49 protein-coding genes, 5 tRNA genes and 1 pseudogene (1 of these 55 cut by a window edge) are annotated in these 57328 nt (G+C 60.3%); 39 read left to right on the plus strand and 16 right to left on the minus strand.

Annotated features, from left to right (window positions below):
• Positions 1-293: 293 nt before the first annotated feature.
• Together ASE98_RS26725 and ASE98_RS21905 are read right to left on the minus strand one after the other, a co-directional pair.
• Positions 294-389: pseudogene (locus ASE98_RS26725) on the minus strand (ABC transporter ATP-binding protein); the annotation flags it as partial.
• A gap of 255 nt (positions 390-644) precedes the next feature.
• Positions 645-1022, minus strand: a complete 378-nt coding sequence (locus ASE98_RS21905) for a hypothetical protein (RefSeq protein ID WP_060543407.1) — start codon at positions 1020-1022, stop codon at positions 645-647.
• 244 nt (positions 1023-1266) lie between these two features.
• On the opposite strand from ASE98_RS21905, the gene ASE98_RS21910 reads away from it, so the two are divergent.
• Positions 1267-2085, plus strand: a complete 819-nt coding sequence (locus tag ASE98_RS21910) for a shikimate 5-dehydrogenase (protein ID WP_060543408.1) — start codon at positions 1267-1269, stop codon at positions 2083-2085.
• A gap of 588 nt (positions 2086-2673) precedes the next feature.
• On the opposite strand, the gene ASE98_RS21920 is transcribed toward ASE98_RS21910, so the two are convergent.
• Complete coding sequence (locus tag ASE98_RS21920) at positions 2674-3321, minus strand: YceH family protein (RefSeq protein WP_060543410.1); 648 nt, start codon at positions 3319-3321, stop codon at positions 2674-2676.
• A 138-nt stretch (positions 3322-3459) separates the two neighbouring features.
• On the opposite strand from ASE98_RS21920, the gene ASE98_RS21925 reads away from it, so the two are divergent.
• Positions 3460-3969 carry a DUF1993 domain-containing protein gene (locus tag ASE98_RS21925; protein WP_060543411.1) on the plus strand — a complete coding sequence of 170 codons (510 nt, stop codon included), beginning with the start codon at positions 3460-3462 and terminating at the stop codon, positions 3967-3969.
• 114 nt (positions 3970-4083) lie between these two features.
• Here ASE98_RS21925 and sstT read toward each other — a convergent pair whose 3' ends face one another.
• Positions 4084-5316, minus strand: coding sequence for a serine/threonine transporter SstT (sstT, locus tag ASE98_RS21930; protein ID WP_060543412.1), 1233 nt, complete (start codon positions 5314-5316; stop codon positions 4084-4086).
• 309 nt (positions 5317-5625) lie between these two features.
• On the opposite strand from sstT, the gene ASE98_RS21935 reads away from it, so the two are divergent.
• A complete protein-coding gene (locus ASE98_RS21935) occupies positions 5626-6783 on the plus strand; it encodes an MFS transporter (protein ID WP_060543413.1) in 1158 nt (385 codons plus the stop codon).
• Between the two features lie 3 nt (positions 6784-6786).
• Here the strand turns inward: ASE98_RS21935 and nhaR are convergent, their stop codons facing one another.
• Positions 6787-7686: a transcriptional activator NhaR gene (nhaR, locus tag ASE98_RS21940; protein ID WP_060543414.1), complete on the minus strand. Its 900-nt coding sequence runs from the start codon at positions 7684-7686 to the stop codon at positions 6787-6789.
• A gap of 167 nt (positions 7687-7853) precedes the next feature.
• Here nhaR and ASE98_RS21945 point away from each other — a divergent pair, with 167 nt between their 5' ends.
• Both ASE98_RS21945 and ASE98_RS21950 read left to right on the plus strand, forming a co-directional pair.
• The gene (locus ASE98_RS21945) at positions 7854-8096 is read left to right on the plus strand and encodes a hypothetical protein (protein WP_060543415.1); all 243 of its coding nucleotides are present in this window, start codon (positions 7854-7856) and stop codon (positions 8094-8096) included.
• Between the two features lie 25 nt (positions 8097-8121).
• Positions 8122-8868: a TerC family protein gene (locus ASE98_RS21950; protein ID WP_060543416.1), complete on the plus strand. Its 747-nt coding sequence runs from the start codon at positions 8122-8124 to the stop codon at positions 8866-8868.
• A gap of 75 nt (positions 8869-8943) precedes the next feature.
• On the opposite strand, the gene ASE98_RS26975 is transcribed toward ASE98_RS21950, so the two are convergent.
• The gene (locus ASE98_RS26975; protein ID WP_177336996.1) at positions 8944-9117 is read right to left on the minus strand and encodes a hypothetical protein; all 174 of its coding nucleotides are present in this window, start codon (positions 9115-9117) and stop codon (positions 8944-8946) included.
• A 234-nt stretch (positions 9118-9351) separates the two neighbouring features.
• On the opposite strand from ASE98_RS26975, the gene ASE98_RS21955 reads away from it, so the two are divergent.
• The 3 genes from ASE98_RS21955 (at position 9352) to ASE98_RS21965 (ending at position 10567) form a co-directional block, all read left to right on the plus strand.
• Positions 9352-10023, plus strand: a complete 672-nt coding sequence (locus ASE98_RS21955) for a peptidase C39 family protein (protein WP_236707822.1) — start codon at positions 9352-9354, stop codon at positions 10021-10023.
• A 93-nt stretch (positions 10024-10116) separates the two neighbouring features.
• Positions 10117-10323, plus strand: a complete 207-nt coding sequence (locus ASE98_RS21960; RefSeq protein WP_060543417.1) for a DUF6021 family protein — start codon at positions 10117-10119, stop codon at positions 10321-10323.
• A 28-nt stretch (positions 10324-10351) separates the two neighbouring features.
• On the plus strand, positions 10352-10567 hold the full coding sequence (locus ASE98_RS21965; RefSeq protein ID WP_060543418.1) for a hypothetical protein: 216 nt from the start codon (positions 10352-10354) through the stop codon (positions 10565-10567).
• A 55-nt stretch (positions 10568-10622) separates the two neighbouring features.
• Here ASE98_RS21965 and pbpG read toward each other — a convergent pair whose 3' ends face one another.
• Positions 10623-11561, minus strand: coding sequence for a D-alanyl-D-alanine endopeptidase (pbpG, locus tag ASE98_RS21970; RefSeq protein ID WP_060543419.1), 939 nt, complete (start codon positions 11559-11561; stop codon positions 10623-10625).
• 236 nt (positions 11562-11797) lie between these two features.
• The gene (gene folD / locus ASE98_RS21975; RefSeq protein ID WP_060543420.1) at positions 11798-12652 is read right to left on the minus strand and encodes a bifunctional methylenetetrahydrofolate dehydrogenase/methenyltetrahydrofolate cyclohydrolase FolD; all 855 of its coding nucleotides are present in this window, start codon (positions 12650-12652) and stop codon (positions 11798-11800) included.
• 274 nt (positions 12653-12926) lie between these two features.
• Between folD and ASE98_RS21980 the strand changes: the two genes are divergently transcribed.
• The 12 genes from ASE98_RS21980 to ASE98_RS22035 all read left to right on the plus strand — a co-directional run bounded on the left by ASE98_RS21980 (position 12927) and on the right by ASE98_RS22035 (position 23546).
• A tRNA-Arg gene (locus ASE98_RS21980) sits at positions 12927-13003 on the plus strand.
• A gap of 32 nt (positions 13004-13035) precedes the next feature.
• Positions 13036-13111, plus strand: a tRNA-His gene (locus ASE98_RS21985).
• Positions 13112-13168: 57 nt separating this feature from the next.
• Positions 13169-13253: transfer RNA gene (locus ASE98_RS21990), tRNA-Leu, on the plus strand.
• Positions 13254-13331: 78 nt separating this feature from the next.
• Positions 13332-13407, plus strand: a tRNA-His gene (locus ASE98_RS21995).
• Between the two features lie 401 nt (positions 13408-13808).
• A complete protein-coding gene (gene tig, locus ASE98_RS22000; RefSeq protein ID WP_060543421.1) occupies positions 13809-15119 on the plus strand; it encodes a trigger factor in 1311 nt (436 codons plus the stop codon).
• 92 nt (positions 15120-15211) lie between these two features.
• Positions 15212-15847: an ATP-dependent Clp endopeptidase proteolytic subunit ClpP gene (gene clpP / locus ASE98_RS22005; RefSeq protein ID WP_060543422.1), complete on the plus strand. Its 636-nt coding sequence runs from the start codon at positions 15212-15214 to the stop codon at positions 15845-15847.
• Between the two features lie 113 nt (positions 15848-15960).
• On the plus strand, positions 15961-17244 hold the full coding sequence (gene clpX, locus ASE98_RS22010) for an ATP-dependent Clp protease ATP-binding subunit ClpX (RefSeq protein WP_060543423.1): 1284 nt from the start codon (positions 15961-15963) through the stop codon (positions 17242-17244).
• A gap of 239 nt (positions 17245-17483) precedes the next feature.
• Complete coding sequence (lon, locus tag ASE98_RS22020; RefSeq protein ID WP_060543425.1) at positions 17484-19880, plus strand: endopeptidase La; 2397 nt, start codon at positions 17484-17486, stop codon at positions 19878-19880.
• 150 nt (positions 19881-20030) lie between these two features.
• On the plus strand, positions 20031-20303 hold the full coding sequence (locus ASE98_RS22025; protein WP_002552737.1) for an HU family DNA-binding protein: 273 nt from the start codon (positions 20031-20033) through the stop codon (positions 20301-20303).
• Positions 20304-20357: 54 nt separating this feature from the next.
• Positions 20358-20433, plus strand: a tRNA-OTHER gene (locus ASE98_RS26730).
• A 102-nt stretch (positions 20434-20535) separates the two neighbouring features.
• A complete protein-coding gene (locus ASE98_RS22030) occupies positions 20536-22407 on the plus strand; it encodes a SurA N-terminal domain-containing protein (RefSeq protein ID WP_060543426.1) in 1872 nt (623 codons plus the stop codon).
• A 251-nt stretch (positions 22408-22658) separates the two neighbouring features.
• A complete protein-coding gene (locus ASE98_RS22035) occupies positions 22659-23546 on the plus strand; it encodes a DUF2242 domain-containing protein (RefSeq protein WP_060543427.1) in 888 nt (295 codons plus the stop codon).
• 358 nt (positions 23547-23904) lie between these two features.
• Here ASE98_RS22035 and ASE98_RS22040 read toward each other — a convergent pair whose 3' ends face one another.
• The 5 genes from ASE98_RS22040 to ASE98_RS22060 form a co-directional block, all read right to left on the minus strand.
• Complete coding sequence (locus tag ASE98_RS22040; protein ID WP_060543428.1) at positions 23905-24948, minus strand: AraC family transcriptional regulator; 1044 nt, start codon at positions 24946-24948, stop codon at positions 23905-23907.
• A gap of 3 nt (positions 24949-24951) precedes the next feature.
• A complete protein-coding gene (locus ASE98_RS22045; protein WP_060543429.1) occupies positions 24952-26082 on the minus strand; it encodes a carbon-nitrogen hydrolase family protein in 1131 nt (376 codons plus the stop codon).
• 154 nt (positions 26083-26236) lie between these two features.
• Positions 26237-26887: a TetR/AcrR family transcriptional regulator gene (locus ASE98_RS22050; RefSeq protein WP_082457609.1), complete on the minus strand. Its 651-nt coding sequence runs from the start codon at positions 26885-26887 to the stop codon at positions 26237-26239.
• 78 nt (positions 26888-26965) lie between these two features.
• Positions 26966-28294 carry a spinster family MFS transporter gene (locus ASE98_RS22055; RefSeq protein WP_177336997.1) on the minus strand — a complete coding sequence of 443 codons (1329 nt, stop codon included), beginning with the start codon at positions 28292-28294 and terminating at the stop codon, positions 26966-26968.
• Entirely contained in the window at positions 28291-29274 is a 984-nt protein-coding gene (locus tag ASE98_RS22060) for a flavin reductase family protein (RefSeq protein WP_060543430.1), read from the minus strand. The genes ASE98_RS22055 and ASE98_RS22060 overlap by 4 nt, the downstream gene beginning before the upstream one ends.
• Positions 29275-29437: 163 nt before the next feature.
• On the opposite strand from ASE98_RS22060, the gene ASE98_RS22065 reads away from it, so the two are divergent.
• The 5 genes from ASE98_RS22065 (at position 29438) to ASE98_RS22085 (ending at position 37242) form a co-directional block, all read left to right on the plus strand.
• On the plus strand, positions 29438-30907 hold the full coding sequence (locus ASE98_RS22065) for a coniferyl aldehyde dehydrogenase (RefSeq protein ID WP_082457610.1): 1470 nt from the start codon (positions 29438-29440) through the stop codon (positions 30905-30907).
• Between the two features lie 366 nt (positions 30908-31273).
• Positions 31274-32842, plus strand: coding sequence for an amidase (locus tag ASE98_RS22070; protein ID WP_060543432.1), 1569 nt, complete (start codon positions 31274-31276; stop codon positions 32840-32842).
• A gap of 202 nt (positions 32843-33044) precedes the next feature.
• Complete coding sequence (locus ASE98_RS22075; RefSeq protein WP_060543433.1) at positions 33045-34754, plus strand: FAD-binding protein; 1710 nt, start codon at positions 33045-33047, stop codon at positions 34752-34754.
• 8 nt (positions 34755-34762) lie between these two features.
• Positions 34763-36463 (plus strand): FAD-binding protein, encoded by a 1701-nt coding sequence (locus tag ASE98_RS22080; RefSeq protein WP_060543434.1) that lies wholly within the window; start codon positions 34763-34765, stop codon positions 36461-36463.
• Positions 36460-37242, plus strand: coding sequence for an SDR family oxidoreductase (locus tag ASE98_RS22085; protein ID WP_060543435.1), 783 nt, complete (start codon positions 36460-36462; stop codon positions 37240-37242). Before ASE98_RS22080 ends, ASE98_RS22085 begins: the two co-directional genes overlap by 4 nt.
• 115 nt (positions 37243-37357) lie before the next feature.
• Here ASE98_RS22085 and ASE98_RS22090 read toward each other — a convergent pair whose 3' ends face one another.
• A complete protein-coding gene (locus ASE98_RS22090) occupies positions 37358-38143 on the minus strand; it encodes an enoyl-CoA hydratase (RefSeq protein ID WP_060543436.1) in 786 nt (261 codons plus the stop codon).
• Between the two features lie 142 nt (positions 38144-38285).
• Between ASE98_RS22090 and ASE98_RS22095 the strand changes: the two genes are divergently transcribed.
• From ASE98_RS22095 to ASE98_RS22140, 10 genes are all read left to right on the plus strand, one after another.
• Entirely contained in the window at positions 38286-39071 is a 786-nt protein-coding gene (locus ASE98_RS22095) for an SDR family oxidoreductase (RefSeq protein ID WP_060543437.1), read from the plus strand.
• A gap of 56 nt (positions 39072-39127) precedes the next feature.
• The gene (locus tag ASE98_RS22100) at positions 39128-40096 is read left to right on the plus strand and encodes a bifunctional MaoC family dehydratase N-terminal/OB-fold nucleic acid binding domain-containing protein (RefSeq protein ID WP_060543438.1); all 969 of its coding nucleotides are present in this window, start codon (positions 39128-39130) and stop codon (positions 40094-40096) included.
• Between the two features lie 8 nt (positions 40097-40104).
• Positions 40105-41238, plus strand: a complete 1134-nt coding sequence (locus tag ASE98_RS22105) for an acyl-CoA dehydrogenase family protein (protein WP_060543439.1) — start codon at positions 40105-40107, stop codon at positions 41236-41238.
• Positions 41210-41629, plus strand: coding sequence for a MaoC family dehydratase (locus tag ASE98_RS22110; RefSeq protein ID WP_060543440.1), 420 nt, complete (start codon positions 41210-41212; stop codon positions 41627-41629). Before ASE98_RS22105 ends, ASE98_RS22110 begins: the two co-directional genes overlap by 29 nt.
• Positions 41630-41646: 17 nt before the next feature.
• Positions 41647-42825 carry a lipid-transfer protein gene (locus ASE98_RS22115; RefSeq protein WP_060543441.1) on the plus strand — a complete coding sequence of 393 codons (1179 nt, stop codon included), beginning with the start codon at positions 41647-41649 and terminating at the stop codon, positions 42823-42825.
• Between the two features lie 10 nt (positions 42826-42835).
• Positions 42836-44005, plus strand: coding sequence for an acyl-CoA dehydrogenase family protein (locus ASE98_RS22120; RefSeq protein ID WP_060543442.1), 1170 nt, complete (start codon positions 42836-42838; stop codon positions 44003-44005).
• A gap of 65 nt (positions 44006-44070) precedes the next feature.
• Complete coding sequence (locus ASE98_RS22125; RefSeq protein WP_060543443.1) at positions 44071-45276, plus strand: acyl-CoA dehydrogenase family protein; 1206 nt, start codon at positions 44071-44073, stop codon at positions 45274-45276.
• The gene (locus tag ASE98_RS22130; protein WP_060543444.1) at positions 45273-46415 is read left to right on the plus strand and encodes an acyl-CoA dehydrogenase family protein; all 1143 of its coding nucleotides are present in this window, start codon (positions 45273-45275) and stop codon (positions 46413-46415) included. Before ASE98_RS22125 ends, ASE98_RS22130 begins: the two co-directional genes overlap by 4 nt.
• 220 nt (positions 46416-46635) lie before the next feature.
• Positions 46636-48318: a class I adenylate-forming enzyme family protein gene (locus tag ASE98_RS22135; protein WP_060543445.1), complete on the plus strand. Its 1683-nt coding sequence runs from the start codon at positions 46636-46638 to the stop codon at positions 48316-48318.
• A 91-nt stretch (positions 48319-48409) separates the two neighbouring features.
• The gene (locus tag ASE98_RS22140; protein ID WP_177336998.1) at positions 48410-49792 is read left to right on the plus strand and encodes a DUF1329 domain-containing protein; all 1383 of its coding nucleotides are present in this window, start codon (positions 48410-48412) and stop codon (positions 49790-49792) included.
• Positions 49793-49923: 131 nt separating this feature from the next.
• Here the strand turns inward: ASE98_RS22140 and ASE98_RS22145 are convergent, their stop codons facing one another.
• Positions 49924-50358: a nuclear transport factor 2 family protein gene (locus tag ASE98_RS22145; protein ID WP_060543447.1), complete on the minus strand. Its 435-nt coding sequence runs from the start codon at positions 50356-50358 to the stop codon at positions 49924-49926.
• A 73-nt stretch (positions 50359-50431) separates the two neighbouring features.
• Positions 50432-51760: a spinster family MFS transporter gene (locus ASE98_RS22150; protein ID WP_060543448.1), complete on the minus strand. Its 1329-nt coding sequence runs from the start codon at positions 51758-51760 to the stop codon at positions 50432-50434.
• 254 nt (positions 51761-52014) lie between these two features.
• On the opposite strand from ASE98_RS22150, the gene ASE98_RS22155 reads away from it, so the two are divergent.
• From ASE98_RS22155 to ASE98_RS22170, 4 genes are all read left to right on the plus strand, one after another.
• Positions 52015-53097 carry an alkene reductase gene (locus tag ASE98_RS22155; protein WP_060543449.1) on the plus strand — a complete coding sequence of 361 codons (1083 nt, stop codon included), beginning with the start codon at positions 52015-52017 and terminating at the stop codon, positions 53095-53097.
• Positions 53097-54950: a long-chain-acyl-CoA synthetase gene (locus tag ASE98_RS22160; protein WP_060543450.1), complete on the plus strand. Its 1854-nt coding sequence runs from the start codon at positions 53097-53099 to the stop codon at positions 54948-54950. Before ASE98_RS22155 ends, ASE98_RS22160 begins: the two co-directional genes overlap by 1 nt.
• The gene (locus tag ASE98_RS22165) at positions 54943-56028 is read left to right on the plus strand and encodes an MBL fold metallo-hydrolase (protein WP_060543451.1); all 1086 of its coding nucleotides are present in this window, start codon (positions 54943-54945) and stop codon (positions 56026-56028) included. The genes ASE98_RS22160 and ASE98_RS22165 overlap by 8 nt, the downstream gene beginning before the upstream one ends.
• Before the next feature lie 67 nt (positions 56029-56095).
• Positions 56096-57328: the 5' portion of a DUF1302 domain-containing protein gene (locus ASE98_RS22170; RefSeq protein WP_060543452.1), read on the plus strand. Its footprint extends 435 nt past the window's final position; 1233 of the gene's 1668 nt are visible here — the first part of the coding sequence; its start codon is at positions 56096-56098; its stop codon lies beyond the right edge, outside the window.

Here is a 57328-nt window from a genome sequence, read left to right on the forward strand (position 1 = left end):
CTCTCGAGGGGGCAAGAAAATCAAAAGCCAAAGCCAAAGCGAGGCGGCCTGAYAGCCGACCTGATTAAGGGACCTGTCTACGATCCAATTGTGGGAGCAAGCTCGCTCCTTGGGGAACGTGCTCACTAGAATTCAGGTCGGCTGTCAGGCCGCCTCGCTTTGGCTTTAGATTTGGGCGCCCCGTTAAACCACGATGGCTGAACGCAGGCATTGCGCAGTGGGGAAACCGGCAGGACGCCGGTTTAGCCGCGCTGGGCCAGGGATGGCCCATCGCGGCGACCCACGGAGCAATGCTGAAAGTGATCGCGGGCACCAGCGGACATTTCGCTCAGTTCGTGGTCGAGCAGGCGAATACTGCCGCGATCCGGCTTTTGCACGCCGCCGAGCAGGGGCCGCAAAAACTCCACGTCGCGGCGACCCACGGAGCAATGCTGGAGAGAGGGCATGCCGAGCCACAGCGAGGCACCGAGTGGTGGGGCAAGAGCCTTTTGGTTACTTTTGGGCTCTTCAAAAAGTGACTCGCTGTAAGAGCGAAACCATAGGTGGCCGTTACCGCAGCAATGGATATCCCCCCAATCCAGTTCTTAACAACACCATGCTTAAGTGAACAGCATTACGCTCTCAACACGGGGCTTGATGATGCGTTACCAGCGACCGTAATGGGCGCGATAGTAACCACGGGGCGGGCCGTAATAACCTCTGGGTGGTCCGTAATAACCACGGGGTGGCCCGTAATATATTGGCGGCGGAGCGTAGTAGACCGGTTGTTGCACGTAGACCGGTGCCGGCTGGTAATAAACCGGTGGGGGAGGCTGGTAGTAGACCTGTGGCGGTGGGGCGTAGACCGGCTGCGGCGCCACATAGACCGGCCGGTTGGCGTTGATCAGGGCTGAGCCAACGATGGCAGTACCGACGATCGCTCCGAACACCGCCGCATCATTACCGCCGCCATGGGCTTGCGCCTGTCCTGCGACGGCGAGTGCGCCGATCAGCAAGGCTACAGTGGGGATTCGACTGATCATGATGGTTCCTCGATCTGCGACCCGGCGCTTGTGTCTGCAACAGACCCAAGGAATGTCGCGGGGATACTACTAAGACAGCTTTTTTTCGAAATTCAGCACAGCCATTGGGTAAATTTTGTGTAAGGTCTGGATCGACTTTCTGACCGGTGTGTGCCGGTTCGCACAGGCAGGTCAATATCATCGAACAGAACTCGATGGGCTGGCTAATCCCGTCCATCCGAAAGTGCTTTTGAAGGAGCTTTGCATGCAGATGAACCCCAACAAAGACACCCAGCTGTGCATGTCCCTGTCGGCACGCCCCGGGAACTTTGGCCTGCGTTTCCACAATCATCTGTATGAGCAGTTGGGCCTGAACTTCTATTACAAAGCGTTCGCCAGCCACGACCTGCCGGGTGCTGTCGCCGGTATCCGCGCCCTGCGTATTCGTGGCTGCGGCGTGTCGATGCCGTTCAAGGAAGCCAGCATCGCCCTGGTCGATGAGCTGGATGCATCGGCTGCGGCGATTCAGTCGATCAACACCATCGTCAATACCGATGGCCATCTCAAGGCCTACAACACTGACTACATCGCCGTTGCGCAGTTGCTGCAAACCCATGAAGTACCCAAGGATTCGACCTTTGCCCTGCGCGGCAGTGGTGGCATGGCCAAGGCGGTGGCCAGTGCCTTGCGTGATGGCGGCTACAGCAATGGTCTGATCGTGGCCCGTAACGAGGGTGCCGGGCGGGCGCTGGCAGACTCGTTGGGGTATCGGTGGCAAGCCGAGTTGGGTGAGCAGCGTCCGCAGATGCTGATCAACGTGACCCCGGTAGGCATGGACGGCGGACCGGAAGCCGGCCAGTTGGCGTTCGAGGCTGACGTAATCGCACATGCCGAGACTGTCTTTGATGTGGTGGCGATCCCCTCGGAAACACCGCTGATCGTGCAGGCTCGCGCCGCAGGCAAGCGGGTGATCACCGGGCTGGAAGTGATCGCGATCCAGGCGCTTGAGCAGTTTGTGCTCTACACCGGCGTGCGGCCGACAGACGAACAGTTCCAAAAAGCCGTGGCGTTTGCCCGTGGTTGAGGGCTTGGCGGCTTATTGAGCGTGCCGACGCCATCGCGGGCAAGCCCGCTCCCACAAGTTCCGGGCTGGATTGCACATCTGTGATCCAGCCAAGTCAGCTGTGGGAGGATTCTATGGCGGTTACACTCCTCCCATTCTGTAGGAGCGAGCATGCTCGCGATGGTCGTCAACGCTGACGCGGGAAGCCTGCCCCCCCCCCGGCGCTCTCAGGTTTTTCGCGAGCATGCTCGCTCCTACAAGGGATCTGTGGCGGACACAGGCCTCGCATTCGCAGAAGATCAAACTGTAGGAGCGAGCATGCTCGCGATGGTCGTSAACGCTGACGCGGGAAGCCTGACACCCCCCGGCGYTCTCAGGTTTTTCGCGAGCATGCTCGCTCCTACAAGGGATCTGTGGCGGCCACAGGCCTCGCATTCGCAGAAGATCAAACTGTAGGAGCGAGCATGCTCGCGATGGTCGTGAACGCTGACGCGGGAAGCCTGACACCCCCGGCGTTCTCAGGTTCTTCGCGAGCATGCTCGCTCTTACAAGCTGGCTTGCCAGCGATGGCGCCGGTACAGCCAGCACCAATGCCTCGGCCAGGTCGCTTTATTCAAGCCGCGACAGACGCTCCTCGAGCGCCGCAATCCGCGCCTCAAGCTCTTCGATCCGTTCAACCGAAACACCGCTGCCACCGCCACGTTCTACCGGGTTCTGCCGCGCTGCAAGAATCGCCTCGATATCCGCCGGATCGCCCAGTGCGTGCATGTAGCGGTCTTCACGCTGACCGGCCTGACGCGGGATCAACAGCGCCAGACCACGAGCGATCAAGCGCTCCAGCTGATGCACAACCTGTTCAGTGTCTTCGAACTCATGCATGCGACCACTGCGTGTGAGCAGTTCGTTGACCGTCTGCGGGCCGCGCAGGAACAACAGCCCCGTCAGTATCACCTGAGCCGGCACCAGTTCCAGTGCCTTGTCGACCTTGTGTTCCCAGCGATCGGCGCGGCTACCCATTACCAGCCGGGTGAAACCACGGCCTTCGAGGGCGCGCAGGCTCTGGCCGACCTGGCCCTGGGTCAGGTTCATCACTGGTTCGCGACTGGTTTTCTGGTTGCAGGCGATCACCAGGGCATTGAGGGTCAGCGGATAGGTTTCCGGACTGGTGGCCTGCTTCTCGATCAACGAGCCGAGAATGCGGATTTCCGTGCTGTTGAGCCGCGGCTCGTCGAAGGTCTGTTCTTGTTCTGTGCTCATCGCGCTTTCCCTATGCCGTTGAAGCATGCCGTCGAAGCCGCCTAGCCTAATCCTTGCTGGATAAAAGACAAGCCGCAGGAGGGGCGGGCATGGCTATAATCGGTCCACGTTTCCCACCTGCCACTTCACGAGACTGCCATGACCATTTCCCTGTACGACGCTTCCGTCCCTGTTTTCAAGCAAATGCTGAACGCCCTCAGTGACGTGCTGAAAAAAGCCGAAGCCCACGCCACCGCCAAGAACATCGACCCGAACGCTTTCCTGCAGGCTCGCCTATACCCGGACATGTTCCCGCTGGTGCGTCAGGTGCAGATCGCCGTTGATTTCGCCAAGGGTGTTTCCGCGCGCCTGGCCGAAGTCGAGCTACCGAAGTACGACGACACTGAAACCACCTTCGCCGAGCTGCAAGCGCTGATCGCCAAGGTCCTGGCCTTCATCGGCGAGTTCACGCCGGAGCAGATCAACGGCAAGGAAGGCATCGAAATCGTGACCCGTCCGGGTACCCCGAAAGAGAAGCGCTTCTCTGGCCAGTCCTACCTGCTGACCTACGGCCTGCCGCAGTTCTTCTTCCACGTCACCACCACTTACGCACTGCTGCGTCATAACGGTGTGGAAGTGGGCAAGCGCGATTACATGGGCGCGATCTAAACCGTCCAGACGCAAAAAAGCCCCCGCAGCCTGAGGTTGCGGGGGTTTTTTCATAATAGTCTTCTAAACGGCGGACCCTGTGGGAGCCTGCTCGCTCCCACAAGGGATTTTGGATCAGGCCAGGCGTTCGGCTTTCTCTTCTTCACCCAGGCAAGCCGCCGCGGTGAACAGCACATCGGTGGACGAGTTCAACGCCGTCTCCGCCGAGTCCTGCAACACACCAATAATGAAACCAACCGCCACCACCTGCATGGCGATCTCGCTCGGAATGCCGAACAGGCTGCACGCCAGCGGAATCAGCAACAACGAACCACCCGCCACGCCCGACGCGCCGCAGGCGCAGATCGCCGCAACGACGCTAAGCAGAATGGCCGTCGGAATATCCACGGCAATGCCCAGAGTGTGCACGGCCGCGAGGGTCAGCACGGTGATGGTGATTGCAGCGCCAGCCATGTTGATGGTCGCGCCCAGCGGGATCGATACCGAGTAGGTGTCTTCGTGCAGGCCCAGACGCTTGCTCAACTCCAGGTTGACCGGAATGTTCGCGGCCGAACTGCGGGTGAAGAACGCGGTGATGCCACTCTCGCGCAGGCAGGTCAGCACCAGCGGATAAGGGTTGCGACGCAGCTTCCAGAACACGATGGCCGGGTTCATCACCAGCGCCACGAACAGCATGCAGCCCAGCAGTACTGCCAGCAGGTGCGCGTAACCGATCAACGCGCCGAAGCCCGAGGTGGCCAGGGTCGAGGCCACCAGGCCGAAGATGCCCAGTGGGGCGAAGCGAATCACCAGGCGAACGATCAGGGTCACGCCGTTGGACAGATCACCCAGCACCTCACGGGTGGTGTCGCCGGCGTGGCGAATGGCAATGCCCATGCCGATTGCCCAGGCGAGGATGCCGATGAAGTTGGCGTTCATCAGTGCACTGACCGGGTTATCCACAACGCTCAACAGCAGGCTTTGCAGGACTTCGCCGATACCGCCCGGCGCTGTCACCGCGACGTCGTGGGTGGAAAGCGCCAGGCTCGACGGGAACATCATGCTGGCAACCACTGCTACCACGGCCGCAGCGAAGGTACCCAGCAGATACAGGAACAGGATCGGGCGGATATGGGTTTCCTGGCCGTGCTTGTGGTTGGCGATCGAGGCCATGACCAGCACAAATACGAGGATCGGTGCGACTGCTTTCAGGGCGGAGACGAAGACCTTGCCGATGAATGCACTGGATTTGGCTATCTCAGGCGCAAACAGGGCCAGGGCAATACCGGCGATCAGGCCGATAACGATTTGCGTGACCAGGCTGGTGCGTTTCAGGCGTTGCAATAGCGAGGAGGATGAAGCGCTCATAAAAACGGCATCTCTGATGTTTTTTTTAAAATGCAGGGTTTTCGCAGGTTTGCAGCACAAAAAGGGCAGGCCGCGGGCGGGAAACCGAGAGGTGGAATACAGGGTGTACGTTTTTCAGGGCGCGGATTTTATCACAGCGTAGGACCGATCCTTCAGGCCTGTGACGAAGTGCCGCTCAGGCATCAGCGCTTTTTGCAGGTTCGTGCAACCGCCTTTGCGGTCACTCTGTTAAGCTTCGCCATCCTCATTTTCATGTCTGCCAGTGGGCCTTCGGGCTATCACTGCTGTTGTTGTTTTCTGGAGTTTTGCATGCGGTTGTTGCCCATCCTTCTGTTGTCCGCCGCCGGTTTCACGGTGCTGACCACGGAATTCATCATTGTCGGCCTGTTGCCGGCCGTCGCCCGGGACCTGGATGTCAGCATCCCGCAGGCCGGTCTGCTGGTGACCCTGTTTGCCTTCACCGTTGCCGCGTTCGGCCCGTTCCTCACCGCGTATTTCGCCCGTTTCGAGCGGCGCAAGCTGTTCATTTCGGTGCTGATCCTGTTCGGCCTGGCCAATACCCTGGCCGCGCTGGCGCCGAATATCTGGGTAATGGCGTTCGCCCGGTTGGTTCCTGCGCTGGGGCTGCCAGTGTTCTGGGCGCTGGCCAGTGAAACGGCGGTGGACATTGTCGGGCCGGACTACGCCGGGCGCGCCATCGCCAAAATCGGCTTCGGCATCGTCTGTGCCACGGTGTTCGGCATTCCGGTGGGCACACTGATCTCCGATGCGTTCGGCTGGCGAAGCGCTTTCGGCCTGTTGGCACTCATCGCGTTTGCCAAGGCGTTACTGCTGTTTATCTACCTGCCGAAAACCAGCCTGCATCAGCATCAGGTCAGCTTCATTTCGCAGTTCAAGATCCTGCGCAGTCCTTTGATGCAGGGTCATGTATTGCTGTCGGTGGTGGTGTTCAGCGGCATGTTCACCGCTTACACCTACCTGGCTGACATCCTCGAGCGTCTGGCCGGCTTTAACGGTACCCTGGTCGGCTGGTGCCTGATGGGCTTCGGTGCGGTGGGGTTGATCGGCAACTCCCTGGGCGGGCGCGCGGTGGATCGCCATCCGCTGATAGCTTCGATGATGTTCTGTGCATTCATGATTGCCGGCCTGGTGACACTGGTGCCGAACATTCATTCGCCCCTCGGACTGGCCGCAGCCATGGGTATCTGGGGCGTGACCCAGGCCGCGTTGTTCCTGGTCAGCCATGTGCGCCTGATGAAAGCTGCGCCCGAGGCACCGGCGTTTGCCGCTTCGCTGAACATTGCCGGGGCCAACCTCGGCATTGGCCTGGGCGCGATGATCGGCGGTCGGGTGATCGACAGCGTCGGCCTGCAAGGACTGGGCTTCGCGGCTGCCGGATTCATCCTGGCCTCGATTCTGCTGGCAATGGCGCTGATGACCTTCAAACCCCGTGAGGTCTGCGCCTAAGCGTCATATTGCGGTAAACAGTTCGCGTCGGGCACCTTCGGTAATGGCGACAATACCCGGGTGCTTGACCTTGCGCTCCACCGAAATGGCGTAGAACGACTCGCTCACCGCGTCGGTCTGGCCGATCACCTCGACGCCACACTGGCGTTTCACTTCATCGGCAATCACGCTCGGCCCGATGAAGATTCCGCTGCCGGACTGCCCGAAGGCCTGCATTAACGCGCTGTCGTCGAACTCGCCGACGATCTGCGGCTGGATCTGCTGATCGGCGAACCAGCGCTGCAAGCGGTTGCGCACCACGGTTTCCGGGCCGGGAATCAGTAAGGGCGCGCCGTGCAGATTGCGCGGGAAATCCTCGCCGTAGCGTGCTGCCAGTTGCGCGGTGGCAAAGAAGCTGATCCCGCATTCGCCGAGTTTCTGGCTGTAGCCTTTGATATCCAGGTGGGACGGCATCGGGCTGTCGGAAATCACCAGGTCCAGGCGCTGGATTGCCAGGTCGGCGAGCAGACGCTCCAGTTTGTCTTCGCGGCAGGTGATGCGCAGCGGCTCGCTCAGCTCCATGGTCGGCGCGATCAGGCGATAGACGATGGACTTGGGCACCACGTCGGCCACGCCGACACGGAACAGAATCTGCTGTTCATTGGGTTGAGCCCGCAACATCAGCTCCAGCTCGCCACCCAGTTGAAACATTTGCTCGGCGTAGGGCAGGGTCTGGCGCCCGGCTTCCGTCAGTTCAAGCTGCCGGCCGACCCGGCGAAACAGCTCGATGCCATAGGTCTGCTCCAGCAGCGAAATCTGCCCGCTGATGGTTTGCGGGGTCAGGTTCAGTTGCTCGCAGGCGCGGACAATGCTGCCGGTTTTGGCCACGACCCAGAAATAGTGCAACTGCCGGTAATTCAACATACATATCCCCGCGTTTTAAAAGCCCAGCATGTCATTTGAAAAGTGTTCGTAAAAACCGAAGTATACTCGGTAAAAATACGAATTTTCCTGAAGTATCACTCCCCCTAGAATGCTTCGCTATCAACGGGCCATCGGTTGGGCCTGTTCGTTCTATCGAGGAAAGCATCATGAAGCTTAAAACCACGGCGCTGTTGTTTACGTCTTTACTGCTACTGGCCGGTTGCGACCAGGCCGAGAAAAGCGCTCAACAGTTGATGGGCAAGGCTGCCGAAAGCGCCAAACAGGCGATCGACGACACCCACAAGGCCGCCGAACAAGCGCTCAGCGATGCCACTGGCGGCTTGATCACCAAGAAAGAGCCAGCGGAAAAAGATGCGCAACAAGCTGAATCCACATCCCAGGAAATCTAAACGTTTAACGAGTCAGGACTGACCCATGGAATACCTTTTAGAACTTGCTGCAAGCCCTACTGCCTGGGTCGCCCTGGCCACCCTGGTAGTGATGGAGATCGTCCTCGGGATCGATAACCTGATCTTTATCTCGATCCTGACCAACAAACTGCCCCTGCAGAATCGGCAGAAGGCACGGCGCATCGGTATCGGCATGGCGCTGATCCTGCGTTTGGGCCTGCTTAGCACCATCGCTTTCATTGTTCAGTTGACTGCGCCGGTGATCGAAATTCTCGGCCACGCGTTTTCCTGGAAGGACATGATCCTGATCGCCGGTGGTCTGTTCCTGTTGTGGAAGGCGACCACTGAAATCCATCACAGCATGGACCCGGCACCGGAAGATCCGAAATCGGCCACTTCGACCGTGACCCTGGGTTTTGCCGCAGCGATCGGGCAGATCCTGCTGCTGGACATGGTGTTCTCCATCGACAGCATTATCACCGCTGTCGGCATGACCGAGCACTTGCCTATCATGATCATCGCGGTGGTGGTGTCGGTACTGGTGATGTTGCTGGCGGCTGATCCCCTGGCCAAGTTCATCAACGAAAACCCGACGGTGGTGATGCTGGCCCTGGGCTTTTTGATCATGATCGGCATGACCCTGATTGCCGAAGGCTTCGGCGCCCATGTACCGAAAGGTTATGTGTATGCGGCGATGACATTCTCGGCGGCGATCGAAGTGTTGAACATGATGCGCAGAAACAGGCAGAAGCGGCTTACCGCCCAGGCTTGATCCTCACCGAACAGAAACGGCCGCCTGAACTCCATGGAGTGCAGGCGGCCGTTTTGGTTTACAGGGGAGTTTTGCTCAGTGGGCGTTGGCATGTCGGGCGGACGACTCTTCGGTTTTCACCAGAGGCGCCGGTTGAGCAGGGGGATGATGGTGGTGCCGACGGGCAATGCGCAGCACGCCCCACAACATGGCGGCGGCCACGGCCAACCAGCCGCAAACCAACATTGCAATGATCATCACCAGGCTCATCAGTGCCTCCTCTTTGCCCCGCGGCAGCGTACTCTTCGCTTATCGCTCTCTTCAGATGACAGTCTAGTCCTTGCTGTATTTCAGGCTATTGACCGAAGGTCGACTGTGATCAACCAGTTCGCTCTATCGAATTCACTTAACTGGTGCTTGAGGCTATACCGCCGGGGCGTGGCACCCTATGATCGCGGTCAAGCCGGGCCTGTGTTTGCCTGGAACCTGAACAAGGGAGTGATGATGGCAAGGGTGTTTTCACGAGTTGTTTCGACGGCACTGATTGCCGGCTGCATCGCGAGCCTCGCCGGGTGCGCCGGCAGTGTTGCGCCCGAGATCAAGCGTCTGCCGGAGCGTGTCGAGCTCAGTGGTCGGTTCTACCGTGGCGAGGCCTATCAAAGCGGGCCGCAGGTGCTGGCCAGCCTGTTGTCCCAGCAAGGGATCGTGATCACGCCAGGTCTGCTCGACAAACCCCTGCATTTGCCGGGAGGTGAAGCGCAGTTGCAACAGAACATGCAAAACCTTGCCCGCGAGTACGGCATGGTTGTCTATCCCCTCGACAGCACACTGCCGGCCCTGCTGACCCAGGTGGCGGCAGGGTATCCGGTGATGGTTCGTTTCACCGAGGGCTCGGCGCTGTGGGCTGAACCGCGTTATGCCATTCTCTCCGGTTACAACCGCCAGAAACAGACTGTCCTGCTGCGCGCCGGGATGAATCGCCACGAGCTGATGAGCTTCAGCGCCTTCGAGTCGTCGTTCAAAGATGCAGGAGGCTGGGCGGTGTTGATCCAGAACCCGACACAGATTCCGGCTCAGGTCGATCAGCAGCGCTGGCTGAAGGCTGCGCAGGATCTGGCTCAGGCCGGGCAGGAACAGGCGGCCGCCAAAGCGAAAAAGGCGCTCGCTGCCCGTTGACTCCGTTCGTCACCCACCGGGCACCGCTGGTAGTTTTCAGCCTCTTATCTGTACGGGCCCGAAATTTTTCGGGCCGTGATTCAGGAGGCGCCCATGGCTCATTCCAATACGCCCGACGGCCCGCACTCATCCGAGCATTCCTCCGGTGATGACCTGGGGTTTGATCCCGACTCTCCGGACGTCAGCGACCCTCAGGTCGATCCCACGGGGCCGGCCAAGGCGCCCCGGGACGTGAAGCCGGACGACAATTCCAAGGCGCCCGCCAAGCCTTACGATCCGCTGGGTGATCTCAAACCTTAGGTTCAAACCAGGTTCAATGGAGGTGTGCATGACTACCGATTCGAGTTTCGACGACAAACGTCCGGAAACCGTCCCCACCACGCCGGAACAGGACGTGGACCCGGTGATGGATCCGGACAGTCCGATGCGCGATCCGCTGGCGCGTCCTGTTGTAGCACCAACCGAACGGCCCAACGGTCGGCACGATCCGAGCGCCGGCGATGGCATCCCGGATGATGATCAGATGCCGTTGCCCAATGACTGAGTGAAATGAAAAAGCCCCGAATGTTCGGGGCTTTTTGTTTACTGGAATAGCGGTTTTACTTCGACGCTTCAATAACGCCGGTTTGGCGTTGCTTGAGGTTCTTGTCCGACTTGTACTGCAAAGCCACCGAAGGCACATCCGCGCTGCGACCGCTTTCAACCCAGTCACGAATGCGTGTGGCGTCGGCAAAGTGCGTGTACTTGCCATAGGCATCGAGAATGACCAGGGCAACCGGACGGTTAGCCATGTGCGTGACCAGTACCAGGCAATGACCGGCCGGATTGGTAAAGCCGGTCTTGGTCAGTTCGATGTTCCAGTCCGGCTTGCGGACCAAATGGTCGGTATTGCGAAAACCCAGGCTGTAGTTGGGTTTGCGAAACGACACGGTTTTTTCCTTGGTGGTACTGAGCTCGGTCAGCATCGGGTGCTTATGAGCGGCGACCAGCAGTTTGCTCAGGTCGCGGGCGGTGGACACGTTGCGTGGCGACAGGCCGGTCGGCTCGACGAAGTGGGTGCTGGTCATGCCCAGTGCCCTGGCTTTGGCGTTCATCGCGGCAATGAACGCCGCGTAACCACCCGGGTAGTGGTGAGCCAGGCTCGCGGCGGCACGGTTTTCCGAAGACATCAGCGCAATCAGCAGCATTTCCCGGCGCGGCATCTCACTGTTGAGCTTGACCCGCGAATACACGCCTTTCATTTCCGGGGTGTCGCGGATGTTTATGCTGATGTATTCGTCCATGTTCTGGCGAGCTTCAACCACCACCAGGCCAGTCATCAGCTTGCTGACGGACGCGATCGGTACCACAACGTCCGGATTGTTGGCGTAAATGACTTTGTTGGTCTGCATATCCATCAGCAGCGTACTGCCGGAGGCGAGCTTGAGTCGTGTCGTATCTCGAGGCGCCGCTGTGGTTTCGCCAGCGTTGGCGGTCGGCGCGATTAAAGTCCCTGCGACTGCAAAAAATAGGCTCAGGATAGAAAGACGAATTTTCACGCTGGCAGACTCATAAAGTGTTGATAAGCCGTTTGTAACGGGCTATTTCGTAAAAAGCGCGACATTCTGGAGTATGGCTGAATAACTGTCGATGGTTGTTCAAGCAGCAGGCGAAAGTCCTGTAAAACATGAAAAAAAAGTCATTTTCCGGCGGATGGTCGCGCTTTTGTTGCAGACAAAAAGAACCCCGCCATTGGCGGGGTTCCTTGAACCGCTGGTTATCGACGCGCCGGGACTCAGCTGTGCAGGGTTTCCGCTGCGTACAGCGTGTTTTCCAGCAGGCAGGCGCGGGTCATCGGGCCGACACCGCCTGGTACCGGAGTGATCCAGCCAGCGCGGGGCAGGGCGGTTTCGTAAATCACGTCACCAACCAGCTTGCCGTCTTCCTGGCGGTTGATGCCAACGTCGATCACGATCGCGCCTTCCTTGATCCATTCACCCTTGACCAGGCCCGGTTTACCGGCGGCGACCACCACCAGATCGGCACGGCCGACGTGACCGGCCAGATCCTTGGTGAAGCGGTGAGTGACGGTCACGGTGCATCCGGCCAGCAACAGTTCCATGGCCATCGGGCGGCCAACAATGTTGGAAGCCCCGACCACCACGGCATTCATGCCGTACAGATCGGCACCGGTGCTTTCCAGCAGGGTCATGATGCCTTTAGGGGTGCATGGACGCAGAAGGGGAATGCGCTGGGCCAGGCGACCGACGTTATAAGGATGGAAACCGTCGACGTCCTTGTCTGGACGAATGCGCTCCAGCAGTTTCGATGCGTCCAGGTGTTCAGGCAGCGGAAGCTGAAGCAGGACGCCGTCGATTGCCGGGTCGTCGTTCAGGCGATCAATCAGATCGGTGAGCGCTTGCTGAGTGGTTTCGGAAGGCAGGTCATAGGCTTGGGAAAGAAAGCCGACCTCTTCACAGTCTTTACGCTTGTGCGAGACATAAACCTGAGAGGCGGGATCGCTGCCGACCAGGATCACCGCAAGGCCAGGCGTGCGCAGGCCCTGCTGGCGACGCTCGTTGACCCGTTGGGCGATCTGCTGGCGCAGGCTGGCGGCGATCGATTTGCCGTCGATTAGTTGTGCAGTCATTGCGCGTGATTAACCATCGAGAGGGGAAAAAAAGAGAACGCATTCTCGCATGTCATGCGGTGAGGGCAAAGGCGCTTGGTCTGCAAATTCCCCTAAGCCCTTTAATTAAATGAATTTTTTTTAAAAAAGGTTTGACGGCCTTTGGGGGGCTCTATACTATTCGTCGCACTTGTCGGGCACAGCCTAGCACTGGTTGAGAAGGTTGAGCGGAATCAAGGTTCTGCAAAACTGAAAAGCACTTAGTTTGTAGTCCTTCAAGGGTACAGCTAACAAGGCGCCCGTAGCTCAGCTGGATAGAGCATCCGCCTTCTAAGCGGATGGTCGCAGGTTCGAGTCCTGCCGGGTGCGCCATTAGGCAGCATTGGCACAAGTAGCGCGATATGGTGGGCGTAGCTCAGTTGGTAGAGCACGGGATTGTGACTCCCGTTGTCGTGGGTTCGATCCCCATCGTCCACCCCATATTTCGAAAGGCGCCAGATTAACAGTCTGGCGCCTTTGCTTTAAAAGCTTCACTCCGCGGATGTGGTGGAATTGGTAGACACACTGGATTTAGGTTCCAGCGCCGCGAGGCGTAAGAGTTCGAGTCTCTTCATCCGCACCAAATAAAGCTTCATTCATGTCGAGCGACAGGATTGGGGTTCAACAGAGAAGTTGTTTGGCTTCTTTGTCACGCAATATGGTGGGCGTAGCTCAGTTGGTAGAGCACGGGATTGTGACTCCCGTTGTCGTGGGTTCGATCCCCATCGTCCACCCCATATTTCGAAAAGGCGCCAGATTTAACAGTCTGGCGCCTTTTTTTGTTTTGGTGGTCCGAGTTTCGGCGACCGCGGGTTCCGGGTCGCAGGGTGGGGCGTTTCGTCGTATTTGTGTTTCTCGATGATGCCGCGCTGCCCGCCGGTCTTGCACGCAGGGCTGGCTGTCAGGGAAATGATTGGCAACGCTTCTATATAAGGAAGGGTTGGCGCAGAGCCTTGGCGTCTTTGGCTGTATTCGTCACGGGAGCGGGGTGCATTCGTGCATTCGCACCTATAAATTGCCTGCTGCGTTTTTACCCGTTTTCAGTAGGGTGACTTCTTGAGTTTGACCCACTAGAATGCATGCCCTTGATTCTGGGGTCGGAAACGGCCGGCTAACGTCTGTGCAACGAGGAATATCCATGCAAGTTTCTGTTGAAAATACTACTGCTCTTGAGCGCCGCATGAGCGTCACCGTGCCGGCTGAGCGCATCGAGAGCCAGGTCAACAAGCGTCTGCAGCAGACCGCCCAAAAGGCCAAGATTGCTGGCTTCCGTCCAGGCAAAGTGCCAATGAGCGAAATCAAGCGCCGCTTTGGTGCTGATGCTCGCCAGGAAGCTGTAGGCGACGTGATCCAGTCTTCCTTCTATGAAGCTGTGGTTGAGCAGAAGCTGAACCCGGCCGGTTCGCCTTCGATCGAGCCTAAATCCCTGGAAGCTGGCAAGGATCTGGAATACGTCGCAGTTTTCGAAGTGTTCCCTGAGTTCACCGTTGCCGGTTTCGACGGTATCACCGTAGAGCGCCTGAGCGCTGACGTGACCGATGCCGATCTGGACAAGATGCTGGAAATCCTGCGCAAGCAGAACACTCGTTTCGAAGTGGCCGATCGCGCTGCCCAGAACGAAGACCAGCTGAACATCGATTTCGTCGGCAAGGTCGACGGTGAAGTGTTCGCTGGTGGTTCCGCCAAGGGTACTCAGCTGGTTCTGGGTTCCGGCCGTATGATCCCTGGCTTCGAAGACGGTCTGGTTGGCGCTAAAGCCGGCGAAGAGCGCGTTCTGAACCTGACCTTCCCAGAGGACTACCAGAACCTCGACCTGGCTGGCAAAACCGCTGAGTTCACCGTTACCGTGAACACTGTTTCCGAGCCAAAACTGCCAGAACTGACCGAAGAATTCTTCGCTCAATTCGGCATCAAGGAAACCGGCCTGGAAGGCTTCCGCACCGAAGTTCGCAAGAACATGGAGCGCGAACTGCGTCAGGCGATCAAATCCAAGGTCAAGAATCAGGTAATGGACGGTCTGCTGGCCACCAACCCGATCGAAGTACCAAAGGCTCTGCTGTCCAACGAAGTTGACCGTCTGCGTGTGCAGGCTGTTCAGCAGTTCGGTGGCAACATCAAGCCTGACCAACTGCCGGCCGAGCTGTTCGAAGAACAAGCCAAGCGCCGCGTGGTGCTGGGTCTGATCGTGGCTGAAGTGGTCAAGCAATTCGACCTCAAGCCAGACGAAGCCCGCGTTCGCGAGATGATTCAGGAAATGGCTTCGGCCTACCAGGAGCCTGAGCAAGTTGTATCCTGGTATTACAAAAACGACCAGCAACTGAACGAAGTCCGTTCGGTTGTGCTGGAAGAGCAAGTTGTGGATACTGTTCTGCAGAAAGCTAGCGTGACCGACAAATCGGTCTCTTACGAAGAAGCGGTCAAGCCGGTAGAAGCTCCACAAGCCGACTGATTGATTTTGCGTTAGAAGCACACACCATAAGCCAGCTCTCGAGCTGGCTTATGCGTATTCAAGACATAACTATTTGGGAGTGACTGCAGAGCATGTTCCGTAATTCCTATATTCAGCAGAACTCTGATATCCAGGCCGCAGGCGGCCTGGTCCCGATGGTTGTCGAGCAGTCCGCTCGTGGCGAGCGCGCCTACGACATCTATTCGCGCCTGCTCAAGGAGCGAGTGATCTTTCTGGTGGGCCCTGTAGAGGACTACATGGCCAACCTGATCTGTGCGCAACTGCTGTTCCTTGAAGCGGAAAACCCGGACAAGGACATCCATCTCTACATCAACTCCCCGGGTGGTTCGGTGACAGCGGGCATGTCGATCTACGACACCATGCAGTTCATCAAGCCAAACGTGTCGACCACCTGTATCGGTCAGGCGTGCAGCATGGGCGCGTTCCTGCTGACGGCCGGAGCACAAGGCAAGCGTTACTGCCTGCCGAACTCGCGCGTGATGATTCACCAGCCACTGGGCGGTTTCCAGGGCCAGGCGTCGGATATCGAAATCCATGCCAAGGAAATCCTCTTCATTCGCGAGCGTCTCAACACGCTGATGGCCAAGCACAGCGGCCGCACTCTGGAAGAAATCGAGCGCGATACCAATCGCGACAACTTCATGAGTGCAGAGGCTGCGAAGGAATACGGGTTGATCGACGAAGTGATCAACCAGCGCCCAGCTTAAAAATAAGCAGCTCAAAATAGGCTTGGTCGGCGCGTCTGATCAGCGGCGGGCTTGAAAAAGCCCGCAATAGCCTTCATCTTGTGTTGCAAGCCTATCGGATTTGGATCGAACGAATGACTGACACCCGCAACGGCGAGGACAACGGCAAGCTGCTCTATTGCTCCTTCTGTGGCAAAAGCCAGCATGAAGTACGCAAATTGATTGCCGGCCCCTCGGTCTTTATCTGCGACGAGTGCGTCGACCTGTGCAATGACATCATCCGTGAGGAGGTGCAGGAAGCCCAGGCCGAAAGCAACGCGCATAAATTGCCTTCGCCCAAAGAAATCAGCGGCATCCTCGATCAGTATGTGATTGGTCAGGAGCGTGCGAAAAAGGTTCTGGCCGTAGCGGTGTACAACCACTACAAGCGCCTGAACCAGCGTGACAAAAAGAATGACGACGTCGAACTCGGCAAGAGCAACATCCTGCTGATCGGCCCGACAGGCTCGGGTAAGACCCTGCTTGCCGAAACACTGGCCCGCTTGCTGAACGTTCCGTTCACCATCGCCGACGCAACCACCCTCACCGAGGCGGGTTATGTGGGTGAGGATGTCGAGAACATCATTCAGAAGCTGCTGCAGAAGTGCGACTACGACGTGGAAAAGGCCCAGATGGGCATTGTCTACATCGATGAAATCGACAAGATTTCGCGCAAGTCTGACAACCCGTCCATCACCCGGGACGTTTCCGGTGAAGGCGTGCAGCAGGCCCTGCTCAAGTTGATCGAAGGCACGGTCGCTTCCGTTCCGCCTCAAGGCGGTCGCAAGCATCCACAGCAGGAATTCCTGCAGGTCGACACCCGTAACATCCTGTTCATCTGCGGTGGTGCGTTCTCCGGTCTGGAAAAGGTCATTCAAAACCGTTCCACCAAAGGCGGCATCGGTTTCAACGCAGAAGTGCGCAGCAAGGAAGAAGGCAAGAAGGTGGGCGAGTCCCTGCGTGAAGTCGAACCTGACGATCTGGTCAAGTTCGGTCTGATCCCGGAATTCGTCGGTCGTCTGCCGGTGCTTGCCACGCTGGACGAGCTTGATGAAGCTGCGTTGATGCAGATTCTCACTGAGCCGAAAAATGCCCTGACCAAGCAATATGCCAAGCTGTTCGAGATGGAAGGCGTTGATCTGGAATTCCGTTCCGACGCTCTGAAATCGGTCGCCAAGCGTGCCCTGGAGCGTAAAACCGGTGCCCGTGGCCTGCGCTCGATTCTCGAAGGTGTATTGCTCGACACTATGTATGAAATCCCCTCGCAGTCCGAGGTGAGTAAAGTAGTGATCGATGAAAGCGTAATTGAAGGCAAGTCCAAGCCACTGTATATCTACGAAAACAGTGAGCCTGCTGCCAAGGCCGCGCCAGACGCTTAAGCGTCACGCAGTCGGTTCAAAGCAGCCGTTACATAGAAGGGGCCTTCGGGCCCCTTTGCTTTTGTGGGAGCTGGCCTGCCAGCGATGGCGGCCTGGCAGCCGACCATTTTCTCAAACTTCATCAGGCTGCGATCTTTTACTGCTTTTATCCGCTTGTTTTTTTCTAAACAAGCCCCCATCTTGGTTTCAGGCTTAATTCCATCTGTTTACGGCCTTACGGCCGCCGTAGAGGCGAAATCATGAAGACAACCATCGAATTGCCTCTCCTGCCATTGCGTGATGTCGTGGTTTATCCGCACATGGTTATCCCGCTGTTCGTGGGGCGCGAGAAATCCATCGAAGCCCTCGAAGCTGCGATGACGGGCGACAAGCAGATTCTTCTGCTGGCCCAAAAGAACCCCGCGGACGACGATCCCGGTGAAGATGCGCTATATCGCGTGGGTACCATTGCCACTGTCCTGCAGCTGCTCAAACTGCCAGACGGTACGGTCAAGGTTCTGGTCGAAGGCGAACAGCGCGGCGCCGTGGAGCGCTTCAGCGAAGTGGACGGCCATTGCCGCGCCGAAGTCTCGCTGATCGACGAAGTCGACGCACCGGAGCGCGAATCCGAAGTCTTCGTGCGCAGCCTGCTGTCGCAGTTCGAGCAATATGTGCAGTTGGGCAAGAAAGTCCCCGCTGAAGTCCTGTCGTCGCTCAACAGCATCGACGAGCCAGGTCGCCTGGTGGACACCATGGCCGCGCATATGGCTCTGAAGATCGAGCAGAAGCAGGAAATCCTCGAAATCATTGATCTGTCGGCCCGGGTCGAGCACGTGCTGGCGTTGCTGGATGGCGAGATCGATCTGCTGCAGGTCGAAAAGCGCATTCGCGGTCGCGTCAAGAAACAAATGGAGCGCAGTCAGCGCGAGTACTACCTGAACGAGCAGATGAAGGCCATTCAGAAAGAGCTCGGCGACAGCGACGAAGGCCACAACGAAGTCGAAGAGCTGAAAAAGCGTATCGATGCCGCCGGCCTGCCAAAAGACGCGTTGGCCAAGGCTACCGCTGAACTGAACAAGCTCAAGCAAATGTCGCCGATGTCGGCGGAAGCCACCGTGGTGCGTTCGTACATCGACTGGCTGGTTCAGGTGCCATGGAAAGCCCAGAGCAAGGTGCGCCTGGACCTGGCGCGTGCAGAAGACATTCTGGACGCCGACCACTACGGTCTTGAAGAAGTCAAAGAACGGATCCTCGAATACCTCGCCGTGCAAAAGCGCGTGAAGAAGATTCGTGGTCCGGTGCTGTGCCTGGTTGGCCCTCCAGGGGTTGGTAAAACGTCCCTGGCGGAGTCGATTGCTCATGCCACCAACCGCAAGTTCGTGCGCATGGCCCTTGGCGGTGTGCGTGACGAAGCGGAAATTCGTGGTCATCGCCGTACATACATCGGTTCGATGCCAGGAAGATTGATTCAAAAGATGACAAAAGTGGGTGTGCGCAACCCGCTGTTCCTGCTCGATGAAATCGACAAGATGGGTAGCGACATGCGCGGCGATCCTGCATCGGCGTTGCTGGAAGTACTTGATCCGGAGCAAAACCACAGCTTCAACGACCACTATCTGGAAGTCGATTACGACCTCTCCGATGTGATGTTCCTGTGCACCTCCAACTCCATGAACATTCCGCCAGCGTTGCTGGACCGGATGGAAGTGATTCGTCTGCCGGGCTACACCGAAGACGAGAAGATCAACATCGCCGTCAAATACCTTTCGCCCAAGCAGATTACGGCAAACGGCCTGAAGAAAGGCGAGCTGGAATTCGACGCCGAAGCCATCCGCGACATCATTCGCTACTACACCCGCGAAGCCGGTGTGCGTGGTCTGGAGCGCCAGATTGCCAAGGTGTGCCGCAAGGCCGTCAAGGAGCATGCACTGGAAAAACGCTTCTCGGTGAAGGTCACGGCAGACATGCTCGAGCACTTCCTCGGCGTGCGTAAATTCCGCTATGGCCTGGCTGAACAGCAGGATCAGATCGGTCAGGTAACCGGGCTGGCGTGGACTCAGGTCGGTGGCGAATTGCTGACCATCGAAGCCGCTGTCGTACCAGGCAAAGGCCAGTTGATCAAGACCGGTTCCCTGGGGGACGTGATGGTCGAATCGATCACCGCAGCCCTGACCGTTGTGCGCAGTCGGGCGAAGAGCCTGGGGATCCCCCTGGACTTCCACGAGAAGCGCGACACCCACATCCACATGCCGGAAGGGGCGACGCCCAAAGACGGTCCTAGCGCCGGTGTGGGCATGTGCACGGCACTGGTATCGGCCTTGACCGGGATTCCGGTACGCGCTGATGTCGCCATGACCGGTGAAATCACCTTGCGTGGCCAGGTGCTGGCGATTGGCGGTTTAAAAGAAAAACTGCTCGCGGCACATCGTGGCGGAATCAAGACGGTGATCATTCCTGAAGAGAACGTGCGCGATCTGAAGGAGATTCCGGACAATATCAAGCAGGATCTACAGATTAAACCGGTTAAATGGATTGACGAGGTCCTGCAAATTGCGCTGCAATACGCGCCGGAGCCCTTGCCGGATGTGGCTCCGGAGATAGTCGCGAAGGATGAGAAACGCGACTCGGATTCCAAGGAAAGAATCAGCACGCATTAGTACGTATTTGCCTGGGGGGCTTCCTTGACAGTTTTTTAGAGCCCTTGTTATAAAGCGGCTCTTAAGTGTCTGTAGGCCATTCAGCACTGGTTTTTGCTTTTACCAAAAAAACTTAGAATCATACTCAAATAGATAGTAAGGGGACTTAGAGTGAACAAGTCGGAACTGATTGATGCTATCGCTGCATCCGCTGATATCCCGAAAGCTGCTGCCGGCCGTGCGCTGGACGCTGTAATCGAATCCGTCACTGGCGCTCTCAAGGCTGGCGACTCCGTGGTTCTGGTTGGTTTCGGCACTTTCTCCGTAACCGATCGTCCAGCTCGCATTGGTCGTAACCCACAGACCGGTAAGACGCTGGAAATCGCAGCAGCCAAAAAACCAGGTTTCAAAGCCGGTAAAGCACTGAAAGAAGCTGTCAACTAAGTTTCGTTTCAGTTTTTTGCCCATCCGGGTCGGGGTCATGCCTGACCTGGCAGCGGAGCGGCAGTCTGGACGGCAGTTGCCGATTCAAGACGCCGAGGGTCGCGAGTTCGAGCCTCGATCCGCTCCGCCAGTTACGAGAAGGCGCATCCTCGGATGCGCCTTTCTTCTATCCGGATACTACCCACGCTCCACGGTTGCCTAATTTTGAAGTTCAACCGTTTCTGGGGGACGCATGCTGCAGAATATCAGGGACAATTCACAAGGCTGGATTGCCAAGACCATTATCGGGGTCATCGTTGCACTGATGGCGCTGACCGGTTTCGACGCCATTTTTCAGGCCACGACGAGCAAGAATGAAGCGGCGAAGGTCAATGGCGAAGAAATCAGCCAGAACGAGCTGAGCCAGGCGGTCGATATGCAACGCCGTCAACTCATGCAACAGCTGGGCAAGGATTTCGATGCATCCTTGCTTGACGAAAAAATGCTGCGCGAATCGGCTCTCAAAGGCCTGATCGATCGCAAGCTGCTGCTGCAAGGCGCAGAAAATTCGAAGTTCGCTTTTTCCGAAGCGGCGCTGGACCAGGTCATCCTGCAAACACCTGAATTTCAGGTGGATGGCAAATTCAGCCCCGAGCGTTTCGATCAGGTGATTCGTCAACTGGGCTACAGCCGTATGCAATTCCGCCAGATGCTGGCTCAGGAAATGCTGATCGGTCAATTGCGTGCCGGTGTGGCGGGTAGCGGTTTCGTCACCGATGCACAGGTGCTGGCATTCGCCCGTCTGGAAAAACAGACCCGCGATTTCGCTTCCCTGAACATCAAGGCTGACCCGGCGGCTGTGAAGCTGACCGACGAAGAGGTCAAGGCCTACTACGACGAACACGCCAAGGAATTCATGACGCCGGATCAGGTGATCATCGATTACCTCGAGTTGAAGAAGTCTTCCTTCTTCGATCAGGTCAGCGTCAAGGACGAAGACCTGCAGGCGGCGTATCAGAAAGAAATCGCCAACCTGTCGGAGCAACGCCGGGCTGCGCACATTCTGATCGAAGTCAACGACAAGACCACCGAAGCGCAGGCCAAGGCCAGGATTGACGAGGTTCAGGCGCGTCTGGCCAAGGGTGAGACATTCGAGGCGCTGGCCAAGGAATTCTCCCAGGATCCAGGTTCGGCCAACAATGGCGGCGACCTTGGTTTTGCCGGTCCTGGCGTCTACGACCCGGCGTTCGAAACAGCCCTGTACGCGCTGAACAAGGACCAGGTTTCGGCGCCGGTTCGCACCGATTTCGGTTTCCACCTGATCAAGCTGCTGGGCGTGGAAGCGCCAGAAGTGCCGACGTTCGCCAGCCTGAAAGACAAGCTGACCCGTACGCTGAAGACCCAGGAGGTCGAACAGCGTTTCGTCGAGGCGAGCAAGCAACTGGAAGATGCCGCGTTCGAGGCTTCCGATCTGGCCCAGCCGGCGCAGGACCTGAAGCTGACCGTTCACACCTCCAAAGCGTTTGGTCGTGAAGGGGGGGAGGGCGTCACAGCTAACCGTGGTGTGATCACTGCCGCGTTCAGCCCTGAAGTGTTGGATGAAGGTGCCAACAGCACTGCCATCGAGCTCGATCCGGAAACCGTGATCGTGCTGCGCGCCAAGGAGCACCTGAAGCCTTCGCAACTGCCGCTGGAAAGCGTCGCTGCGGCCATCCGCGTGCAGTTGGCCAAGGAACACGCCAGCGCTGATGCCAAGACCAAGGCCGAAGCCCTGATCGTCAGTCTGCGCGAAGGCAAGACCCCGCTGGACCAGGCTATCGACGGCCAGAGCTGGAAAGTCACCGAAGCCGCTACCCGTGCTCAGGAAGGGGTCGACCCTGCTGTGCTGCAAGCGTTGTTCCGCATGCCGAAACCGGCTGCCAAGGACAAACCGACCTTCACCAGCGTGACGCTGGCGGATGGCAGCCTGGTGGTCGTGCGTCTCAATGGCGTGAACGAAGCGGCAGCACCGACTGAAGAAGAGAAAGCGCAATACCGCCGCTACCTCGCTTCCCGTGTCGGCCAGCAAGACTTCGCGGCTTACCGCAAGCAACTGGAAAGCCAGGCTGACATCAAGAAGTACTGATGACTGACTGAGTGTTGCGTTTCATAAAAACCCCGGCCATTGGTCGGGGTTTTTTTCATCAAGATCAAAAGATCACAGCCTTTGTAGACGCTGCCGCAGGCTGCGATCTTTTGATCTTTTGCTATGCCCCGGCAACTTCCCGCATGGAAGGCAGTCAACACACCTGTAACCGTTTCAAGACACAATCGATGCTCCCTCAGGCATCGTTCTGTTGCACAATACGCCCCGGACTGTTTCCCTCAGGATGTTCAATGTTTAAATCATTTCCCGTGCGGGTTGTCGGGCTGGCAATCGTGCTGGCCGCTGCGGCCGGTTGTTCGTCAGAGAAAGCCGCGATCTATGAGCATGAGAAGTTCGATGACTCTGGAACCTATTCGCGCAACTATCCGGTGACTGACGCGCAGAGCTGTGAAGCCGCGCGTCGGGCCTTGCTCAGTCAGGGTTACATCATCACCAGCAGCGATCCGAAACTCATCAGCGGCCACAAGAGCTTCCAGCAGACCGGCGAAAACCACATGGAGATCAGCTTCAGTGTGGTCTGTACCGATGATGGCAGCGAAGGCCATCACGCGACCGTGTTCGCCAACGCCCTGCAGGATCGCTATGCGCTGAAGAAGACCAACAACTCCGCCAGTCTTGGCGTGGGTGTGCTGGGCTCGGTATCGATGCCGATCGGCTCCTCTGACGACTCGATGGTCAAGGTGGCCAGCGAAACCGTCACCTCGGCCAAGTTCTATGAGCGTTTTTTTGCCCTGATCGAATTGTTCCTGCCGCCGGAAGCAAAGAAGGCTGCGCACATTATCGAAAAGCCGAAAACCGACCTGGGTGTGCCTGAAGTCAAAGCTGCACCGGCACCATTGGCGCCAGCCCCAGCCCCAGCCCCAGCGTCTGCACCTGCCCCTGAACAGATCCCGGCTGCCCCTGCACCCGCTGCTGAGCCAACACCGGAACCAACTCCTGTCGAAACCGCGCCAGCGGTTTCCGAACCGTTTGCTCCACCACCTGAAGCGGCACCGATTACCCCGGTCGAAAACACAGCGCCGGCACCGTCCGCTGAAATCATCACGCCGCCGGCCAACCCAAGCGACCTGCCTCCACCGAGCGAACCGATTCCGGCGATTCCCGTCTCCGGCCAGTAAAGACCTGCTACGTTACGGGTTCGGCTCATACGACGCCGACCCCATAACATCGCGACAATTGATCGGCATCAACCAACAGGCTTGGCCCTGCGCCCTGCAGCAAAAAACCAGTGATAAATTCCTGACCGCCTGCTACGTTTTATTCAGTAGCTACGCAGCGTCGTGCCCATGTCATTTTTCTTTCACGCGGGCACTTTATGCTGAAAATGCAGGTCATTTATTCAGACGTTTTTCGACAAGCTGTGGGGGATTCAATAATGGACGATTATCAGGAAGAGCTGCTCGAATACCAGGCCTTCGAACTGGACCCGGTGGAACCAGCAGAAGACGCCACCGAGTTGTAATCAACGCTGCAGCTTCAGGCTGACTTTCTATGACTTCGGCGAAACTCGCCGGGCGTCTGGCCGCTCCAGCGTTTGAATGCCCGTTGAAACGCTTCGGCTGAAGCAAAGCCCAGCAAGTAGGCGATTTCACCGAATGCCAGTTCGGTGTCACGAATGTAGGTCATGGCCAGGTCGCGGCGCGTGTCGTTGAGAATCGCGCGAAACTGCGTGCCTTCTTCCGCGAGTTTGCGGCGCAAGGTCCAGGTGGGCAGCTTCAGGCGTGCCGCCACTTCCTCAAGGTCGGGTTCCCGGCCACCACTGAGCAACGGCCCCAGCAGGGCTATGATGCGTTCACGCAGGCTGCGGGTGCGGGTCAGTTGTTCCAGCTCCCGTTCACACAATTGCAGCAAATGGCGCCAGGTGCTCGGGCAGTGCTCAGGGTTGCGTTGGGCCAGGCTCGCCAGGCTCAGGCGCAGTTGATTGTGTTCGGCGCCAAACTGGATCGGACAATCGCCCAGCACGTCGTCATAGACTGCGCGGTAAACGGGCGGCTCGAACTCTATTTCGATACGTTCGGCCCGCAGTGGGGCAGGGCTGACGCTCGATAGCTGCTGCAACCAGCCAGCGATGATCGAGTCCACCACGAAGCGGTTGTAGCTGTTGTAGGGGCTGATGGAGTAAAAGCGCAGCCAGGCGCCCTGGGCGTCCTCGTGAAAGCTCGATTGACCACGATAGTTGGAGCCGTACAAAGCTTCGAAGCGAATCAGGCAGCGCGCAGCTTCTCGCACCGTCGGCGCCTGGGCGGCGGTGACACCGGCAAGACCGGCCTGGCTCAGGCGGCTGAGCTGGCCCATGCGCAAGCCCAGCGCCGGGTTGGCGGTCAGTTGGATAGCGCCGTGACCCAGGCGCATGTAGCGCGGAATCGACAGTCGGGCCCCGGCTTCACTCAGGCGCGCCGCATCGAGGCCGTATTGATCGAGCAGGGGCTGTGGATCGACACCGTGGCTGCGTACGGCATCGGCCAGGCTATGGACGAAGCCTACGGACAGATCGCCAAGACGCATCGGCAGCGGCTTCATCGCTTACAACCACAGGTTCAGCAGACGCGCACCGCGGGCGTTGCCATCGCTAAATTGCTGGCCGTTACTGTTGAGAAAGCTTTGCCCGGCGCTGCCCTGGTCCCAGAACTGCCCCCGCATGAACACACTCATGCCGGCAATGGCCTGATTGGCCGGTGTCCGCGTGGTGACAGTCAGTCGTTGCCAGGCCTGGCCTTCGCTGAGTTCCCCGGATTTGAGGCTCACGGAATCCGGAGTCGAGGAGCCACGGAAACCGCGCCACGGCTGCTCCCAGGCGCCGCGTCCCGTCACGAACGCCGGCACCACGACCAACTGCACGCTCTGATCATCGAGCTTGCGGTAGTTATCCGGATACCAGCTGTCGCGGCCAATCAGCACACCAAGACGCCCGGCCGGTGTGTCGACGACATTAACCGAATGTTCGGTGTTGGCCTTGATCCCGTCCGGTCCCGCAAAGACGGGATACATCTGGCGCTGGGGCTGGCCAATCGGCAGGCCTTCGCGGTTGAACACCACGCTGCTGTTGTACAGCGCGCCGCGACCGATTTTCAGCCTGCCGTCGATGATGCTGGGTTCAGGCAATACGATAGAGCCCGCCACCAGGGTTACGTGGAATTCCTTTGCCAGACCGCCGAACAGTGCCTGGTAGTCCTTGGCCATGGCCTTGGCCTTCATGCGCAGGTGCGCGTCGTCCAGGCGATTGCCGTCCTCGGCGCTGATCAGGGCACGCACGAACTTCAACGGATTGCTCGCCGCCAGCCAGTTCATCGCTTCCTTGATGGTGGCGGCCTGGTACAGCTCATCTTTTTCGCCGCTGACCATCAGCCAGGTGCCGACATGCTCGGGCAGCACAACGATGGTCTTGTCATTGAGCAGGCCCTGATCCCGGGCCTTCTGCAAATAGGCCGCCAGTTTGCGATGCAGGCGCTCGGGGCTTTGATAGTCGGTGGGGAACAGCTCGGGCTGGATGCCCAGCAGGTTGCCACGGTCGGCAGGTGTGCCCTGATCGATCGCCAGGTTGATGCGCAGGTCCGACAGGTAATGACCCACCGGCCGATCCGCGGCCCACATGGCGTAGGTTGTCAGGGTGGCAATCAGTGCCATGGAAAATGTCAGGTACAGAAGTTTGCGCATGGGGAAACAGTCAACAGCCGTATTCAGGGTGCATGGCTTTTTATCGGCTTCAAGGATAAAGCGAATCAAGGAGTGAGTGGGGAAAATTGTGCTCGGCGATTTTTTGTCTTAAAAGTTTTGATTTTTCGCGTTGTATTTGAAGTCGCGGCATCGACTAATTTTGATGCAATCCTGGTTTTACAGATACCTCTAAGCCTTGAGCAGAGACCTTGTTGCTATTTGCGATAATGCACGTAACAACGTTTGTGAGCGCCTCTGTGAGTTGTGCTTCGGTTGTCTCGACGCTGTACCAATGTGACTGTCCGAATAACATCACAATGACTGCACTGGTGGTGGCGCAAATCTGCGCACCAGTGTTTCCTTCCTTGGCGTACTCATCCGTGATGATTTCGGTTAAAACAGAGCAATATCTGTTTTTCAGCTGAATAACCTGCTGCTGTTGTTCTTCATTGAGATTCGCGAATTCACGGGTGATCAGAACCAATTTGTACTTTTCATTAAAATGAAAAGCGATGAAAGCCTGGATGAACAGCTGCAAACGCTTGCCTGGGCTGCGCGCTCCCTTGATGCGACGCAAGGTGTCGAGCAATAAGTCGGACAATGCGGACTCAATAAGCTCGAATAACAATGACTGTTTGTTTTCGATGTGATGGTATAGCGATCCGGCATGCAGCCCGAGATAGCTCGCCAGATCTCGCAGGCCGATTGCTTGAAAGCCGCGTGTGGCGAAGAGTTCAAGCGCAGCATCAAGCAGTCGATCACGGGCGCTGTGTGTTGGATTGGCTAATGCGCTGTTAGTTGGCATGTGGATTGGTCAACTGCAAAAGGTTTGGCAAAATATCAAAGGCCTGCGGCAAAAGTGCTTGAGCTTGCACTGCCAGGTTTAACTGCCGTGACGATAGTTGGTTTGGGAAGCATGGTGCGCGGTGCGCATCAGCAACAGCACCGCGCAAATCACTGGCAGGTTCACCAGCAACAGTGCATAGCGCAGTGACTCGTGACCAAACAGCGGTAGCAGCATATCGCTGAACAAGCCGGTTATCAGTGGCCCGACGCCGACCCCGAGCAGCGTACTCACGATGGTTTGCAGGGCCATGGCGGCACCGCGTTGGCCTGCTGGCACCAGTTGAGTGACGAGGTTGTAGGACGGGGCGACCCACCACACGGAAAAGAATGAATACAACGCGCACCAGAGCATGGCGACTGGAATCGGCACATTGCCCAGTCGAACCAGCAGGGAATCGGACCAAAGCAGATAGGGGATCAGCGCGCTGATTGCTGCCAGGTGGCCCAATACCGGAATCGAAACCTGCCAATGTGGATTGCGCCGACACAGGCGGTCACTTAACCAGCCACTGAACAGGCCACCGATCCCGGCTGAGGTTCCACAGATTACCCCCGCCAGCAATCCGGCGTGCTGCAGTGACAAGCCGTGGGAGCGCATCAGGAAGGTGGTATTCCACATGCCGATGGCATAGGCGCTGAGCGTGGTCAGGCCGCCCGCGAGGATCAGGCAACGGTAGGCGGGCAAAGCCCAGAGCTTGCGTGCTTCGGCACGCATACCCAGGAGTGCGGGTTGCGAGTGGGGGTGTGGCGTAAGGTCCCAGCGACCGCGCTGCGGATCACGCACGACAAAGGCCAGGATGGCGCTGAACAACAGGGCCGGTAGGCCAAGGGCGATGAATGCGCTGCGCCAGCCATAGTGCTCCACCACCCAGGCGCCGATGCTCAAACCGATGATCGAGGAAAACGTCGGCGCGGCGGTAAAACAACTTATGGCGAATGAGCGTCGTTGCGGTGGATACAGATCCGCGATCAACGACAGCGAAGCCGACGTCGTCGGCGATTCGCTGACGGCAACCAGCATTCGCGCAAAGGCCAGTGCCAGGAAGCTGCCAGCCAGCCCGCACGCCATGGTCGCCACTGCCCACAACAGGCAAGACATTGCCAGCAGGCGGATTCGCGGCATGCGGTCCACCAACCTTCCCGCTGGCAGACCCATCAGCGCATAGACGGCGGCAAACGCCAGGCCCGAGATCAAGCCGATGGCGGTGTCGCCGACCGCGAATTCGGCTTTGATCGGCTCGACCATGACCGCAAGAATTTGTCGCCCGACGAAGTTGTCGGCAAACACCATGGCCAGCAAAAATAGCAACCCATGGCTGCCCCAGCCGACACTGATCGGTGATGACAAACCTGCACGGGCGGTCATCGCGGCGCCCACAGATCAGGCAAGCCTGGGTCACTGACGACGATCAGGCGCTTGAGCAGAACCTTCAAGGCTTGTGCGTCAGCGGCGCCGAGCTTGACCGAGAGGTCTTCTTCCACGGCCTTGGCTATTGCCAGTTGATGGAGTGAAACCTCGCGGCCCTGGGCCGTGAGGACAAAGCGGATCGAGTCTGCCGAACCCTCGAACGCGACCAGCCGCTGGCGTTCGAGAAAACGCATGCTTGCCAGGGTGACTTCGCGGCCGGTGTAGTTAACGAAAGTGTTGATTTCCTCGAGGGTCAGGTTGTCGCGAATGCACAAAATCGAAAGGACAAAAAACGTCTGCTCGTCCAGCTGCTGATTGTTGAGCAACTGGCGCAAGGCATTGAGCACCTGGTAATGGCCGCGCCCCAACAGGTAGCCGAGCAAGTCTTCGGTGTAGCTGCATTCCGGTGGCGGCGGTGTGGTCGCCAGGCGCAGCTCGCTGCGAGGCTTGCGCGTGGCCAGAGCATATTGGCCACTCTGGAACGCCAGCGGAGCCCGGTTGCTGTGATCGAAGGCGAGTACTTCACCGACAAAAATCACGTGGTCGCCACCTTCGTACTGGAACGCCGTACGGCACTGGAAGCGCGCCGTGCAATCCTGCAGCAGCGGTGCCTCGCTGACGCCATTATCGAGCTCGATTTCGGCGAATTTGTTCTCGCCCTGGGTAGCGAAACGTCCTGACAGGGTTTCCTGCTCCGTGGACAGCACGTGCACGTTCCAATGCTTGCCGCTGCTGAACACCGGCAGGCTGCGCGCTTGCTTGGACAGGCTCCAGAGCACCAGCGGCGGGTTGAGTGAAACCGAGTTGAAGCTGTTGGCGGTGATGCCAACTGGCGAGCCGTCTTCGGACTGGGTAGTGATGATCGTGACCCCGGTGGTGAACGTGCCGAGCGCGGCACGAAATGCCTGGGGATCGAAGCTGATGTTTTGCATTGCCATGACTGGCCTCATGGGGTGGGGTTTTCGTATGGCCAGTATTGGACGTTTGCAGGCCCTGGGCATCGTCTCAACGGACTAACGTTGATATATGGCCTCGTCCGATTGGACGAGGCGGCGCAGCCATCCGCGAGGCTAGGGTGGCGCCAGGCGCATCGGGCGCTCAATGGCCATTGAGCCAACCTGCAAGGGGATAACAATGAGTACAGCCACGTCTTGCGTTCATGACCTTTCCAGCCTGCTGGCGCTACAGAAAAGCGCTTTTGCCAGTGCCGGCAGAGTCGACGCCGACACCCGTCGCCAGCGCCTCCAGCAAGTGATCGACTTGTTGGTCCATAATCACCAGGCATTGACCACGGCGATCGACCAGGACTTTGGCGGGCGGCCTGCCGGGTTTTCATTGATGAACGACGTGCTGGGTGCACTGGCCTCGCTCAAGTATGCCCGTGACCATCTGCAGGAATGGATGCAGGACGAACCGCGCGAGATGTTTGCCCCTTATGACCAGCTTGGCGCCAGCGCGTGGGTCATGCATCAGCCAAAAGGCACGGTGGGCATCCTGGGTACTTGGAACGCGCCGCTGTATACCTTGTTCAGTCCTCTGGCCTCGGCGCTGGCGGCCGGCAACCGCGCCATCCTCAAACCTTCGGAAGTAGTGCCACGCACCGCCGAGCTGGTGGCGCGCCTGTGCGCCGAGCACCTCGACCCACTGGTGGTGGCGGTGGTCAACGGCGGGCCGGAATTGGGCGAAGCCTTCAGTAGCCAGCCTTTCGACCACCTGGTGTTCACCGGTAGCACGGCGGTTGGCCGGCAGGTAATGGGTAATGCAGCAAAAAATCTGGTGCCGGTAACCCTGGAGCTCGGCGGCAAATCGCCGGTGATCGTTTCGCGCACTGCTGACTTGAACAAAACTGCCTTCAGCATCGCGGCGGGCAAGATATGCAATGGGGGGCAGGTTTGCATCAACCCGGATCTGGTCTACGTGCCCAAGGTTCAACTTGAGTCTTTTCTCGATGCACTACGCAGCGCCTATCGCGATCTCAACCCGACAGTGGCTGGCAATCTGGATGTGGTGGCAGTGGTCAACCAGCGTCATCTGGATCGTGTCGAGGGCCTGGTCGAGGACGCGCAGGTGCGCGGTGCACGCATCGAGTGCCTGCCCGAACCTCTGGCCCTGGATGCCCGGGAACGTCGTCGCCCGCTGCGGGTGGTGGTTGATCCGGCCCCGGACAGCCTGATCATGCATGAAGAAATCTTTGGCCCTGCGATGGTCGTGCTCAGCTATGACGACCTCGATCAGGTCATTGCTCAAATCAACTCCCGGCCACGTCCATTGGCGCTGTACTACTTCGGTGAGGATGCACAAGAACAGCGTTATGTGCTGGAGCACACCCTGTCCGGCGGGGTCACGATTAACGACGTGATGATGCATGCCGCGATGCACGATGCACCGTTCGGCGGCGTCGGCGCCTCGGGCATGGGCCATTACCATGGTCGCGAAGGTTTTCTCGAATTCAGTCATATGCGCACGGTATTCAAGGCATCGACCCACGACCCGCGCCGAGAGTGGGGCTTGTTGCCGCCTTATGGCGAGCACTATCTGGCGGCCATGCTGGCCGGGGTAACCTGCGACTGATTTGAGCGCGGGGGCCTTAAGCCCCTATCCGCTACATGAGACAGGCCATTGTTTATGTACAAGGGGCTGCGCAGTATCGCTATCGTTCGGCGTTGCTGGATTACCTGGTACTGGCGGTGGTCGACGGCATGGGGAAAGTGGTCAGTCGGTCGAGAGTGTCTCGGCCGGTACCGCATCGTTGTCGGCCAACGCCAGGCATAGCGCGGCTGCCGCCGGGGACCTGGAATTGCTGGCGAGGGCGCTGGATCAGTTGTCGACACGCTTTAATGTCGCTTGATCACCTGCCTTGGTCCATCCGAATGCCACTCCCACAGGGTACAAGTCCCCAATCCCTTAACAACTCACCATCAGGGCGTGATCATCACCATGGATAAGCACGAAAACGCACCACTCAACTTCACCACCGGCTGGCCGCGCCGTAGCGTACTCAAGGCTGGTGCCGTGGCTGTCGGCGTCGGGATTCTGGGGCGGTTTGCCGATGCCCGCGCGGCTGGACTGTCGGCCAGCGATTACCAGGCCATGGATGCCTGGGCCATGAGCCAGGCGATCCGCAGTGGCGAACTAAGCGCCGAGGACTTGTTGGCGGCGGCGCTTGCCCGCTATAACGAGGTCAACCCCAAGGTCAATGCGGTGAACATGCTGCATGAAACCTACGCCCGTACCTTGCTTGCCCAGCGCCGTGCTGCCGGCACCTACAACCATGGCACCCTGGCCGGTGTACCGCTGCTGTTCAAGGACCTGAACACCACGCTAGAAGGTACGATCACCAGTAATGGCAGCCGGATGTTCAAGGACTCACCGCCCGCTGCCCGCACCAGCACCCTGATCGCCCGCTACGAGCAGGCCGGTGCGGTAGCGTTCGGCAAGACCACGTCCCCCGAGTTTGGCTTGACCACCACTACCGAATCCCTGGCCTGGGGCCAGACTCATAACCCCTGGAACCTGGCCATGAGCGCGGGTGGTTCTTCTGGTGGCTCGGCCGCTGCGGTTGCGGCGGGGATCGTTCCCGTGGCTCATGCCACTGATGGCGGCGGTTCGATTCGAATTCCCGCTTCGTACTGCGGCGTGGTCGGGCTCAAGCCGACCCGCTATCGCACCCCCAGCGGGCCACTGCATTTCGAAGGTTCGTTTGGCGCCAGTGCTGCCAATGTGGTGTCGCGCACAGTGCGCGATACCGCGCTGTTCCTTGATGCCGGTCAGGGTCATGAGGCGGGCAGCGCCTATTGGTGTCCGCCGTTGATTCGGCCTTATGTGGAGGAATTACAACGTGATCCGGGCAGGTTGCGCGTGGCCGTGGTGCGCCAATCACTGACTGGCGCCCCTCTGGACCCGGCGATTGCCGCCACGCTGGAACAGACCATCAAGCAATTGTTGGCCCTGGGGCATCAACTCGATGAATTAAAGCTGAACATCGATCCGCGCCAGTTGTTCGGTGCCCACGGCACTGCGCTTGCCATGGCATTGCGTGTGCAGATTCATGACCGCGAGCAGGTACTCGGCCGGGCTGCCACGGTTCAGGATCTGGAGAAGATTACTTTGGTCAATCTCGAACGCTCGAAATCGACGAGCGGCGAAGACCTGTACCGCGCGCGGCAAGCGTTCGAAAGTATTGGCGCGACTATGGAGCAACACTTCGAAGGCTACGACGTGATTCTGTCGCCGGTCACCGGCAGTCTGACTCCGAAGCTGGGTCTGTTGTCGCTTGATCAGCCTTGGGACAGCTACGCCCATCAGGCAATGGGCAGCGCCGGTTTCACCGTGATAGCCAATGTCAGCGGTCAGCCGGCCATCTCTTTGCCACTGGGCCACAGCGACGACGGTCTGCCGGTGGGCATGATGTTTACTGCTCGCCTGGGTGGCGAAGACGTGCTGCTGCGCCTGGCCAGCCAGTTGGAACAGGCCCATCCGTGGGCCGCAAGACGCGCTTGCTTGTAACTTGACACACTTGTGGGAGCGAGCCTGCTCGCTCCTGCAGAGTCCGCATGACCTACAGGCAGATGTGTACAGCCAGGCCACCCTCTAGTCCACTTTGACGATGATCCCATCCCCCCGCAGCCACGATCATGGACTGCACTCCGCCAGCGCACCCTGCGTGGTCGGCGGTTTATTCCTGACCTCAGCTAATGGCATAACAACAATGACGGCTCAAGTTCAGTCTCAGACCCACTACGACGTGATCGTCGTTGGTTCGGGCGCAGGTGCGATGACTTCGGCGGTGTTCCTCGCCGACCAGGGTATGCGTGTGCTGGTAGTGGAGAAAAGCAACCAGTACGGTGGCACCTCGGCAATCTCCGGGGGCGGTATCTGGATCCCCAATAATCACTATTTCGCTCGCCAGCGAGGCAACGACAGCTACGTCACGGCGCTGACCTATCTCAAAGCCGCGGCAGGCGAACATGTCGATGAAACGCGACTGCGTGCCTACCTGGACAATGCGCCGAAGATGATCGAACAGCTCACCCGTATCAGCCGGGTGCGCTACGCGGTGGCGGCGAAATACCCTGATTATTATCCGCACCTGCCAGGGGCTCTGCCCGGTGGGCGGACCCTCGACCCGGAGATGTTCGACACCAGCCTGTTGGGTGAAGAACTGGAGAATCTGCGCAAACCGTCACCTTCAACCCTGCTGATGGGGCGCATTGCCTGGACCGCGCGCGATGCGCACAAGGCCATGGCCCGCAGTTTTGGCTGGCGCCTGCTGATCATGAAGCTGATGCTGCGCTACAAACTGGACTTCAAATGGCGACGCAAGAGCAAGATGGATCGCCGCGCATCCCTGGGCAGTTCGCTGGTGGCCTCGTTGCGCCGCTCGCTCATGGACCGCGACGTGCCGCTTTGGCTAAACACCGATTTTTGCGGCCTGATTACCGACAACGAACGGATCAGCGGCGTCACCGTGCGGCGTGACGGCGTCGAGCTGCAACTGCATGCACGTTTTGGGGTGATCCTGGCCTGCGGAGGCTTCGAACAAAACCAGATCCTGCGCGACCAGTACCTGCCCAAGCCGACCCGCAAGGCCTGGAGCGCAACGCCTCCCGGCAACAACACCGGCGCAGCCCTGGAAGCCGGCATGGCCCAGGGCGCGGCCACCGCGTTGATGGATTGGGCCTGGTGGGCGCCGACCATTGCCGTGCCGGGAGAAGACAAGCCCCGGGGGATTTTTGCCGAGCGCGCGTTCCCCGGCGCCATCGTGGTCAACGGCCTGGGCCAACGCTTTGTCAACGAAGCGGCGCCGTACCTGGAATTCGTCGATGCGATGCACCAGGACAACCAGAAAACCGGCGGAAAATCGGTGCCGGCCTGGGTGATCTTCGACGCGCATTTCCGTTTCAACTACGCCATGGGCCCGCTGATGCCGGGCCAGGTCATGCCCGACAGCCGCCTGCGCAAAGAATGGCTCAACAACCTGTATTGGAAAGCCGACACCCTGGTCGGCCTGGCCAGGGAGATCGGCGTCGACAGTGCTGGCCTGGAAGCCACCGTCAACAAGGTCAACGGCTACGCCGAGAGCGGCGTGGACCTCGACTTCGCTCGTGGTGGCAACGTCTTCGATCGCTATTACGGCGACTGCAACATCAAGCCCAATCCTTGCCTGGCGCCCTTGAAAAAAGGGCCGTACTACGCCATGCGCCTGGACGCCGGGGACATCGGCACCAAGGGCGGCCTGTTGACCAACGAAAATGCCCAAGTGGTGCGCGATGACGGCTCGACCATCGCCGGCCTGTACGCCATCGGCAACTGCTCGGCATCGGTGATGGGCACTAGCTATCCGGGGGCAGGTGGCACCCTGGGGCCGGCGATGACCTTCGGTTATGTCGCCGCCAATCACCTGGCCAGCCAGCGATAGGAGGGTATATGTCAATGTCCGATAACCTTCCCGGCACCGAAGTGCTGCCGCCCTTGCAAGTGGCCCATGGCAACAGCCTGACCTGGGACGAACAATGCGATGTGCTGGTCGTCGGCTGGGGCGCAGCAGGTGCCTGCGGCGCGCTGGAAGCCCGGGCCCATGGCGCCGACGTTCTGATCGCCGACCGCTTCACCGGCGGCGGCGCCAGCGCCAAGAGTGGCGGAGTAGTGTACGCCGGTGGCGGCACGCGCCATCAGCAGGCAGCGGGTTTCAACGACAGCCCCGAAGCCATGTTCGATTACCTCAAACACGAAACCCGGGGCGTGGTCAGCGACGATACCCTGTGGCGCTTCTGTGCCGATAGCGTGAGCAACCTGCAGTGGCTGGAAAGCCACGGCGCGCCTTACGCCCACCAGATGCCACCGGGTGGGGGCAAGACCTCATATCCGCCCGACGGCTACTTCCTCTATTACTCGGGTAACGAACTGGTGCCTGACCACGGCGGTACCTTGCCGCCTGCACCACGAGGGCATCGCACCGTGGGCAAGGGACAGGGCGGCGCGGTGCTGTTTGCCCACCTCAAGGCAGCGTGCCTGAAGGCCGGAGCGAAGACGCTGTTGCAGGCGGCAGCGCGACGACTGGTGATCGACTCCCAGGGGCGGGTATTGGGTGCCGAGTTTTGGTGTATGCCCGAAGGTAGCAAGCAAGCGCAGTTGCATGCACGACTGGCCGCCCGTGCCGAACGATTGCAGAACTTCGCCCCTGGCTATTGCAACAAATTGCGCAAGAAGGTCTGCCAACTCGAACGGGATTTCGCTGAGCCACGTCGGGTGCGGGCGCGCCATGGGGTGATCCTGAGTACCGGTGGTTTCATCTTCAATCGCCAGTTGCTCGAACAGCACGCGCCGAAGTTTCGGCGCAATTTCAAGGTCGGTGCCACCGGTTGCGATGGCAGCGGGTTGCGCCTGGGTGCCAGTGTCGGCGGCCAGGGGGCGGGACTTGAGCGGGTATCGGCCTGGCGCTTCATCAACCCGCCGTACAGTTGGCACAAAGGCATTGTGGTCAATCGCGAGGGGCGGCGCTTCTGCAACGAAGAAGTCTACGGCGCCACCCTCGGTCAGCCGTTGATGGAGGAGCAGGGTGGCAAGGCTTGGCTGGTGCTGGATGCGCCGTTGCGCAAGAAGGCGATCCGCGAAGCGCTGTTCGGCGGCTACTGGTGGTTCCAGAGTTTTCCGGCCCTGGCGCTGATGCTGTTCAAAGTGCGCAAGGGCAAGAGCCTGAGTGAGTTGGCCGAAGCGACGTGCATGGACCCCGCCGTATTGCGTGCCTCGGTGCTGGCTGCCAACGCCGCTGCCCGTGGTGAGGCACCAGAGCCGTTCGGCAAATCCGAAGGCGGGCGCCAAGTATTGGAACAGGGGCCTTTCTATGCCTGCGATATCTCCGTGACCAACCCGGTATTCCCCCTGGGAGCCCTGACTCTTGGCGGTTTGCGCGTGGATGAACGCAGCGGTGCGGTGCTGGATCAGCAAGGCCAGGCGATCGCTGGTCTGTACGCGGCCGGGCGCAGCGCTCTGGGGATTCCTTCGCACCTGTACATCAGTGGCCTGTCCCTGGCCGACTGCGTGTTCTCCGGCCGTCGAGCCGGTGCCGCCGTCGCCCGCTCGCACAACCAGCAACCGCACACAACCCCCGCTTGGGAGGCAACATGATGAACCTCGATCAAACCAGCAAGAACGGACGGGTTAACGGTAAGGTCGCACTGGTCACCGGCGGCGCCAAGGGCATCGGCGCCGCCAGCGTGCGCCTGCTGGTGGCCGAGGGTGCCCAGGTGCTGATCAGCGACCTGGACGTCGAGGCAGGCCAGGCCCTGGCGGCTGAAACCGGGCCCGCGGCAGCCTTTATTCGCCACGACGTCAGCAGTGAAGATCAGTGGCGCCAGGTTATCGACCATGTGCGCGAGTGCTACGGTCGCCTGGATATCCTGGTCAACAACGCCGGCATCCTGATCGCCGGCTCGATCGAAGAAACCAGTCTGGCTGATTGGCACAAGGTGATGCAGGTGAACGCCGACAGCGTGTTCCTGGGCTGCCGCGAAGGCATCGCGTTGATGAAGGACAGCGGTGGCTCGATCATCAACCTGTCGTCCATCGCAGCCCTGGCCGGGCGCGACGATTACCTCGCCTACAGCGCCTCCAAGGGCGCAGTGGCGGCGTTGTCGCGTTCGGTGGCGGTGATGTGCAGGCGGCGCAAGTACCGCATCCGTTGCAACACCCTGCACCCCGACGGCGTACTCACCGACATGACCCGCGGCGGCTTCCCCGAGGGTGTCGACCCTAACCGCCTGACCATCGACAGCGACCCGATGAACCGCATGTGCCGACCCGAGGATGTGGCGGCCAGCGTGTTGTTCCTGGCCAGCGACGAGGCCCGGGCGATCAATGGGGTCGAGTTGCGTATTGATAGTGGGCAGATGGTGATGAGTATCTAGCGGCTCCTGAAACCGTCTTCTGATGTTCACCCTGTAGGCGCAGCCTGCGGCAGCTCTACAGGGGATCGCAAGACCTGCAGAAATCCCTGTGGGAGCGAGCTCGGCAGACGAGCGTCTAGTACCCCTCGAACTGCGCGGTGCGTTTGTCGATAAACGCCTGCATACCTTCCTTCTGGTCTCGTGACGCGAACAGCAATGCATTGGCCTTGCGCTCCAGGGCCAGGCCGGCTTCGAGCGGGGCGTCCATGCCGGCCAGGATCACTTCCTTGATCTGCTCGGCGGCCAGCGCCGGCATCGCCGCGATGACGCGCGCCAGCTCAAGGGCGTGCGCCTGAACCTGGTCATCGTCCACCAGGTCGCTGACGAGGCCGGCGACCCAGGCCTCTTCGGCGCTGATCGGTTGCCCGGTGAGCGCCATGCGCATCGCCTTGACCTTTCCCACCGCCCGCACCAGCCGTTGGGTGCCGCCGATGCCGGGCATGATGCCGATGCGGATTTCCGGTTGGCAGAAGCGCGCGCTGCGCCCGGCAACGATCAGGTCGGCATGCATCGCCAGTTCGCAACCGCCGCCGTAGGCGTACCCGCAGACGGCCGCGATCACCGGTTTCGGACAGTGCTGGATCGGCCCCCAGACCCGTTCGGTGTGGCGCTTGTAGATATCGATGGCGCCGACACCGGCCATGCTGTTGATGTCCCCACCGGCGGCGAACACCTTGTCACCGCCCGTCAGCACGATGCAGCGCACTTCGGGATCAATCGCCAACTCACTGAAATGCTGCGATAGCAGCGCCTGCAGTTCCAGGCTCAAGGCATTGGTCGCCTGCGGGCGATTGAGCCGCAGCAGGGCCACGCCGGGCAGTGGGCGTTCGAGCAGAACCGGTGCAGCGGATGAGTCGGACATGGGCAACCTCAAAGACCAGACAAGGTGTGAATGGCCGCCAGTGTCCTGTTCGCGAGGTTGAATTTTCATCGTCCGTTCAGACGTAGTTTGCCCCGCGGTTCGTCCCTAGAGTGACCCTTGTCAGTAGAGAAAGGAGCACATGATGGAGCTGCATTCGGGTCTTGATTACAGCGGCAAGGTGGTGCTGGTCACCGGTGGCACCAAGGGCATCGGCGCCGGTATCGCACGGGGGTTCCTCGCCGCCAACGCGAGGGTGATCGTCTGTGCCCGGCGCGAGCCTGAGCAGGTGCCGACTCTGGGTGGCAAGCGTGCGAGCTTCATTGCCACCGACGTGCGCGACCACGATTCCCTGCAACGCCTGTTCGCCACGATCGAGCGCGACTTCGGGCGCCTCGACGTGGTGATCAACAACGCTGGCGGCAGCCCGTCCGCCGACGCAGCCACGGCCTCTGCGCGGTTTCACGAAAGTATCATCGGGCTGAATCTGATCGCGCCGCTCAACGTCGCCCAGCACGCCAACCGGCTGATGCAGGCACAGGCCCAAGGCGGTTGCATCGTCTTTATTGGCAGCATCAGCGCCCTGCGTTCCTCCCCAGGCACCGCCGCTTATGGCGCGGCCAAGGCCGGAGTGGTGGCGCTGGTGCAGTCGCTGGCGGTGGAGTGGGGGCCCAAGGTGCGGGTGGTCACGGTCAGCCCGGGGCTGGTGATGACCGAGCAGGCCCATCTGCACTACGGCTCCGAGGCCGGTATCGCCGCCGTCGCTGCCGGCATTCCAGCTGGCCGCATGGCCGCGGCCGAAGACATTGCCAACGCCTGCCTCTACATCGCATCGCCGCTGGCTGGCTACGCCAGCGGTTGCAACCTGTTGCTGCATGGCGGTGGTGAACGCCCGGCATTTCTCGGCGCCGCACAGGTGCTGCCCACCTGATCGACCTATTGCGGCGACCGGGTTCGGTGGCCGCCTTCAATGTGAAGGAGACGACTTTGGCTGATCCACAATTGCTATCCAATGTGCGCGCCCTGGTGGGGCGCCAGTACGGCCGCGTGTACGCCTGGGACGAGGTCAATGCCCCGATGATTCGCCAGTGGTGCGAAGTCATGGGCGTGGACAACCCGCTGTACACCGACGCGGAATTTGCCCTGGGCACCCGGCACGAGGGTCTGATCGCACCACCTGCGATGCTGCAGGTGTGGACCATGGAGGGCCTGCACGCCAACAACTATCCGCCTGGCTCCACCGACGAGAACCCGTACGAGGTGCTCAAGGAAATGGAAGCCTACGGTTATGCCTCCACCGTGGCGGTGAACTCCGAGCTGACCTTCACCCGTCCGCTGCGCATAGGCGAAAAGCTCTACTACACCACGCGCCTGGATTCGGTGGGCGATGAGAAAACCACCGCCTTGGGCACCGGCTTTTTCGTCACTCTGGTGATGAGCCACTTCGTCGAAAAAGCGGGCGGCGACGAGCCGGTGGGCGAGTTGCTTTTTCGCGTATTCAAGTTCCGTGCGGCCAATGCCCAGGCGCCAGCCAAGGCTGAGTCGGCGCCGGTCAAGGCCAAGCGTCCGCTGCCGGGAATCAGTGATGACACCCGCTTCTTCTGGGAAGGTTGCGACAAGGGCCAGTTGCTGATTCAGCGATGCAGCGCCTGCCAGACCCTGCGCCATCCACCGGCGCCGGTGTGTATCGAATGCCACAGCTTCGACTGGGACACCCTGCAAGCCAGTGGCCGCGCCACCTTGTATTCGTTCGTGGTGATGCACTACCCCGAAGTGCCGCCGTTCGATTACCCCAACCCGATCGGCCTGATCGAACTGGAAGAGGGCGTGCGCCTGATCGCAGGCCTGGTCGGGATCGAGCGTGAGCAGTTGCAGATCGGCCAGCATTTGCAGGTCGAGTTCCAGACCTTCGATGACCAGATGACCCTGCCGCTGTTCCGGCCGGTAGAGGCATAGGAGCCACCATGGATTTCGAATTGAGCGAAGACCAGCGCGCCATTGCGCAAATGGCCGACGGATTGTTTGTCGACCATTGCCATGACGACTACATGCGCCAGTGGGATACCAGCGGCGAACCGATGATGACGCCGCTGTGGGCACTGTGTATCGAGACGGGGCTGCATGCCCTGGCGATTCCCGAAGAACACGGTGGCAGCGGTCTGGGCATGACCGAACTGATGCTGGTGCTGCAAGCCCAGGGCAAGGCCCTGGCCCAGGTGCCGTTGTGGCGTCATCAATTGGCGGCCGCGACCCTGGCCCGTTTCGGTGCTGGCGACAGTGCAGGGTGGGTGGCCAAAGCGGCGTCCGGCGAGGCACTGCTGAGCCTGTCTATCGATGGCTTGAGCAGTGCGCTGGGCATCGAGTTGAAAGCCCGTCCCTGTGCCGAGGGCTGGTCGATCAATGGCCGCGTCGCGGCCCTGGCGTTGGGCGACCAGTCCCGGGCCGCGCTGGTATTGGCAGAGGTCGACGGTCAGCCGCGCTTGCTGCTGCTCGACTTGTCGGCGCCCGAGGTAAAGCGCGTGTCGGCGGTACTGACCCACGGCGAGGCAGTGACCGACCTGCACATCCAGGGTTTAACGGTAGACGCCGCGGCACTGTTGCCGGCCGAGGCCGTCGCCTGGCTGGAACTGCGCAGCGTGGCGGCATTGGCAGCCTTGCAACTGGGCGTCAGCGAAGAGCAGATCCGCCGCACCGTGGCCTATGTCAGCGAGCGCCGGCAATTCGAACGCGTCATCGGCAGCTTCCAGGCGGTGCAGATGACCATGGCCGATACCCATATCGCCGTCGAAGCCTTGCGCACCACGCTGTGGCAACTGGCCTACCGCATCGATGCTGGCTTGCCGGCACCCAGTGAAGCACTGGCCACGGCCTGGCTGGCCTGTGAAGCGGGGCACCGCATTGGCCATGTCGCACAGCACGTGCATGGCGGCATCGGAGTTGACCTGACGTATCCGATACACCGTTTTCTCTACTGGAGTCGCGGCCTGTCCCTTGCCCTGGGTGGCTCGGCGGCAAACCTCGAACGCCTGGGCGACTGGCTCAACGATAACGACAAGCTGGGATGGAAATATGACCTCGAAGAACACCAAGCGCTTTGAAGACGTGCGCCCCGGCGAAGCACTGCCGGAGCTTGCGGTGCCGATTACGGTGACCCTGATCAACGGTGGCGCGATTGCCACTCGTGATTACTTCCCCGGGCACCACGACGCCGAGGCGGCCCGTGCCCTGGGCTCGCCCCACGTGTTCATGAACATCCTCACCACCAACGGGCTGGTGCAGCGGTTTGTCGAACAGTGGGCCGGACCGCTGGCGCAGTTCAGCGCGCTGAAAATCAAGCTCGGTGCGCCAAATTATCCCGGCGACTGCATGACCTTCAACGGCAGCGTCAGCGCGCTCGACGCCGATACCCGCACGGTGGAAATCACCTTGAGCGGCAAAAATTCCATGGGCAACCACGTGACCGGTACGGTCGCGTTGGTCCTGCCCTGACAGCCGGAGAAACACAGATGACTGATTCATCGATTTCCGGGCGTGCCGCGATCGTTGGTCTGGGCGCGACCGAATTTTCCAAGAACTCCGGACGCACCGAATTGCGCCTGGCCCTGGAGGCCACCTTGAGTGCGCTCAAGGATGCCGGCATTGATCCAACCGAGGTCGAGGGCTTTAGCTCTTACTCGGTGGACAAGGTCCCGGAGTACGAAATTGCCCGTTTGCTCGGTTGCAAAGACGTGAAGTTTTTCTCGCAAGTGCCCCACGGCGGCGGTGCGGCCTGTGGACCGGTGATGCACGCGGCCATGGCAGTAGCCACCGGGATGGCGAAAGTGGTGGTGGTCTATCGCGCCATGAATGAGCGTTCCTGGTATCGCTTCGGGACAGGTGCCTACGGTTTCGCTTCGACGCCGACCTTCGACAACGTCAACTACGGCTGGTACATGCCCCACGGTTTCCATACACCGGCGGCCTGGGTCGGGATGTTCGCCCAGCGTTACATGCACACCTATGGCGCCACCAGCGAAGACTTCGGCCGGGTGGCGGTGGCGGCTCGCGATTTTGCCGCAACCAATCCCCAGGCATTTTTCCACGGCAAGCCGATCACCCTGGAAGAACACCAGTCCTCGCGCTGGATCTGCGAACCGCTGCACCTGCTCGATTGCTGTCAGGAATCCGATGGCGCGGTGGCGATGGTCATCACCTCGGCCGAGCGTGCCCGTGACCTGCGGCAGAAACCGGTGACCATCAAGGCCGGATCCCAAGGCATCAGTCACGGCCAACAGAGCATGACCTCGTTCTACCGCGAAGACATCACCGGGCTGCCGGAAATGGGCGTGGTCGCTCGCGAACTGTATCGCCAGTCGGGCCTGGGGCCGGACGCGTTCCAGACCGCCGTGATCTACGACCACTTCACCCCGTTTGTATTGCCGCAACTGGAAGAGTTCGGCTTCGTCAAGCGCGGTGAAGCCAAGGAGTTCATCCGCGCCGGGCACCACGCCCGTGGCGGCAAACTGCCGATCAACACCCACGGTGGGCAACTGGGCGAAGCCTATATCCACGGTATGAACGGCATCGCCGAAGCGGTGCGCCAGGTGCGTGGCACGGCGGTCAACCAGGTGGCGGATGTGCAGAACGTGCTGGTTACCGCCGGCACCGGTGTACCCACCAGCGGCCTGATTCTCGGCGCAGCCTAAGGAGCAGCAGATGTTCGTCGACCTCACTCCCGAACAACATGCCCTGCGCCACAAGGTGCGGGACTATTTCCAGGCACTGATGACCCCGGACATGCGCGATCAGTTGCGCGGCAAGGAAGGCGGTGAGCTGTTTCGCCAGACCATCCGCCAGATGGGACGCGACGGCTGGCTCGCGGTTGGCTGGCCCAAGGCCCATGGCGGCCAGGGTTACGCGGCCACCGAGCAGTTGATCTTCTTCGAAGAAGCCAACATCGCCGGGGCACCACTGCCGTTCGTGACCATCAGCACCGTAGGCCCGGCGTTGATGGCCCACGGCAGCGAGCTGCAGAAAGAACGCTTTCTGCCTGGCATCGCCGCAGGCGAGATCATGTTTGCCATCGGCTACTCGGAGCCGGATGCCGGCAGTGACCTTGCGGTGTTGAAAACAAGCGCCCGCCAGGACGACGAAGGCTTCCTGGTCAATGGCAACAAACTGTGGACCTCGGGCGCCGAATCGGCCGATTTCGTCTGGCTGGCGGCTCGTACTGATCCGACCCAGGCGCGGCACAAGGGTATCTCGCTGCTGATCGTCGATACCACGACGCCGGGCTTCTCCCACACCCTGATTCACACCGTCGGCAATCCGACGGCGGCCACTTACTACGACAACGTGCGGGTGCCCAACGAGATGCTGGTGGGTGAGTTGCACGGTGGCTGGAAGCTGATCACATCGCAACTGAACCACGAGCGCCTCGGCCTCGGCACCTGGTCGGACAAGGTTGTGGCGCTGTTTCGTCGGGTCTACCTATGGGCGCGGGCCCGCGATGAACAAGGCCGCCGGGCGATGGATAAAGCCTGGGTGCGCAGCTCGCTGGCCGAGTGTTATGCACGCCTGGAAGCGATGCGCCTGATCAACATGCGCATCGCTGCCGATCTTGAGCTCGACCGCATGAGCGTCGCGCTGAGTTCGACCACCAAGGTATTCGGCTCGGAGTCGGCCATCGAGATCCTGCGCAAGCTGGCGGCAATCGTCGGTGCCAATGGTTCGATGCGCAGCGGTTCGGCGGCAACGCTGTTGCAGGGTGACCTGGAGTATGAACTGCGCTCTGCCACGACCCTGACCTTTGGTGGCGGCACCAATGAAATCCAGCGCGAACTGATCGCCCAGTTTGGCCTCGGCATGCCGCGTACTCAACGCTGACGCTGGTCCATCAACAACAAGAACCGTACTCGCCCCGGTACCGGGGCGGGTCGAAGGGGACTTTCATGAGCACTATCGAGCAATTTCGCCAGGACACCCGTGCCTGGCTGGAGGCCAACTGCCCGCTGTCGATGCGCAGCGGCATGGCTGAAGGCGATGTGGTGTGGGGCGGCCAGAACCCGCAATTTCCCAATGCGGATGCACGCCTGTGGTTCGAGCGCATGCGCGACAAGCGCTGGTTCTGCCCCGAGTGGCCCGAGCAATATGGGGGCGCCGGCTTGAGTGACGAACAACTGGCGGTGCTGGAAAGCGAGATGCGCCGCATCAAGTGTCGGCCACCGCAGATCAACCTCGGCATCTGGATGCTTGGGCCGGTGCTGCTGGCTTACGGCAGCGAACAGCAGAAACGTGATCTGTTGCCGCCGATTGCCCGCGGTGAAGTTCGCTGGTGCCAAGGCTTCTCCGAGCCGAACGCCGGTTCCGACCTGGCCAGCCTGAAAATGGCCGCACGTGATGCCGGCGATCATTTCGTGGTGGATGGCAGCAAGATCTGGACCTCCTACGGCGACAAATCCGACTGGATGTATGCCCTGGTGCGCACTGACTTCAGCGCGCCGAAACACGAAGGCATAAGCCTGATCGTGCTGGACATGCGCAGTCCCGGCGTCAAGCCGCAGCCGATCGATCTGATCAGCGGCAAATCGGCGTTTTGCCAGGTGTTCTTTGACAGCGTGAAAGTACCCAAGAACCAGTTGATCGGACCGTTGAACGGTGGCTGGAACCTGGCCAAGTACCTGTTGCAACACGAACGCAAGGCGATGTCGAAATTCGGCGAGTTCAGCCTGCCGTCGCACTTCAACCTGCTGGCGCTGATGCGCGAGTACGTGCCGACCCCCCAGACCCGGGGCGAACACGCCCTGCAGGCGCGGGCCACGGCGTGCGCGATGAACGAGCAAGCCTACAACCTGACCGTGCAACGCATGGGAGAAGAGGCGCGGGCCGGCGATGACATCGGCGGCCTGATGTCGATCATGAAGCTGGTGCATACCGAGCAGGAGCGCGACAAGTTCGAAGTGCTGCTCGATGCCATGGCCGGGCATGCTTTCGGTTGGGAGAGCGCGGCATTCAGCGAACAACAACTGGCGGTGACCCGTTCCTGGTTGAACAGCTATGCGCTGACCATTTCCGGCGGGTCCTCGGAAGTCCAGTTGAACGTCATCGCCAAGCGCGTGCTGGGCTTGCCAGACGCTAAAAAAGGAGTCACCCCATGAGCCTGCGTTACAACGATGAGCAGCGTTTGCTGGCCGACAGCGCCCGGGATTTTCTCGCCGCCCGCAGCCCGGTGAGTGCCCAGCGTCGGCTGCGCGATGAAGCGGTGGCCCCGGGCTTCGATGCGCAGTTGTGGCGGGACGCGGTCGATCTGGGCTGGAGTGCGATTCCGTTTCCCGAAGACTTCGGGGGCCTGGATTTCGGTTGCAAGGGCCTTGGGCCGATCTTTGAATCCATGGGCCGCAACCTGTCCGCCACGCCGCTGTTGTCCAGCGTGGTGCTGGGTGGTTCGCTGCTCCACCTGGCTGGCAACTCGGCGCAACAGACGCACTGGCTGCAAGCGGTGATCGGTGGTGAACAACGCCTGGCCCTGGCGGTGGACGAACAGTCGCGCCATGACCCGAGCCGCATTGCCCTTGTGGCCGAGGCCGAGGGGCAGGGCTATCGCTTGCACGGCGACAAGTTCTGGGTGGTCGACGGCCTCGGTGCCGATGCCTTTGTGGTAGCAGCGCGCACGTCCGGGCAACCGGGTGATACGCAAGGCATCAGTCTGTTCCTGGTACCGGCCGATACGCAGGGCCTGACGGTCAGCGCCTTGCCGCTGATCGATTCGCGCAACAGTGCACGCTTGCAACTGGACCAGGTGCAATTGGGCAACGAAGCGCTGCTTGGCACTCTGGGCGAGGGCTGGACCGCGCTGGAAACCGCACTGGACCGTGGTCGCACCTGCCTGGCGGCGGAGCTGTTGGGGATGGCGGAGCAACTGTTCGAAACCACTCTGGAGTACCTAAAGACCCGCGTGCAGTTCGACACGCCGATTGGCACCTTCCAGGTCCTGCAACATCGCGCCGCGCAAATGTACATCGACCTGGCGCTGAGTCGCAGCACCCTGATGGCCGCGCTGGCGACCCTGGATGACACCAGCATCGACGTCGCGGCACGCGGTCGAACGGTCAGCCTGGCGAAATGGAAAACCGGCGATACGGCAATCAAGGTGGCCAACGAAGCCGTGCAGATGCACGGCGGCATCGGCGTCACCGACGAGCTGGATGTCGGCCTGTACCTCAAGCGCGTGCGCGTGGCGCAGAGCTGCCTGGGTGACCGGGATTTCCATTGCGAACGCTATTCGGCCCACGCGTAAACCCTTGTGGGAACGGGCTTGCTCGCGAAAGCGGAGTGTCAGGCAACGAGGCTGTTGAATGTGCCGGCGCCTTCGCGAGCAAGCCCGCTCCCACAAGAATTTCTGGTGTACCCAGCTTATGAGCACGACGCACCACCCTGTGGGAGCGGGCTTGCCCGCGATGGCGGAGTGTCAGGCGCCCACTCCCACAGGTCTTTCGCCCGTTCTGGAGAAAACAAAAATGAGCATTGAACGCTGGCACACCGCGTGGCGCGAACTGATCGCCCCCGGTGCGCCGTTTGAAGTGGTGACGCCCGATGACGGCGCTCCACGCTACTTTCGTCACGCCGCGCACGACTTGCTGCAAGTGTTCGACACCGGTCGGGTTCACGGTGACCGTGAATTCCTGGTCTGGCAGTCGCAGCGCCTGACCTTCAACCAGTTCTTCGATCGGGTCGACCGCCTGGCCGGGCAGATGGTCGACCGTTTTGTCCTGCAACCGGGCGAGCGGGTGGCGATCGCCATGCGTAACCAGCCGGCGTGGCTGGTGGCCTTCGCCGCGATCGTGCGCTGTGGCGCGGTGTGTGTGCCACTCAACAGTTGGGGCCTGCGCGACGAGTTGCAGTACGCGTTGCAGGACAGCGGTTCCCGCCTGCTGATCTGCGACGAAGCGCGCCTCGATACCCTGCGCGAGGATCTGGCCCGCGAGCAGCGAGCCACCATCGTCGTCGGGACCGAGGAATCCACCTTGCCCGAGAACTGCCTGCGTTTCGAGGACTTGATCAGCGCCCCGGCGCAACCTGTGCCCACGCTGGAAATCGATCCTGACGCACCGGCGCTGATCCTTTACACCTCGGGCACCACCAGCCGCGCCAAGGGCGCCGTGTCCAGTCACCGGGCTATCTGTCAGGCGCTGTTTGCCCTGGATTTCCAGGGCGCGTTTTGCGCCATGAGCTCGCCCGAGCGTATCGGCGTGGTGATCAATAGCGGCTATCCACCCACCACGCTGGCGGCCGTGCCGTTGTTCCATGTTAGCGGCTTGCATGCGCAGTTCCTGTCGGCATTACGCGGAGGTCGGCGCTTGATGCTGATGTACAAGTGGGATGTCGAACGTGCGATCGACCTCATTCGTGATGAGCGCTGTACCCAGTTCAACGGGGCACCGGTGATGATGCAGCAACTGCTTGCGTCACCACGCTTTGGCAGCGAGCACACCGCCAGCCTGTTCGGACTTGGGCTGGGTGGTGCAGCGTCGTCCGCCGGGGTGCTGGATGACATGCTCAAGCTCAAGCCCGACGTCATCGGCGGTGCCGGCTACGGCCTGACCGAAAGCAATGGCATCGGCGCGGCCATCGGCGGCGATCCGTTCGTGTACAAGCCGCAGACGGCGGGTTGGGCGCTGCCGATCGTCGATATTCGTATCGGTGACAGCCCTGACCAGCCACAGGCGGCGGGCACTCGCGGGGTGATCTGGCTGCGTTCCCCAACCTTGATGAGCGCCTACTGGAACCTGCCCGAAGCCACCGCGCAAAGCCTGCGCGACGGTTGGCTCGACACTGGCGACATCGGCTACCTCGACGAAGAGGGCTTTCTCAGTATCACCGGCCGGGTCAAGGAGTTGATCAACCGCGGTGGCGAGAAAATTTCAGCCGCAGAAATCGAAACTTGCGTGCTCGATATGCCCGGTGTCCTGGAAGCGGCAGCATTCGCCATTGTCGATCCGCTGCTGGGTGAGACGGTGGGGCTGGCCATTCACGGCCAGGCGTCAACTCTGCCCCAGCAAGCGCAAGTTTGCGCATTCATCGCCGAGCGCCTGGCTGCCTACAAAGTGCCGGCGCAGGTTTATCGGGTGCTTGAACCCTTGCCACGCAACGCCACCGGCAAGGTGCTCAAGGCAAAGCTGCAGGAAAAGTTGGGCGCATAACGTCGCCTTAGTCTTTCCGGACGATGTCGGGGCCGGCAGAACACGAACAATAGATCCATCCACACAGCCTTATCAGCGAAGGAGGCATCACATGAAAATAACAAGAACAGGTCTCATGCTCGCGGTCGCAGTCACAGCCAATAGCGGGCTGACGGGTTATGCGCACGCCGCGGTGTCACCTCAGGAAGCAGCCAGACTGGGCAAGGAGCTGACCTGTGTTGGCGCCGAGCAAGCCGGCAACGCCGAGGGCACCATTCCGCCGTATACCGGCAAATACCTGGGTGAAGTCCCGGGCTGGAATCATGTGAAGTTCTCCGGCGACCAGCCGGTGGACCCCTATGCGGCGGAGAAACCGATCCTGGTGATCACTGCGCAGAACATGAGCCAGTATGAGGCGCACCTTACCGAAGGCCAGAAGGCGCTGCTGAAGAAGTATCCGAGCAGCTACAAGATGAACATCTATCCCGGTCACCGGGATTTCCGCTATCCCGATTACGTCTGCCGCCGCGCGATGGACAACGCTCTGAATGCCAGGCTGGTCAATGACGGGGCGGGTTTCGAAGGTCTGGGCCAGATTCCGTTCCCGATTCCCAAGAACGGCATGGAACTGCTGTGGAACCACCAACTGCCGGCTCGTGCCTACACTGAGGAAAAGACCTCTGACCTGGCTTCGGTCCTGCCCAATGGCAGCATCGGCTGGGGCCGTGCCTATGCACGCAACCTGTCGCAGGCCAACTCGCCAACCGTCGAGCCCACCACGGACGGCAAGATCCAGGCCATGAGCAACAACATGACTCTCAAACCGGCCCGCGACAACGGCACTCTGAGCATTTCCCATGAACCTTACAACTTCGCCGTAGAGTCGCGTCAGGCGTGGTCTTACAGCCCGTCCACCCGACGTGTTCGGCAACTGCCGGGCTACGGTTACGATCAGCCGATGATCGGCACCAACGGCACCATGACCGTCGACGAGGACCGCTTGTTCAACGGCTCACCGGAACGCTTCAACTGGAAGCTGGTCGGCAAGCGCGAGATCTATAGCCCGGCCAACGCCTACAAGCCCAACGCCGGGACCGTCAAGCACGCCGACATGCTGACGCCCAACCATCCCAATCCGGATTTGATGCGTTATGAATTGCGTCGGGTATGGGTGTTGGAAGCCGACCTCAAGGAAGGCTATCGCCATGTCTATGGCAAGCGCGTGCTGTTCATCGACGAAGACACCTGGAACGCGGTCATGGCCGACAACTACGACGCCCGTGGACAGCTGTGGAAGCACGCCATGGTCAACTACTACTACCACCCGGATATGAGCGGCTGGCAGGCTGGTTCGCAGTTCTTTCTGGACTTGAACTCCGGCCAGTACACCGGCTACGGCATGACCAACGAGTCGAAGAAAGGCCCGATCCTCAACGAAGGCAAATTTACCCCGGACCAGTACACCGCGGACGCGGCGCGGGCTATCGGTAGATAAGACCCGGATCGTTGTAACGACTAAAAGCCCCATCGGTATCCGGTGGGGCTTTTTCGTCGTTTGGTGTCATGCTCCGATCCCTGTAAAAGCCTGAGACGGCGGTGCACCTGCTGCACCGCGTTATCGTTCTCTTAGCCCAACAAATGCCCCCTCAAGTCACCGATCATGTCCAAGTGCGAATAATCTCGAAAGCTGAATCGCCAGACCCCGTCGATACGCTCGAACTCATCCAGGTAGCGCCCGCTGGCGATAGGTTGCAGAGTCAGGGTGTCGGTGGCCTGCAGCACGGTGTAGCAGGAGCGAGCTGTCGCGGTTCCTGTGGGTTGGTCAATGTTGATGATGGGGTTGCTGATGACGTGTCTGGTGCGGGGTGTACCGCAGGGATAGAGCTTGATTCGTTGCTGCCAGATCTCCAGCAGGGCGGTGTAATCAAGGAAGTCACTGTGGCTTTTTACTTTGAGTCGGGCATGTCGAAACAACTCGGCGGCCTCGACCAGTTGTCCGCTGTCCAGGCACTCGGCGTAACGGTAAAGCAGGTTGCAGATCTGTACGGCGCTGGTACTCATCGTGGTCCTCAGCAAAAAAAAAGCCGCTGGAACCCGGCAGGTTTCCAGCGGCGCGGTTGTAAGGGGAAGAGGATCAGGCAGTCACGGCCTGGTTCGTCGCGGGCAGTGGCGCGAGGCTGTTCATCTGTTGGCGATATCGCGGCAGTGCCAGGGTCAGGAACACGCTGGCCAGCACCAGCATTGACACAGATGAAGCCAACGCGTAGCGCAGCGACTCACTGCCCAGGGTTGGCACAAAGAAGTCACTGAGCATGCCAACAAAAAGCGGCCCGATACCCACACCCAAGAGGGTCATGGACATGACGAAAATCGCCGTGGCCTGGGCCAGTCGTGTAGCCGGGAAAAGGTGGGTAATGGCGCTCAGGCACGGTGTTGCCCACCAAACGCCAAAGAAGGCGAACGCGCTGTAGAACAAAAACGCCTGCGGCACGGCGATGCTGCCGATATGGAACGCCGTGCCTTGGGGCCAGAGGAAGTACGCCAGGGCGAAGGGAATGCTGATCAGCGTACCCAGCAACGGCACACCGATCTGCCAGCCGACATCACGTCGCGCCATGCGGTCGGTGAGCATGCCACACAGCAGGGTGCCGAAAGTCGCACCCGTACCGCCCACCACGCCCACCAGAAATCCGGCTTCTTGCAGATTGAGGCCGTGGGAACGGATCAGGAAGCTCGGGCTCCAGGTGCCGATGGCGTAGCCGGCAATCGCTGCCGCGCCGCCGGTGAGCACCAGGCAAGGGAACGAGGGCATGCGAAACAGCTCGAGGAGGGTCTTGAGCCAGCCATCCTGTTGCGCCGCAACGTTGCCCAGCGGCACTACGCGCTTGGGCGCTCGCACGGTCAGCAGCAGAAGCAGACCAAGGAAGATTCCGGGCGCGCCGATCAACAAGAAGGCGTAGCGCCAACCGTGGTGCTGGGCAATCCAGCCACCCAGGCCCAGGCCAACTATCGCCCCCAGGCTGGAACCGAGCATCAGCACCGACAGAGCAGTGGATCGGCGGTTCGCCGGGTACAAGTCCGAGACCATCGCCACCGACGGCGCCGTGCCACCGGCCTCGCCCACGGCCACGCCTATCCGCGCCAGCACCAGGGTCAGAAAGTTTCCAGCCATGCCGCAGAGCATGGTCATCAGGCTCCAGGCGATGCAGCTGAAGGCGATCACCGGCTTGCGCCCGATTCGATCCGACAGGCGTCCCAGCGGGAAGCCGAACACGGTGTAGAACACCGCGAAGGTCACCCCCGACAGCAGGCCGATGCCAGTATCGGAAATGCCGAATTCGAGCTTGACCGGTTCGATCAGGATCGCCATCAACTGGCGGTCGATGTAGTTGAACACATAGATGCTGGCGAGCACGAAAAGCGCGTAATGCGTTCGCCATGTCACGGGGGTGGATTGGTTCACTGCGGGTGCTCCCGGTTTTGTTCTAGTTGGCGCGATGCTGTAGGTGCCCAGTGTTTTTTTCATCGTCCGTTCAGACCATCTCTGTCATCTCCCAGGCAAACCGCCGCACCCGATAGCGAACCTAGTCTTGTCGGACGATGTTTCGCACGCACTCAACGTCAATCATTCAGCCATATCCGCTGCCATGTCAGCGCTTGCCCATGTCATGGCAAGCCCTGCGACAGCAAAAAACAATAAGAAGCTGAGGAATTGAGATGAGCGTCTTGTTCGAGCCGGTCGCCCTGGGCGAACTGCAATTGGCCAACCGCATCGTCATGGCCCCCATGACTCGCAGCCGCGCCCTTGCCGATGCGATACCCGGCGGCGATATGGTCGAATACTACCGCCAGCGCGCCAGTGCCGGGCTGATCGTGGCCGAGGGCACCGCGCCGTCGGCCAGCGGCCTGGGCTATTGTCGCACTCCGGCGATCTACAGCGACGAGCAAATCGTCGGCTGGCGGCGGGTCACCGAGGCAGTGCATGCCGAGGGCGGGCGGATTGTCCTGCAGATGATGCATGTCGGCCGCGCTGCCAGCCGTCACAACAAACCGGCGGGCGCGGCCACGGTGGCACCTTCGGCATTGCGCGCACGCACACAGGTGTTCAGCGATACCGCCGGCCTGGTGGACACCGATGAGCCACAGGCGCTGACCTTGCAAGGTATTGGCGAGGTCATCGAGGACTATCGGCAGGCCGCGTTGAATGCGCGTCTGGCCGGCTTCGACGGTGTCGAACTGCACTGCACCAGCGGTTACCTGCCGATGCAGTTCATGGCCTCCGGCAGCAACCAGCGCAGCGACGCCTACGGCGGCGATGTGGGCGGGCGGGTGCGTTTTGCCAAGGAAGTGATCGAGGCCATGGCCGCTGCGATTGGCGCCGGACGCGTTGGTTTTCGCCTGTGCCCCGGCAACCCCTACAACGACATCGATGACCGCGATCCGGCGGCCACGGCAGCAGCCTTGTGCGAAGCCGTGGCGTCGCTGGAGCTGGCCTACCTGCACATCATGCGCTCGCCCCTGGCAGAGCTCGACGCCTTCGCCCTGGCGCGTAAGCACAGTCCTCATGCATTGATTCTCAACGATGGTTTCGACGGTCCTTCGGCCACTGCCGCTCTCGCGTCGGGCGAGGGGGCAGCTGTGTCGTTCGCCCGTCATTTTATTGCCAACCCCGATCTGGTGGCGCGTTTGCAACGTGGCCTGCCGCTAAGTGGCTTTGACCGCAAGACCCTGTATACGCCGGGCCCGGCGGGCTACTCGGATTACCGCGTGCATCAAGCAATAGCCGGGGAGGTGATGTAATGAATCTTAATGACTTAAACCACGTCCTGCGGTCCCGCGTGGTACCACGGGAGCAGACTCAAGCGTTGCTGGACCAGCGCTCGGCCGCTGCCGGTCGGATCAAGCCGGGCGATCTCTACACCCTGGCTGACCGTCTGGAGCAACAAGCGAGTGAGCAGGGTGAGAGCACCTTTCTGATTTATGGCGAGCAGGCCCTGAGTTACTCCGAGGTCGATGCACGTGCCAACCAGATGGCCCACACGTTTTATGCCAACGGACTGCGCGCCGGCGATGTCTGCGCGCTGGCCATGGAAAACCGCCCGGCGTTTTTCTGCACCTGGTTCGGCTTGGTCAAGCTCGGGGTGGTGGTGGCCTTCATCAATACTCAGGTCAGTGGCCGACCACTGCTGCATGCGTTGAAGACCACCGAGGCCAGGGCGCTGGTGGTTGGCGAAGAGTGCCTGGCGAATGTGCAAACCACCGAAGGCTTTCCCGGCCTGCCGTGCTGGTTGGTGCGTGACGCGGAAAATCCCTGGTCGGGAGCGCTGCCCAAGGGCATTGACGGGCATTTCGATGCGCGCCTGGAGAAAGCCCCGCGCACGCCGTTTCCCCGGAACATCCGCGCGCATATCGAGGCGCAGGCCACAACCCTGCTGATCTTTACCTCGGGTACTACCGGCTTGCCCAAGGCTGCGCGTTACAGCCATATGCGCTGGATGTCGTCGGGGGATGTGATGGAACCCACCCTGCAAGTCACCAGCAAGGATGTGTTCTATTGCTGCCTGCCGCTGTACCACGGCGCCGCGGCCACCTCGGTGACGTCTACTGCGCTGCGCGCCGGTGCCGCCATCGTGGTGCGCCGCAAGTTCAGCGTACGGGAGTTCTGGAACGATGTGGCGCGACACCAGATCAGCATCTTCCAGTACATCGGCGAGATCTGCCGCTACCTGCTCAATCAGCCAGTTCGAGCGGGCGAGCGCGAGCACAGTCTGCGCTGCATGCTCGGCGCCGGGCTGTCGCCGGACTCCTGGCAACGCTGGCTGGAGCGCTTCGGCCCGATCAGGGTGTTCGAGGGCTGGGGCGCCACCGAAGCCAATTCGGCACTGATCAACGTCGACAACTATTTTGGTTCCTGCGGACGCGTGCCGGACTGGAACAAGACCAACCTGAGGTTAGTGCGTTACGACATCGAAAACGATTGCCATCCACGGGACGAAAACGGTTTCTATCAAGTCTGCAAAGTAGGTGAGGTTGGCGAGGCCATGGGCTTTATCGTCAATCACCCTGAGATCGGTGGCGGACGCTTCGAGGGTTACACCTCTGCCGAGGCGACCGAGAGCAAAATCCGCCGTAATGTGTTTCGCGAGGGCGATGCCTATTGGAGCTCCGGCGACTTGCTGCGCGAGGATGCCGACGGTTACTGCTATTTCGTCGACCGCATCGGCGATACCTATCGCTGGAAGAGCGAGAACGTTTCGACCCTGGAAGTGGCGCACGCCCTGGGCGATCTGGTGGGCCTGGAACTGATCAATATCTATGGCGTCCAGGTGCCCGGCCAAGAAGGCCGGGCCGGCATGGCCGCGGTATTGATGCAGGCCGACCAGCCGTTTGATCCGGCCGCCCTGTACGCCTTGACCGAAGCGCGCCTGCCACGCTATGCCGCGCCGGTGTTCGTGCGGGTTACCCAGTCGGCAGACCTGACCGCCAGCTACAAGCTGCGCAAGGTCGACCTGCAGCGTCAGGGCTACTGCCCGACTCGTTGCAGCGATCCACTGTTCATCCGCGACGAACAGGCCCGCAGCTATGTGCCTTATTCGCCGGAGGCATTGACGCGGGCCGGCCTGACGCCATTTGCGGTGGCCGAGCATGGCTGATCTGGACGCCAACGGTCACCAATTGCGCGACGGCCTGCGGTACCCGTGGCCGCAGGCGCCCGATTCCGGACAGGTGCGCGAAGTGGCACCGGGGGTGTGGTGGCTGCGCATGCCGCTGCCATTTCGCCTGGACCACATCAACCTCTATCTGCTGCGCCACACCGATGGCTGGGTCGTTGTGGACACCGGCATGAACACCGAACAGACCCGCGAAGTCTGGGACCGTGTGCTGAGTGAAGTGTGCGACGGGCTGCCGCTGCTGGCGGTGGTCTGCACCCACTTTCATTCCGACCATGCCGGGGTCGCCGCGTGGCTTTCGCAGCGTTTTCATTGCCCGGTGTACATGACCGTCAGCGAGTTCCAGTCGTTGCACGTCAGGTTTCCCGCCGATCAGCCACCGGGCTGGGACTTTCTCGATTTCTACCGCAAGGCCGGGGTCAGCGACGAGCAGAGTACCGAGATGTTCGCGGTGATGAGCAACGCCCACTTCCTGCCAGCGCCACTGCACCATTTCCGGCGTTTGCACGAAGGCAGCTGCCTGCACATCGGTGGCCGCACCTGGCAGGTGGTGATCGGTCGCGGCCACTCGCCGGAGCATGCCTGTCTGTACGCCGCCGATAACGGCTTGCTGATCTCCGGCGACCAGGTGCTGCCGCGCATCACTTCCACCGTCGGAGTGCATGCCACGGAGCCGTTGGCAAACCCGCTGCGTGACTGGCTCGATTCTATCGAGCACTTGCGCAGCTTGCCCGACAGCGTGCTGGTGTTGCCGGCACATGAGCGGCCGTTCTTCAATTTGCATCAGCGCCTGGACCAGCTGGAGGCCCACCACAAAGGGCATCTGGCTTTAATGCTGGCCAACTGTGACGAGCCGCGCACCGTGCTCGAGCTCATGGCCCTGTTGTTTCCCAAACTGTCGGGTCGTTTCGACGAACTGATGGCGCTGGGCGAAACGTTGGCCCATGCCAACTACCTGGTGGCCGAAGGGTCGCTGGAGCGGGAAGAGGACCGGGGGCGATATCGCTACCGGCGTGCTGTAAGGGGAGCGTGCGGTGTAACGCCGCTCAAGGTGTTTTGAGCGAATGGCACGGCAGCAGTGTTGAACATTCCAGGCAGCCAACCGGTTGTCATTGAGGAGAATCAGTGTGATCAACAAAAACAACAATAACTTTACGGTCATCGGTTCGGGCGCATTTCAGCTCACCAGCCTGGCGGCAGCCATTGCGCTGGTGTCCACACCCGTTTGGGCAGGTGAGACGTTCGAGTTCGACAACGGCGCGACCATCGACTGGTCGGTGACCACCAGCTACGGCATCGGTGTACGCACTGGCAGTCAAAGCGATCGCTTGCTGACTATCAACGCCGACGATGCCAACCGCAACTTCGACAGTGGCAGCCTGACCACCAATCGCGTGGGCGCGCTGGCGGAAATGATCCTGCGCAAGGACAACTACGGCGCCGTGGTGCGCGGCAGTACCTTCTACGATGACGTCTATCACAGAGAAAACGATAACGATTCGCCCGCTACCGTGAACAAAAGCGGCAGCAACGACGAGTTCACCAGTGACACCCGCTACTACAGCGGCGGTCGCAGCAAAATGCTGGATGCCTATGTGTTCAGCGGCTGGCGCTTTGACAACGACACCATGCTCGACGTCAAGGCCGGGCGACACATCGAATCCTGGGGCGAGAGTCTGTTCTACCCGGGTGTGAACGGCGTACAAAACCCGTCTGACGCGGTAAAAGCGTCCCAGCCGGGTGTCGAGGTCAAGGAAATCCTTTTGCCGGTGGGCCAGTTCTCCGGCTCGTTCCGACTGAACCCCCAGCTGACATTTGGTGCATACGTGCAATACGAATGGAAGGGCACTGAACTGCCGCCGGTGGGCAGCTACCTGTCAGGCAGCGACGTGGTCGGGCCAGGTCGCGAGTTTATCTACGCCAACGGCCAGAAGATCCTCTACCGCGGCACCGACGAACCGAGCGATGGTGGCCAGTGGGGCGTGCAGGTGCGATTCCGTCCGGTACCGGCCCTCGAGCTGTCGCTGTTTCACGTCAACTACCACGACAAGAACCCGGCCACCGCGCTGGTCGGCTACAACGCTTTGCCAGTAGGCGGTGGCCGCAACGCCTTCGTCAGCAATGGTTACGAGATCAAGTACTTTGAAGACATAAAACTGACCGGTATCAGCGCCTCGACCAAGATCGGCGATACCCAGGTCGGAGCCGAATGGTCGTACCGCGACGGTGCGCCGGTGATGGTCAATACCGGCCTTGGCGCGGTGCCGGCCAAGGGCAAGGGGCAGCAAATGCAACTGTCGGCGATTCGTATCCTGGGGGACCGTCCATGGGCCAGCCAGACCAGCCTGACTGCCGAAATC

This window comes from Pseudomonas sp. Leaf48 (genome assembly GCF_001421885.1).
Classification (GTDB): Bacteria; Pseudomonadota; Gammaproteobacteria; order Pseudomonadales; family Pseudomonadaceae; genus Aquipseudomonas.

Coding starts and splice junctions, on each gene's coding strand:
- ASE98_RS21905 (WP_060543407.1), bottom strand. CDS start 1,022: ATGATCAGTCGAATCCCCACTGTAGCCTTGCTGATCGGCGCACTCGCC.
- ASE98_RS21910 (WP_060543408.1), top strand. CDS start 1,267: ATGCAGATGAACCCCAACAAAGACACCCAGCTGTGCATGTCCCTGTCG.
- ASE98_RS21920 (WP_060543410.1), bottom strand. CDS start 3,321: ATGAGCACAGAACAAGAACAGACCTTCGACGAGCCGCGGCTCAACAGC.
- ASE98_RS21925 (WP_060543411.1), top strand. CDS start 3,460: ATGACCATTTCCCTGTACGACGCTTCCGTCCCTGTTTTCAAGCAAATG.
- sstT (WP_060543412.1), bottom strand. CDS start 5,316: ATGAGCGCTTCATCCTCCTCGCTATTGCAACGCCTGAAACGCACCAGC.
- ASE98_RS21935 (WP_060543413.1), top strand. CDS start 5,626: ATGCGGTTGTTGCCCATCCTTCTGTTGTCCGCCGCCGGTTTCACGGTG.
- nhaR (WP_060543414.1), bottom strand. CDS start 7,686: ATGTTGAATTACCGGCAGTTGCACTATTTCTGGGTCGTGGCCAAAACC.
- ASE98_RS21945 (WP_060543415.1), top strand. CDS start 7,854: ATGAAGCTTAAAACCACGGCGCTGTTGTTTACGTCTTTACTGCTACTG.
- ASE98_RS21950 (WP_060543416.1), top strand. CDS start 8,122: ATGGAATACCTTTTAGAACTTGCTGCAAGCCCTACTGCCTGGGTCGCC.
- ASE98_RS26975 (WP_177336996.1), bottom strand. CDS start 9,117: ATGAGCCTGGTGATGATCATTGCAATGTTGGTTTGCGGCTGGTTGGCC.
- ASE98_RS21955 (WP_236707822.1), top strand. CDS start 9,352: ATGGCAAGGGTGTTTTCACGAGTTGTTTCGACGGCACTGATTGCCGGC.
- ASE98_RS21960 (WP_060543417.1), top strand. CDS start 10,117: ATGGCTCATTCCAATACGCCCGACGGCCCGCACTCATCCGAGCATTCC.
- ASE98_RS21965 (WP_060543418.1), top strand. CDS start 10,352: ATGACTACCGATTCGAGTTTCGACGACAAACGTCCGGAAACCGTCCCC.
- folD (WP_060543420.1), bottom strand. CDS start 12,652: ATGACTGCACAACTAATCGACGGCAAATCGATCGCCGCCAGCCTGCGC.
- tig (WP_060543421.1), top strand. CDS start 13,809: ATGCAAGTTTCTGTTGAAAATACTACTGCTCTTGAGCGCCGCATGAGC.
- clpP (WP_060543422.1), top strand. CDS start 15,212: ATGTTCCGTAATTCCTATATTCAGCAGAACTCTGATATCCAGGCCGCA.
- clpX (WP_060543423.1), top strand. CDS start 15,961: ATGACTGACACCCGCAACGGCGAGGACAACGGCAAGCTGCTCTATTGC.
- lon (WP_060543425.1), top strand. CDS start 17,484: ATGAAGACAACCATCGAATTGCCTCTCCTGCCATTGCGTGATGTCGTG.
- ASE98_RS22030 (WP_060543426.1), top strand. CDS start 20,536: ATGCTGCAGAATATCAGGGACAATTCACAAGGCTGGATTGCCAAGACC.
- ASE98_RS22035 (WP_060543427.1), top strand. CDS start 22,659: ATGTTTAAATCATTTCCCGTGCGGGTTGTCGGGCTGGCAATCGTGCTG.
- ASE98_RS22040 (WP_060543428.1), bottom strand. CDS start 24,948: ATGAAGCCGCTGCCGATGCGTCTTGGCGATCTGTCCGTAGGCTTCGTC.
- ASE98_RS22045 (WP_060543429.1), bottom strand. CDS start 26,082: ATGCGCAAACTTCTGTACCTGACATTTTCCATGGCACTGATTGCCACC.
- ASE98_RS22050 (WP_082457609.1), bottom strand. CDS start 26,887: ATGCCAACTAACAGCGCATTAGCCAATCCAACACACAGCGCCCGTGAT.
- ASE98_RS22055 (WP_177336997.1), bottom strand. CDS start 28,294: ATGACCGCCCGTGCAGGTTTGTCATCACCGATCAGTGTCGGCTGGGGC.
- ASE98_RS22060 (WP_060543430.1), bottom strand. CDS start 29,274: ATGGCAATGCAAAACATCAGCTTCGATCCCCAGGCATTTCGTGCCGCG.
- ASE98_RS22065 (WP_082457610.1), top strand. CDS start 29,438: ATGGCCATTGAGCCAACCTGCAAGGGGATAACAATGAGTACAGCCACG.
- ASE98_RS22070 (WP_060543432.1), top strand. CDS start 31,274: ATGGATAAGCACGAAAACGCACCACTCAACTTCACCACCGGCTGGCCG.
- ASE98_RS22075 (WP_060543433.1), top strand. CDS start 33,045: ATGACGGCTCAAGTTCAGTCTCAGACCCACTACGACGTGATCGTCGTT.
- ASE98_RS22080 (WP_060543434.1), top strand. CDS start 34,763: ATGTCAATGTCCGATAACCTTCCCGGCACCGAAGTGCTGCCGCCCTTG.
- ASE98_RS22085 (WP_060543435.1), top strand. CDS start 36,460: ATGATGAACCTCGATCAAACCAGCAAGAACGGACGGGTTAACGGTAAG.
- ASE98_RS22090 (WP_060543436.1), bottom strand. CDS start 38,143: ATGTCCGACTCATCCGCTGCACCGGTTCTGCTCGAACGCCCACTGCCC.
- ASE98_RS22095 (WP_060543437.1), top strand. CDS start 38,286: ATGGAGCTGCATTCGGGTCTTGATTACAGCGGCAAGGTGGTGCTGGTC.
- ASE98_RS22105 (WP_060543439.1), top strand. CDS start 40,105: ATGGATTTCGAATTGAGCGAAGACCAGCGCGCCATTGCGCAAATGGCC.
- ASE98_RS22110 (WP_060543440.1), top strand. CDS start 41,210: ATGACCTCGAAGAACACCAAGCGCTTTGAAGACGTGCGCCCCGGCGAA.
- ASE98_RS22115 (WP_060543441.1), top strand. CDS start 41,647: ATGACTGATTCATCGATTTCCGGGCGTGCCGCGATCGTTGGTCTGGGC.
- ASE98_RS22120 (WP_060543442.1), top strand. CDS start 42,836: ATGTTCGTCGACCTCACTCCCGAACAACATGCCCTGCGCCACAAGGTG.
- ASE98_RS22125 (WP_060543443.1), top strand. CDS start 44,071: ATGAGCACTATCGAGCAATTTCGCCAGGACACCCGTGCCTGGCTGGAG.
- ASE98_RS22130 (WP_060543444.1), top strand. CDS start 45,273: ATGAGCCTGCGTTACAACGATGAGCAGCGTTTGCTGGCCGACAGCGCC.
- ASE98_RS22135 (WP_060543445.1), top strand. CDS start 46,636: ATGAGCATTGAACGCTGGCACACCGCGTGGCGCGAACTGATCGCCCCC.
- ASE98_RS22140 (WP_177336998.1), top strand. CDS start 48,410: ATGAAAATAACAAGAACAGGTCTCATGCTCGCGGTCGCAGTCACAGCC.
- ASE98_RS22145 (WP_060543447.1), bottom strand. CDS start 50,358: ATGAGTACCAGCGCCGTACAGATCTGCAACCTGCTTTACCGTTACGCC.
- ASE98_RS22155 (WP_060543449.1), top strand. CDS start 52,015: ATGAGCGTCTTGTTCGAGCCGGTCGCCCTGGGCGAACTGCAATTGGCC.
- ASE98_RS22160 (WP_060543450.1), top strand. CDS start 53,097: ATGAATCTTAATGACTTAAACCACGTCCTGCGGTCCCGCGTGGTACCA.
- ASE98_RS22165 (WP_060543451.1), top strand. CDS start 54,943: ATGGCTGATCTGGACGCCAACGGTCACCAATTGCGCGACGGCCTGCGG.